Origin of the sequence: Burkholderia sp. Z1, from assembly GCF_014893795.1 — a bacterium.
Lineage (GTDB): Bacteria > Pseudomonadota > Gammaproteobacteria > Burkholderiales > Burkholderiaceae > Burkholderia > Burkholderia theae.
On the sequence record NZ_JACFYL010000002.1, the window covers coordinates 1,713,107 to 1,769,350 of the forward strand.

At 67.1% G+C, this 56,244-nt stretch carries 52 protein-coding genes and 1 pseudogene (1 of these 53 running past the window's edge); 22 read left to right on the forward strand and 31 right to left on the reverse strand.

Annotation, left to right across the window (positions count from 1 at the left end):
* Positions 1-16: 16 nt before the first annotated feature.
* The 5 genes from H3H55_RS24700 to H3H55_RS24720 all read right to left on the reverse strand — a co-directional run bounded on the left by H3H55_RS24700 (position 17) and on the right by H3H55_RS24720 (position 4,407).
* The gene (locus H3H55_RS24700) at positions 17-748 is read right to left on the reverse strand and encodes a class I SAM-dependent methyltransferase (RefSeq protein ID WP_193100589.1); all 732 of its coding nucleotides are present in this window, start codon (positions 746-748) and stop codon (positions 17-19) included.
* Between the two features lie 78 nt (positions 749-826).
* Positions 827-2,137 (reverse strand): NAD(P)/FAD-dependent oxidoreductase, encoded by a 1,311-nt coding sequence (locus H3H55_RS24705; RefSeq protein WP_193100590.1) that lies wholly within the window; start codon positions 2,135-2,137, stop codon positions 827-829.
* Entirely contained in the window at positions 2,134-2,889 is a 756-nt protein-coding gene (locus H3H55_RS24710; protein ID WP_193100591.1) for an amino acid ABC transporter ATP-binding protein, read from the reverse strand. The genes H3H55_RS24705 and H3H55_RS24710 overlap by 4 nt, the downstream gene beginning before the upstream one ends.
* Positions 2,886-3,542 carry an amino acid ABC transporter permease gene (locus tag H3H55_RS24715; RefSeq protein WP_193100592.1) on the reverse strand — a complete coding sequence of 219 codons (657 nt, stop codon included), beginning with the start codon at positions 3,540-3,542 and terminating at the stop codon, positions 2,886-2,888. Before H3H55_RS24715 ends, H3H55_RS24710 begins: the two co-directional genes overlap by 4 nt.
* 88 nt (positions 3,543-3,630) lie before the next feature.
* Positions 3,631-4,407 carry an ABC transporter substrate-binding protein gene (locus H3H55_RS24720; RefSeq protein WP_129514838.1) on the reverse strand — a complete coding sequence of 259 codons (777 nt, stop codon included), beginning with the start codon at positions 4,405-4,407 and terminating at the stop codon, positions 3,631-3,633.
* A 161-nt stretch (positions 4,408-4,568) separates the two neighbouring features.
* On the opposite strand from H3H55_RS24720, the gene H3H55_RS24725 reads away from it, so the two are divergent.
* Positions 4,569-5,360, forward strand: coding sequence for an IclR family transcriptional regulator (locus tag H3H55_RS24725; protein ID WP_193100593.1), 792 nt, complete (start codon positions 4,569-4,571; stop codon positions 5,358-5,360).
* Between the two features lie 95 nt (positions 5,361-5,455).
* On the opposite strand, the gene H3H55_RS24730 is transcribed toward H3H55_RS24725, so the two are convergent.
* The 3 genes and pseudogenes from H3H55_RS24730 to H3H55_RS24740 form a co-directional block, all read right to left on the reverse strand.
* The gene (locus tag H3H55_RS24730) at positions 5,456-6,778 is read right to left on the reverse strand and encodes a TIGR00366 family protein (RefSeq protein ID WP_193100594.1); all 1,323 of its coding nucleotides are present in this window, start codon (positions 6,776-6,778) and stop codon (positions 5,456-5,458) included.
* A gap of 208 nt (positions 6,779-6,986) precedes the next feature.
* Complete coding sequence (locus H3H55_RS24735; protein ID WP_193100595.1) at positions 6,987-8,321, reverse strand: chloride channel protein; 1,335 nt, start codon at positions 8,319-8,321, stop codon at positions 6,987-6,989.
* A 208-nt stretch (positions 8,322-8,529) separates the two neighbouring features.
* Positions 8,530-8,991: pseudogene (locus H3H55_RS24740) on the reverse strand (VOC family protein).
* A 310-nt stretch (positions 8,992-9,301) separates the two neighbouring features.
* Here H3H55_RS24740 and H3H55_RS24745 point away from each other — a divergent pair.
* Both H3H55_RS24745 and H3H55_RS24750 read left to right on the forward strand, forming a co-directional pair.
* A complete protein-coding gene (locus tag H3H55_RS24745) occupies positions 9,302-10,444 on the forward strand; it encodes a porin (RefSeq protein WP_193100596.1) in 1,143 nt (380 codons plus the stop codon).
* Between the two features lie 214 nt (positions 10,445-10,658).
* Positions 10,659-10,961, forward strand: coding sequence for a DUF4148 domain-containing protein (locus tag H3H55_RS24750; RefSeq protein ID WP_193100597.1), 303 nt, complete (start codon positions 10,659-10,661; stop codon positions 10,959-10,961).
* A gap of 106 nt (positions 10,962-11,067) precedes the next feature.
* Here H3H55_RS24750 and H3H55_RS24755 read toward each other — a convergent pair whose 3' ends face one another.
* Positions 11,068-12,015: a LysR family transcriptional regulator gene (locus H3H55_RS24755; protein WP_129514827.1), complete on the reverse strand. Its 948-nt coding sequence runs from the start codon at positions 12,013-12,015 to the stop codon at positions 11,068-11,070.
* A 201-nt stretch (positions 12,016-12,216) separates the two neighbouring features.
* Here H3H55_RS24755 and H3H55_RS24760 point away from each other — a divergent pair, with 201 nt between their 5' ends.
* Positions 12,217-14,400 carry an FUSC family protein gene (locus H3H55_RS24760; RefSeq protein ID WP_193100598.1) on the forward strand — a complete coding sequence of 728 codons (2,184 nt, stop codon included), beginning with the start codon at positions 12,217-12,219 and terminating at the stop codon, positions 14,398-14,400.
* Between the two features lie 137 nt (positions 14,401-14,537).
* On the forward strand, positions 14,538-14,750 hold the full coding sequence (locus tag H3H55_RS24765; RefSeq protein ID WP_047903348.1) for a hypothetical protein: 213 nt from the start codon (positions 14,538-14,540) through the stop codon (positions 14,748-14,750).
* Between the two features lie 129 nt (positions 14,751-14,879).
* Here the strand turns inward: H3H55_RS24765 and H3H55_RS24770 are convergent, their stop codons facing one another.
* Positions 14,880-15,989 (reverse strand): P1 family peptidase, encoded by a 1,110-nt coding sequence (locus H3H55_RS24770; RefSeq protein ID WP_193100599.1) that lies wholly within the window; start codon positions 15,987-15,989, stop codon positions 14,880-14,882.
* A gap of 64 nt (positions 15,990-16,053) precedes the next feature.
* Positions 16,054-17,460: an APC family permease gene (locus H3H55_RS24775; protein WP_193100600.1), complete on the reverse strand. Its 1,407-nt coding sequence runs from the start codon at positions 17,458-17,460 to the stop codon at positions 16,054-16,056.
* 124 nt (positions 17,461-17,584) lie between these two features.
* Here H3H55_RS24775 and H3H55_RS24780 point away from each other — a divergent pair, with 124 nt between their 5' ends.
* The gene (locus H3H55_RS24780; protein WP_193100601.1) at positions 17,585-18,385 is read left to right on the forward strand and encodes a helix-turn-helix transcriptional regulator; all 801 of its coding nucleotides are present in this window, start codon (positions 17,585-17,587) and stop codon (positions 18,383-18,385) included.
* A gap of 146 nt (positions 18,386-18,531) precedes the next feature.
* Positions 18,532-18,915 (forward strand): hypothetical protein, encoded by a 384-nt coding sequence (locus tag H3H55_RS24785; protein WP_193100602.1) that lies wholly within the window; start codon positions 18,532-18,534, stop codon positions 18,913-18,915.
* A gap of 72 nt (positions 18,916-18,987) precedes the next feature.
* On the opposite strand, the gene H3H55_RS24790 is transcribed toward H3H55_RS24785, so the two are convergent.
* Together H3H55_RS24790 and H3H55_RS24795 are read right to left on the reverse strand one after the other, a co-directional pair.
* Positions 18,988-19,293, reverse strand: coding sequence for a panthothenate synthetase (locus H3H55_RS24790; protein ID WP_193100603.1), 306 nt, complete (start codon positions 19,291-19,293; stop codon positions 18,988-18,990).
* A 188-nt stretch (positions 19,294-19,481) separates the two neighbouring features.
* Entirely contained in the window at positions 19,482-20,921 is a 1,440-nt protein-coding gene (locus H3H55_RS24795; RefSeq protein WP_193100604.1) for a cytochrome P450, read from the reverse strand.
* Between the two features lie 87 nt (positions 20,922-21,008).
* Here H3H55_RS24795 and H3H55_RS24800 point away from each other — a divergent pair, with 87 nt between their 5' ends.
* The 5 genes from H3H55_RS24800 (at position 21,009) to H3H55_RS24820 (ending at position 25,884) form a co-directional block, all read left to right on the forward strand.
* Positions 21,009-21,944: a helix-turn-helix domain-containing protein gene (locus H3H55_RS24800; RefSeq protein WP_193100605.1), complete on the forward strand. Its 936-nt coding sequence runs from the start codon at positions 21,009-21,011 to the stop codon at positions 21,942-21,944.
* Between the two features lie 215 nt (positions 21,945-22,159).
* Positions 22,160-23,044 carry a LysR family transcriptional regulator gene (locus H3H55_RS24805; protein ID WP_193100606.1) on the forward strand — a complete coding sequence of 295 codons (885 nt, stop codon included), beginning with the start codon at positions 22,160-22,162 and terminating at the stop codon, positions 23,042-23,044.
* Positions 23,045-23,217: 173 nt separating this feature from the next.
* Positions 23,218-24,150 (forward strand): AEC family transporter, encoded by a 933-nt coding sequence (locus H3H55_RS24810; RefSeq protein WP_193100607.1) that lies wholly within the window; start codon positions 23,218-23,220, stop codon positions 24,148-24,150.
* Between the two features lie 131 nt (positions 24,151-24,281).
* Positions 24,282-25,214: a DMT family transporter gene (locus H3H55_RS24815; RefSeq protein WP_193100608.1), complete on the forward strand. Its 933-nt coding sequence runs from the start codon at positions 24,282-24,284 to the stop codon at positions 25,212-25,214.
* A gap of 295 nt (positions 25,215-25,509) precedes the next feature.
* A complete protein-coding gene (locus H3H55_RS24820) occupies positions 25,510-25,884 on the forward strand; it encodes a hypothetical protein (protein WP_129514815.1) in 375 nt (124 codons plus the stop codon).
* A gap of 116 nt (positions 25,885-26,000) precedes the next feature.
* Here H3H55_RS24820 and H3H55_RS24825 read toward each other — a convergent pair whose 3' ends face one another.
* A complete protein-coding gene (locus tag H3H55_RS24825) occupies positions 26,001-27,518 on the reverse strand; it encodes a CoA-acylating methylmalonate-semialdehyde dehydrogenase (RefSeq protein WP_193100609.1) in 1,518 nt (505 codons plus the stop codon).
* 49 nt (positions 27,519-27,567) lie between these two features.
* A complete protein-coding gene (locus tag H3H55_RS24830) occupies positions 27,568-28,926 on the reverse strand; it encodes an aspartate aminotransferase family protein (RefSeq protein ID WP_193100610.1) in 1,359 nt (452 codons plus the stop codon).
* A 105-nt stretch (positions 28,927-29,031) separates the two neighbouring features.
* Between H3H55_RS24830 and H3H55_RS24835 the strand changes: the two genes are divergently transcribed.
* Positions 29,032-29,982: a LysR family transcriptional regulator gene (locus H3H55_RS24835; protein WP_048251992.1), complete on the forward strand. Its 951-nt coding sequence runs from the start codon at positions 29,032-29,034 to the stop codon at positions 29,980-29,982.
* Positions 29,983-30,132: 150 nt separating this feature from the next.
* On the opposite strand, the gene H3H55_RS24840 is transcribed toward H3H55_RS24835, so the two are convergent.
* From H3H55_RS24840 to H3H55_RS24850, 3 genes are read right to left on the reverse strand one after another with little or no spacing between them, the layout of a single operon-like run.
* Positions 30,133-31,389 carry an MFS transporter gene (locus H3H55_RS24840; RefSeq protein WP_193100611.1) on the reverse strand — a complete coding sequence of 419 codons (1,257 nt, stop codon included), beginning with the start codon at positions 31,387-31,389 and terminating at the stop codon, positions 30,133-30,135.
* The gene (locus H3H55_RS24845) at positions 31,386-31,721 is read right to left on the reverse strand and encodes a hypothetical protein (protein WP_193100612.1); all 336 of its coding nucleotides are present in this window, start codon (positions 31,719-31,721) and stop codon (positions 31,386-31,388) included. Before H3H55_RS24845 ends, H3H55_RS24840 begins: the two co-directional genes overlap by 4 nt.
* Positions 31,722-31,757: 36 nt before the next feature.
* Positions 31,758-32,246 carry a MarR family winged helix-turn-helix transcriptional regulator gene (locus H3H55_RS24850; protein ID WP_412024624.1) on the reverse strand — a complete coding sequence of 163 codons (489 nt, stop codon included), beginning with the start codon at positions 32,244-32,246 and terminating at the stop codon, positions 31,758-31,760.
* 159 nt (positions 32,247-32,405) lie between these two features.
* Here H3H55_RS24850 and H3H55_RS24855 point away from each other — a divergent pair, with 159 nt between their 5' ends.
* Positions 32,406-32,897 carry a 2,4'-dihydroxyacetophenone dioxygenase family protein gene (locus H3H55_RS24855; RefSeq protein ID WP_193100614.1) on the forward strand — a complete coding sequence of 164 codons (492 nt, stop codon included), beginning with the start codon at positions 32,406-32,408 and terminating at the stop codon, positions 32,895-32,897.
* Positions 32,898-32,979: 82 nt separating this feature from the next.
* Here H3H55_RS24855 and H3H55_RS24860 read toward each other — a convergent pair whose 3' ends face one another.
* Both H3H55_RS24860 and H3H55_RS24865 read right to left on the reverse strand, forming a co-directional pair.
* The gene (locus H3H55_RS24860) at positions 32,980-33,744 is read right to left on the reverse strand and encodes an MFS transporter (RefSeq protein WP_319022327.1); all 765 of its coding nucleotides are present in this window, start codon (positions 33,742-33,744) and stop codon (positions 32,980-32,982) included.
* Positions 33,745-33,812: 68 nt separating this feature from the next.
* A complete protein-coding gene (locus H3H55_RS24865; protein ID WP_193100616.1) occupies positions 33,813-34,664 on the reverse strand; it encodes a class I SAM-dependent methyltransferase in 852 nt (283 codons plus the stop codon).
* A 131-nt stretch (positions 34,665-34,795) separates the two neighbouring features.
* On the opposite strand from H3H55_RS24865, the gene H3H55_RS24870 reads away from it, so the two are divergent.
* Entirely contained in the window at positions 34,796-35,770 is a 975-nt protein-coding gene (locus H3H55_RS24870; RefSeq protein WP_193100617.1) for a LysR family transcriptional regulator, read from the forward strand.
* Positions 35,771-35,791: 21 nt separating this feature from the next.
* On the opposite strand, the gene H3H55_RS24875 is transcribed toward H3H55_RS24870, so the two are convergent.
* The 6 genes from H3H55_RS24875 to H3H55_RS24900 form a co-directional block, all read right to left on the reverse strand.
* A complete protein-coding gene (locus tag H3H55_RS24875) occupies positions 35,792-35,971 on the reverse strand; it encodes a hypothetical protein (RefSeq protein WP_193100618.1) in 180 nt (59 codons plus the stop codon).
* A 593-nt stretch (positions 35,972-36,564) separates the two neighbouring features.
* Positions 36,565-37,344: a response regulator transcription factor gene (locus tag H3H55_RS24880; protein WP_193100619.1), complete on the reverse strand. Its 780-nt coding sequence runs from the start codon at positions 37,342-37,344 to the stop codon at positions 36,565-36,567.
* Between the two features lie 489 nt (positions 37,345-37,833).
* Positions 37,834-38,745 carry a MurR/RpiR family transcriptional regulator gene (locus tag H3H55_RS24885; protein WP_193100620.1) on the reverse strand — a complete coding sequence of 304 codons (912 nt, stop codon included), beginning with the start codon at positions 38,743-38,745 and terminating at the stop codon, positions 37,834-37,836.
* 726 nt (positions 38,746-39,471) lie between these two features.
* On the reverse strand, positions 39,472-39,930 hold the full coding sequence (locus H3H55_RS24890) for an MEKHLA domain-containing protein (RefSeq protein WP_226800360.1): 459 nt from the start codon (positions 39,928-39,930) through the stop codon (positions 39,472-39,474).
* A gap of 221 nt (positions 39,931-40,151) precedes the next feature.
* Positions 40,152-40,478: a hypothetical protein gene (locus H3H55_RS24895; protein WP_193100622.1), complete on the reverse strand. Its 327-nt coding sequence runs from the start codon at positions 40,476-40,478 to the stop codon at positions 40,152-40,154.
* A 155-nt stretch (positions 40,479-40,633) separates the two neighbouring features.
* A complete protein-coding gene (locus H3H55_RS24900) occupies positions 40,634-41,593 on the reverse strand; it encodes a GlxA family transcriptional regulator (RefSeq protein ID WP_193100623.1) in 960 nt (319 codons plus the stop codon).
* A 136-nt stretch (positions 41,594-41,729) separates the two neighbouring features.
* Here H3H55_RS24900 and H3H55_RS24905 point away from each other — a divergent pair, with 136 nt between their 5' ends.
* Positions 41,730-42,530, forward strand: coding sequence for an SDR family NAD(P)-dependent oxidoreductase (locus H3H55_RS24905; RefSeq protein WP_193100624.1), 801 nt, complete (start codon positions 41,730-41,732; stop codon positions 42,528-42,530).
* Positions 42,531-42,912: 382 nt separating this feature from the next.
* Positions 42,913-44,697 (forward strand): diguanylate cyclase, encoded by a 1,785-nt coding sequence (locus H3H55_RS24910; protein WP_226800361.1) that lies wholly within the window; start codon positions 42,913-42,915, stop codon positions 44,695-44,697.
* A gap of 57 nt (positions 44,698-44,754) precedes the next feature.
* On the opposite strand, the gene H3H55_RS24915 is transcribed toward H3H55_RS24910, so the two are convergent.
* The 3 genes from H3H55_RS24915 to H3H55_RS24925 form a co-directional block, all read right to left on the reverse strand.
* The gene (locus H3H55_RS24915; RefSeq protein WP_193100625.1) at positions 44,755-46,107 is read right to left on the reverse strand and encodes an MFS transporter; all 1,353 of its coding nucleotides are present in this window, start codon (positions 46,105-46,107) and stop codon (positions 44,755-44,757) included.
* Positions 46,108-46,190: 83 nt separating this feature from the next.
* Positions 46,191-47,543, reverse strand: a complete 1,353-nt coding sequence (locus H3H55_RS24920) for an MFS transporter (protein ID WP_193100626.1) — start codon at positions 47,541-47,543, stop codon at positions 46,191-46,193.
* A gap of 157 nt (positions 47,544-47,700) precedes the next feature.
* A complete protein-coding gene (locus H3H55_RS24925; RefSeq protein WP_048245347.1) occupies positions 47,701-48,660 on the reverse strand; it encodes an MBL fold metallo-hydrolase in 960 nt (319 codons plus the stop codon).
* Positions 48,661-48,837: 177 nt separating this feature from the next.
* On the opposite strand from H3H55_RS24925, the gene H3H55_RS24930 reads away from it, so the two are divergent.
* Entirely contained in the window at positions 48,838-50,487 is a 1,650-nt protein-coding gene (locus H3H55_RS24930; RefSeq protein WP_193100627.1) for an IclR family transcriptional regulator C-terminal domain-containing protein, read from the forward strand.
* A 784-nt stretch (positions 50,488-51,271) separates the two neighbouring features.
* Here the strand turns inward: H3H55_RS24930 and H3H55_RS24935 are convergent.
* Entirely contained in the window at positions 51,272-51,754 is a 483-nt protein-coding gene (locus tag H3H55_RS24935) for an Lrp/AsnC family transcriptional regulator (RefSeq protein WP_034179616.1), read from the reverse strand.
* A 285-nt stretch (positions 51,755-52,039) separates the two neighbouring features.
* On the opposite strand from H3H55_RS24935, the gene H3H55_RS24940 reads away from it, so the two are divergent.
* Both H3H55_RS24940 and H3H55_RS24945 read left to right on the forward strand, forming a co-directional pair.
* Entirely contained in the window at positions 52,040-52,696 is a 657-nt protein-coding gene (locus H3H55_RS24940) for a LysE family translocator (protein WP_193100628.1), read from the forward strand.
* A 54-nt stretch (positions 52,697-52,750) separates the two neighbouring features.
* Positions 52,751-53,182, forward strand: a complete 432-nt coding sequence (locus tag H3H55_RS24945) for a YqaA family protein (protein WP_193100629.1) — start codon at positions 52,751-52,753, stop codon at positions 53,180-53,182.
* A 24-nt stretch (positions 53,183-53,206) separates the two neighbouring features.
* Here the strand turns inward: H3H55_RS24945 and H3H55_RS24950 are convergent, their stop codons facing one another.
* Positions 53,207-54,859 carry an acyl-CoA synthetase gene (locus H3H55_RS24950; RefSeq protein WP_193100630.1) on the reverse strand — a complete coding sequence of 551 codons (1,653 nt, stop codon included), beginning with the start codon at positions 54,857-54,859 and terminating at the stop codon, positions 53,207-53,209.
* A 168-nt stretch (positions 54,860-55,027) separates the two neighbouring features.
* On the opposite strand from H3H55_RS24950, the gene H3H55_RS24955 reads away from it, so the two are divergent.
* Both H3H55_RS24955 and H3H55_RS24960 read left to right on the forward strand, forming a co-directional pair.
* A complete protein-coding gene (locus tag H3H55_RS24955; RefSeq protein WP_193100631.1) occupies positions 55,028-55,783 on the forward strand; it encodes a Crp/Fnr family transcriptional regulator in 756 nt (251 codons plus the stop codon).
* A gap of 228 nt (positions 55,784-56,011) precedes the next feature.
* On the forward strand, positions 56,012-56,244 hold the beginning of the coding sequence (locus H3H55_RS24960; protein WP_193100632.1) for an efflux RND transporter permease subunit. The gene runs 2,935 nt beyond the window's last position; the window shows 233 of its 3,168 coding nt (coding positions 1-233); it begins with the start codon at positions 56,012-56,014; its stop codon lies off the right edge, out of view.

Consider the following 56,244-nt stretch of genomic DNA (forward strand, 5'->3'; position numbering starts at 1 on the left):
TGACCGCCGCGCCGCGTCAGCGGCGCGCGCGGATGCACAGGAAGGCCGGCGCCAGCGACAGCTCCGCATGGAGCCGTTCCGACGCGGCCTTCATCTCCGGCAGCGGCTTCGGTTCGACGAACCGGTCGAGTTGCCAGCCGCCGTCGGCGACTGCGTTCAGGATGTCGGCGAGCGGCCGACGCCAGGCCTCGACATAGGGCCGCGGCTCGCCGAACCCCGACCAGTGGAAGCCGAAGCGGGACGTGTCGAAATACGTGCCCTCCCCGCGCGTGCGCTCGTCTATCCAGTCGCGCATCGGATGCCCCATCGAGAACACGAGCGTTGCATCGGGCCGCGCGACGCGCCGGAATTCGCGCAGCGTCGGCGCGAGATCGCGCACGTAGTCGAGCGCGAGCGAGCACAGCACCTTGTCGACTGACTGGTCAGGCAGCCAGGCGAGCGGCGCCTCCAGATCGCCTTCCACCACGTCGACCCCGAGGCCCGCGCAGCGCGTTCTCGCGAGCGCGACCATCTCCGGCGTGACGTCGAATGCGTGCACGGTCGCGCCGTGGCGCGCGAGGTGCTCGCTGCAGATGCCGGGCCCGCAGCCGGCGTCGAGCACCGTCAGGCCGTCGACGTCGCCGAGCAGCGCCATCGTCGCCGGACGTTCATAGAGTGCGTTATGCGCCTTGGTCGGCGCGATGTCCGCATAGCGTTGCGCGAAGCTCGCGTACGCGCGGCGGCCGGGGGGATCGTTCGGGTCGGTCATGCGGCATCTGTCTGCGGAATCCGGGAGTGTCGATTCTGCCCGATCGGATCACGGATGGCGACTCGCGGCCGCGCCCCGTCAGGAAAGGCTGTCGAGCAGCCGATACCAGGCCACCCCGGCGGCGATATAGAAGCGCTGCAGCCCGTGAAACGGAATCGGCCGGATCGGCGTGGCGCGGAACGGCAGCGGCAGTTGCGCATCGCCCGACAGGTGCGCGGCCAGATGCTTGCCGAGTGTCGTCGCCATCGCGATGCCGCGGCCGTTGTAGCCGAGCGCGATCGTCACGCCCGGCGCGGGCTCGTGCACGTGCGGCATGAAATCCGCGGTGATCGCGACACGCCCCGCCCAGCGGTATTCGAACCGGACGCCCTTCAGTTGCGGATACAGCAGCGTCGTTGCACGCTCGAGATGGCGCCAGTCGCTCGTCGCGCGCGGGTCCGCGAACGGGCCGCGGCCGCCCATCAGCAGGCGGCCGGCCGCGTCGCGGCGAAAGTACAGCAGCAGGCGCCGCGCATCCGACGCGACCTCGCCGCCGGCGAGAATGTCGCGGCCGAGCTCCGGCGCGAGCGGCTGCGTCGCGACGATGAAACTGTTCGCGGCGATCACCGACTGGCGCAAGCCGGGCCACAGCCCGTCCGTGTAACCGTTGGTCGCGATCACGACGCGATCGGCCGTCAGCGTCGCACCACCGGCCGTCGCGATCCGCCAGCGGCCGTCGGCACGCGTCAGCCCGACGGCGCGCGTCAGCCCATGCACGCCCACCCCGCTCGCCTGCGCGGCACGCACGAGGCCGCGCGTATAGCTGAGCGGCTGCACGCTGCCTGCGCGGCGATCGATCCAGCCGCCCGCGTAGGCGTGCGTGCCGAGCCGCCGCGCGACGTCGTCGCGGCCGAGCACTTCAACCGGTGCACCGCGCGCGGCCCACTGCTGCGCGCGACGCGCGACCGTCTCGAGCATCGCGGCGGTCGGCGCCGGCTGGATCCAGCCGCCACGACGCGCATCGCAGTCGATCGCGTGCCGCGCGATCAGGTCGAACACCGTGTCGGCCGCGCCGCCGGCCACGCAGGCAAGCTGCTCGCCGGCCTCGTCGCCAAACCGGCGGATCAGTTCGTCGGGGTCGTATTTCAGCCCGGGGATCACTTGCCCGCCGTTGCGGCCCGACGCACCCCAGCCCGGCTGCGCGCCGTCGATCACGCGCACCTTCACACCGCGTTCGGCGAGGTGGAGCGCGGTCGACAGCCCGGTGAAGCCGGCGCCGACGATCGCCACGTCGCACGACGCGGACGCATCGAGCGCGGGGGTGTCGGGCGCCGGCACGGCCGTCGCCGCCCACAGCGAATCCGGCCACCGGGAGTCGGGCCATGCGGGTACCGCGTTCCTTTCGCTCATGTTCGATCCGGGTTGGCGGCGCCGTCCGACGCCAGCAGACGACGCAGGAATTCCTGCGTGCGGGGATGCGTCGGCTGCGTGAGCACGTCGCGCGCGGGTCCGCTTTCGCAGATGGTGCCGTCGTGCAGGAAGCACACGCGATCGGCCACCTCGCGCGCGAACCCCATCTCGTGCGTGACCACCACCATGGTCATCCCGTCGCGCGCGAGCCCGCGCATCACGCCGAGCACTTCGCCGACGAGTTCGGGGTCGAGCGCCGACGTCGGCTCGTCGTACAGGATCGCCTGTGGCTCCATTGCGAGCGCGCGTGCGATCGCGACGCGCTGCTGCTGGCCGCCCGACAGCTCGGACGGATACGCATTCATCCGGTGCGCGATCCCGACCTTGTCGAGCAGCGCGCGGGCCTGCTCGCGCGCTTGCGCGGCCGGCACGCGCCGCACGTGCACGGGGCCTTCCATCACGTTTTCGAGCGCCGTGCGGTGCGAGAACAGGTTGAAGCGCTGGAACACCATGCCGACTCGCATCCGCAGCTCGTGGATACGCTTCGAATGCGCATCGACCTTCACGCCGTCGATCGTAATTGAGCCTTCGTCGTAGGTCTCGAAGCCGTTGATACAGCGCAGCACGGTCGATTTGCCCGAGCCGGACGGCCCGATCAGGCACACGACTTCGCCCTGCTGCACGTCGAGACTCACGCCCTTCAGCACGGCGTGCTGCTGGAAGCGCTTGTGTATCGAATCGATCCGGATCATGCGCTTCTCCTCAGCGCGAGCCGCTTGCCGAGCCGGTTCACGCCGAACATCAGCGGCAGGCCGAGCGCGAGATACAGCAGCGCGACGAGCGTATAGACGCTCATGTTCTGGAACGTCGACGACGCGATCAACTGGCCGGCGCGCGTGATCTCCGCGACCGTGATCGTCGACGCGACCGATGAATCCTTCAGCAGCATCACGAGCGTGTTGCCGTACGGCGGCAGCGCGATGCGGAACGCCTGCGGCAGTACCACGCGCCGCATGATCATCGGCCCGCGCATGCCGATCGCGTGCGCGGCCTCGATCTGGCCGCGGTCGATCGCCTCGATGCCGGCGCGGAAGTTTTCCGCCTGGTAGGCCGAGTACGCGATGCCGAGGCCGAGCACGCCGGCCTGGAACGCCGACAGTTGCACGCCGAGATCGGGCAGCACGAAGTACATGTAGAACAGCTGCACGATGATCGGCAGCCCGCGGATCACGTTGACGATCGTGCTGCCGGCCGTCGACACGGCGCGATTGGGCGACACCTTCAGCAGCGCGAGGATCAGCCCGAGCACCGAGCTGAGCACGAACGCGCATACCGTGATCTCGATCGTGACCACCGCCCCCTTCAACAGGATCGGCAGGAAATCGATCGCGTTCTGAAAAAACATGAGGTCTCCTATGCGATGGCCGGGCGGCACGCCGCGTTGGGTGCCCGCTGGGCGCGGGCAATACCGGTCTGAAACCGCGGGCCGGCGCTCAACTCATGTGCCACTTCTGCAGGATCTGCTGCAGCGTGCCGTCGCTTTTCATCTTGCGGATCGCGCCGTTAAGTTGCTCGAGCGTCGCGGTATCGCCCTTGCGCACGATGAAGCAGACCTGCCCCTTCACGACGCTCTGGTATTCGGGCACGAGCCGCACCTGGCGGTTGACGCCGTGATCGATCTGGTACGCGACGATCGGCTGGTCGGCGAAGCCGGCCTTGATGCGCCCGAGCGCGACGTCGCGCATGATGTCGGCGATCGAATCGTAGGTCCGGACTTCCTTGAAGATGCCTTTCTTGTTGAGCGCGTCGACGAATGCCGTGCCGACCTGCGCGCCGACCACCTGCCCCTTGAAATCGTCCATCGACGTATAGCGGCCCGGGTCGTCCGCCTTCACGATCAGGCCTTCGCCGAACGAATAGACCGTGTCGGAGAAATCGACGACCTGCTGGCGCGCCGGCGTCTTCAGCATCGCGGCCGAGATGATGTCGATCTTCTGCGTGGTGAGCGACGGGATGAGCGCCGAGAACACGGTCTGCTGCACGTCGACGCGAAAACCGGCCGATTTCCCGGCCGCGGTGATCGCGTCGACCATCATCCCCTGGATCGAATTGCTCTTGACGTCGAGAAACGTGAACGGCACGCCGGTAGCCGTCGCGCCGACCTTCAGCGTCGGCTCGGCCGCGACGGCGCCCGCCGATGCCGCGGAAATGGCGATACAGGTGGCGAAACCGGCGGTCAGTGCGCCGAACCGCTTGATGAACGAAACCATGGTGTCTCCTTCTCGAATAATCCGGTACGCCGGCCAGTCGCCGATCGACATTGCGACGATGACCCGATCTTAAAACGAATCAAAAACATCGCAAATAGATTTTTGTGTATCGATATTCGATACGCTATGATGCGATATCGAATCGTTCACGCCCCTCGCTCATGGAAACATCGCCCGATCAGTCAAACGACCTGCTGTTCAACCAGTCGCTGGAGAAAGGGCTGAACGTGCTGCGCGCGTTCAGCGCGAAGCGGCGCACGATGACGCTTGCGGAGGTGGCCGACGCGGCGGGGATGACGAAGAGCTCGGCGCAGCGGATGGTCTATACGCTCGAGAAGCTCGGCTATATCCGCAAGCATCCGGTCACGCGGCGTTACCAGCTCACGCCGCACGTGATGCGGATCGGCTTCAACTACCTCGCGGCCGATACGCTGATCGACGTCGCGAATCCGTTCCTGTCCGAGCTCACGAACGTGACCGGCGAAACCACCAACCTCACCGAGCCGGACGACGACGAGATGGTGTACGTCGCGCGTTTCGTGTCGACGAAGTTCGTGCCGATCCACATGCCGATCGGCAGCCGCATCCCGATGTTCTGCACCGGCAGCGGCCGCGCGTTTCTCAGCGCGTTGCCGCCCGACGATGCACGTGCGCGGCTCGACGGCATGGCGCGCACGCCGCACACGCCGCGCACGGTCACGGCGCTCGACGCGCTCGTCGCGCTGCTCGACAGCGCGCGGCACGAAGGCTACGCCACTAATCAGGAAGAACTGTTCATCGGCGACATGTCGATCGCGGCGCCCGTGCTCGGCAGCCAGGGGCAGCCCGTCGCGGCCGTGCATGTGGTCGCGCCGACGAGCCGCTGGACGTTCGACGACGCGCGCCGCAAGCTCGCGCCGGCCGTGATCGACTGCGCGCGCGGCATCAGCAATTCGATCCGGACGCTCGAATAGCGTCTGCGATCGGGGAACGGCAGCGCCGCTGCATTGCGCAGCGGCGCGGGCCATGATGCGGACGCCAAACCCTGCCTGCGTCGCTCCGCGTTCCATCAAAACAGATACATCCCCGCCACAAACACGACGCCCGAGAACAGCAGCGTCGTCACGCAATACCCCATGATGTCGCGCACGCCGAGCCCGGCGATCGCCAGCGCGGGCAGCGCCCAGAACGGCTGCGCCATGTTGGTCCATGCCTCGCCGTATGCGATCGCCATCGCGGCCTTGCCGAGATCGGCGCCGAGCGCCTGCGCGGCCGGCATCACGAACGGGCCCTGCACGACCCAGTGGCCGCCGCCCGACGGCACCGCGAAATTGATCACGGCCGAGCTCAGGAACGCGAGCAGCGGGAACGTATGCACGTTCGCGATATCGACGAACCACTTCGTGATCACGCCCGCGAGCCCCGAGTGATCCATCAGCGCCTGGATGCCGGCGTAGAACGGAAACTGGATCATGATCCCGGATGCGCCGCGTGCCGCGCCGGCCACCGCGCGCGCATAGGCCATCGGCGTACGGTGCAGCAGGATGCCGGCCGCGAGGAACGCGAGGTTCACGGTGTCGATGTCGAGCGCGAAGCCCTTCTGCACGAAACGCAGCACGAGAAACGCCGCGCACAGCGCCGCGACGAACACCGACAACACGCGGCTCTCCTCCAGCCGTTCCGCAAACGTCGCGTCGGGCCCGAGCTGGCGCTCCACGCTCGGCGGCTCGGCGAGCAGCGCCGGGTCGACGCTGACGACGTCGCCGGGTTTCGGCATCATCATGCGCGCGAGAAACGGCAGCATCACGATCAGCCCGATCGTGATGAACGCGTTGTAGCCGGTGAAGATCGTGTGCGACACGGGAATCAGCCCGATGGTCTTCTCCATCGGATTGCCCTTCGTGGCCGCGACGAGCGGGACGGAACCCGACAGCCCGCCGTGCCAGCTCAGGAAGCCCATGTAGGCGGATGCGACGAGCAACCGATAATCGCTGCCGGCGACGCGGCGCGCGACTTCGCGTGCGAGCATCGCACCGAGCACGAGGCCGAAGCCCCAGTTGATCGCACAGGCGAGCGCGCCGACGAACGCGACGAGCATCACGCCCTGGCCCGGCGTGCGTGCGGTGCTCGCGAGCGCGACGAGCATGCGCTTGACGGGCGGCGAGCTCGCGAGCGCATGGCCCGTGACGAGGATCATCACCATCTGCATCGAGAACGCGAGCAGGTTCCAGAAACCCGAACCCCACATCGTCGTGAGCTGCACCGGTGTATTCGGTGTGAGGCCGAACGCGAGCGCGAACGTGACGATCGTCAGCAGGATCGCGAAAATCAACGGGTCGGGCAACACGCGGTGAACCACGTGCGTGAAGAAGCGGGAAATGCGCTGAATCAAGTTGTGCTCCTCGTTTCCTGATAGGGACGTCCGCGCGTGTCGTTGTTGGTGGGTACGCGGAAACGCGCGGATTCTTGCACAGAACCGGAGAACGCGCTTTGGAGTGTGCGGCGGCGATCGTGTGGTGGCGCGACCGGGAAAACGGGGACGACAACGGCGACAGGCGGCGCGATCGGCGCCGCCTGCGAAGATGACGGATGACCGCGCGTTAGCGGGCTGCCGTCGTAGACATGCTCACTGCCGCAACCGCACTCGCCCGCCCCTCGGCCAGCCGCTGCGCGAACCGGTACGCGACGAGCGAGCCGGCCACGGCAAGCAACATCGGCACCAGACTGTCGTGATCCGCGCGCGTGAATTCGAGCAGCAGCACGACGGCCGTGATCGGCATTTGCATCGACGCGGCGAGAAACGCGGTCGCGCCGACGAGCGCGCATCCGCCGATCGAAGCGCCCGGCCACACGAGGCTCCACAGCCCGCCGAGCACGACGCCGAGCAGCGCGCCGTTCGCGAGGCCCGGCGTCAGCAGCCCGCCCTCCGCGCCGGCCCGCAGACTGCCGGCCTCGATCAGCACCTTCAGTACGAGCAGCGCCGCCGCGAGGCCGATCGTCAGCGTGCCGTCGAAGCCCAGCGACGCCGGGCCCTTGCCGTTGCCGAGCAGTTGCGGAAACCACATCGCGAGCACGCCGATCACCGCGAAGTTGACGAGCGTGAACACCGGCAGCCGCCAGTCCTTCGGCGCGTTCGCCCGCGCACGGGTCGTGAGCCGCACGAAGCCGTACGCGGCGAAGCCGAACAGCGGCCCGCAGACGATCGACCATGCGACCAGCGGCGTGCTCAGCGCGAAGGCCGGCACCGTGTACTGGTGTTCGTTGCCGAGGCCGATCCACGCGACGGCCGCCGCGATCGCCGACGTCACGACCGCGACGATCAGCGCACGCAGTTCGAACGTGCCGAGCAGCACTTCGAGCACGAAGATCGCACCGCCGAGCGGCACGTTGTAGACCGCCGCAAGGCCCGCGCCAGCGCCGCACGCGACCATCAGCCGGCAGTCGTCGGGCGTGAGCCCCGCGCGATGCGCGAGCCGCCCGGCGAGCAGCGAGCCGATCTCGCGCGGCGCGACTTCGCGGCCGAGCGGCGAGCCGAGCGCGACGGTCACGATCTGCAGCAGCGCGTGAATCGTCGTGCTGACGAACGGCATCCGCGGATCGGCCGCACGCACCGCGCGGCGAATGCTGACCAGCGGTCGGCCGTACCGGTAAAGCGCCCACCAGCCGCCGCCGGCAACGATCCCGCAGACGATCAGCACCGCGAGCCGGCGCAGCGGATCGGCGCCGGTCACGCCGGAGAGGAAGCTCTCGGTGCCGATCACGTGCGCGACGCTGTAGCCGTACGCAACGTGCTGGATCGCATGCAGCAGCAGCGCGAGCAGCATGCCGCCGAGCCCCGCGCCGACGCCGGTCAGGATCGTGACGACGGCCACGCGCGCGAACGGGCTGGCGGGTGGCGGAGAGGATGCGGGAGCGGACGGGAGATCGAGGCGCATGAGGTCGGCGAACGGGGATCGAAAGAACGGCGCGCAACACGCGCGCCGTCGTCAGGACCGCATCGTAGGCCTGAGCCTCTCATGAGACAAACGTATTTTTCGAATCGACTCATGCGTTTTTAGAATACTCATCGGCGGACAGCGGTTGGCCGCGCGATCCGATCGACGAGGATGAATGGCAAGCGTCGATGCACGCACGCGTCGCGCTTCAGGACCAGCCTTCGAACGTCAGGCCGGTTTCGGCAGCCGCTTGTTCGGGCGTCACGTCCCGCACGTGCTGGCCGAACGTCCACACGTGCTGCTCCGGATCGCGTGCGCGATACGTTCGGTCGCCGTAGAACTGGTCGGCCGGTTCCTACAGGATTTCCGCGCCGGCCTGCCGCGCGTGTTCGCAATGCGCGTCGAGGCCGTCGGCAAGCTGCACGTGCACGCTTTGCGTGTTCCTGCCGCCGATCTCCTGCGGGCTCGCGACGAAATCGGCCCAATGGCCGCCGATCATCACGACGCCGCCGCGATGCGTGAGCTCCGCATGCGTGACCTGGCCGTCGGGGGTACGGACGACGATCCCGCGCGCGAATCCGAATGCGCGCTCGAGCCATTCGAGTGCGGCATTCGGATCGCGGTAGTACACGGCGACGCTGATCGGCGGATGGCGGTCGGGCTGGGACATCGTGTGTCTCCGGTCGTGGGCGCGAGCGACTCATTCTCCGCGCGTCGACCGTGCCGATCAACCGCCGCGCCACGCCGCGCGCATGTTGCAACGGCACGACAACCGATCCGCATCGAACGGATGCCGCCCGTGCGCGATCGCGGAAAAACAGCCGGCGTCGGGCGCGCTCGGCACGTCGTGTCAGTTTTGTGAAGGACTCTTGCCGGATCCGGAAAGGTGCGCTCGCAACGTCAGGCGGTCTTGAGCACGCGGTGCATTCCTATACTTGCGCCGAACTTTTGACCCCGGTCCCACACGCAGGAGCCTTTCCATGAAAAAAACCTTCATCGCCGGCGCATGCACCGCCGCGCTGTTCACCCCGCTCGCCCACGCGCAAAGCTCGGTCACGCTGTACGGCCTGATCGACGCCGGCATCGCGTACACCAACAACGCGGGCGGCGCATCGCTGTGGCGCCTGAGCACCGGCACGATCAACGGCAGCCGCTTCGGCCTGCGCGGCACAGAGGATCTCGGCGGCGGCGTGAAGGCGTTGTTCGTGCTGGAGAACGGCTTCAACGCGAACAACGGCGCGCTCGGCCAGGACGGCAAGCTGTTCGGCCGCCATGCGTATGTCGGCCTGAGCGGCAATGGCTACGGCACGCTGACGCTCGGCCGCCAGTACGACACGATGGTCGACTTCGTCGCGCCGCTGTCCGCGACGGCCGGCGACTTCGGCGATGCGGGCTTCGCGCATCCGTTCGACAACGACAACCTGAACCATTCGCTGCGCATCAACAACGCGGTCAAGTACACGAGCGACACGGTCGCGGGCTTCAAGGCCGGCGCGATGTACGCGTTCTCCAACTCGACGAACTTCAGCGCCAACCGCGCATACAGCGTCGCGGCGAGCTACACGAACGGCCCGTTGAAGCTGGCCGGCGCGTACCTGCAGATGAACGGCACGAAGGGCTCGACGAGCGCCAGCCCCGGCGCGACCGATTCGGCCGAGGCGAAGAGCGTGAACCAGGGCGGCTGGTCGATCGGCTCGGACCGCATGCGCACGTACGGCGGCGGCGTCAGCTACGTGTTCGGCCCGGCGACCGTCGGCTTCGTCTATACGCGCTCGCAGTACGACAACACGGGTTCGTTCGGTTCCAGCGGCCAGATCGCGTTCAACAACTACGACGTGAACGTGCGCTATGCGGTGACGCCGGCGGTCAGCCTCGGCGCGGCCTACGTGTACACGGACGCCAGCGTGTCGAACCCCGACAGCAAGCACGGCACCGATCCGAAGTGGCACCAGGTCGACCTGCAGGCCGTGTACAAGCTGTCGCGCCGCACCGACGTGTACGCGGAAGCGATGTACCAGCATGCGTCGGGACGCGGCTACCAGGCGTTCATCAACGGGTCGGGTGGCGCGTCGAGCACACCGAACCAGATCGTCGGCGCGATCGGCATGCGCACGCGGTTCTGATTCGCGTGGCGCAGCGTCGCCCGCCGGCTATGTACCCGCGTTCGCAGGCGGGTTCGGTCGCCGCAGTCGTTGCGCCAATGTTGTTCCATCTGGAAGGCAGCCTGCCTGGAATCGGGGTTTTTACGCGCGCGGGCGCTGCGTAGACTGCCATCGAAGGTCAGGGTCACGCATCGCGCGTCGACCCGGCCACCTACCCCGTACCCAGGAGAACCTCGTGAAATCGCTCGTCGTTACCGCCGCCGCTGCCGTCCTGCTTGTCGCACCGGCCCTGTCGTTCGCCCAGTCGCCGAAGTCGCCCGTCACGCGCGCGCAGGTGCTGCAGGAACTGATCGATCTCGAGTCGGTGGGCTTCAACCCGGCGCGCGGTGAAGTCGGCAATTATCCGGAGGACATCATGGCGGCGCAGGAGCGACTCCAGACAAAGCGTCTCGCGGAGCAGAAAGCCGCGCAGGCCGCCTACGGCCCGGCCGGCGAGCCGGCCACCGAATCGGGCGCGGCGGCGAAGCCCGCGCTTTGATGGCGTGACGAAGCGCCCCGCCCGCGTGAATGATGTGCCGCGAGCGAGGCGCGAATCGCCTTTTCTTGAAGAAGAAATCATTGGTGCGGCAACGCGCCGACGTGCGTCAGGCGGCCTGCGGTTCGCGGTCGATCGCGCTCAGCATCTCGACGTCGCGCGCGATCATCCCCGGCACCTGCGCGCGCAGCATCTCGACCCAGGTCCGCACCTTCGCGTCGACGAAGCGGCGCGACGGATACAGCGCATACACGTTCATCTTCTGCAGGATATGCGCGGGCAGCACGCGCACGAGCGTGCCGTCGTGCAGCGCGTCGATCGCCGAGTACAGCGGCAGCATGCCGATCCCGATGCCGTCGCGGATCGCGAGTGCGAGCGATTCGGCCGTATTGGTCTGCACCGGCCCGGCGACGTGGATCTGCTCGACGCCTTCGGGCCCTTCGAGCACCCACTCGTGCGTCGGGAACGCCGGCGTGCTAAGCGTCAGGCACGCATGCGCGGCGAGATCCTGCGGACGGGTCGGCACGCCGTGCCGTTTCAGATAGTCGGGCGACGCGCACAGGATGCTGAACGTCGAGCCGAGCAGGTGCGACACGAGTTCCGAATCGGGCAGCGACGACGCGGCCACGACAGCCATGTCGCTCGTGCCGTCGAACAGATCGGGCATGCGCTGCGACAGCGACAGCTCGATCGACACGTCCGGGAACTGCGCGTGATAGCGCGTCAGCGCGGGCAACACATAGTGATGACCGACACTCGCGAAGCTGTGCATGCGCAGCACGCCGGCCGGGCGCTCGTGCGCGCAGCTCGCCTCTTCTTCCGCGCGGTCGACGTCGGCGAGGATCTGGCGGCAGCGCCGCAGATAACTTTCGCCAGCCGACGTGAGCGCGAGGCGGCGCGTAGAGCGATTCATCAGACGGGTGCGCAGGCGCGCCTCGAGCTCCGACACCGCGCGCGACATCGCGCCCGTCGTCGAATTCAGCGATTGCGCGGCGGCGGTGAAGCTACCCGTCTCGACGACGCGCGTAAACACCCGCATGTTTTGTAGCGTATCCATTCCTGTGAGCAACCTGTAGCGGAGCCGCTATTTTCCTCCACGGGATGCGACAGATTGTTACGCCGGCTGCAACTATCGTTTCCCCGCAGCTGCGTTAATGCGCGGGCGCCGCACTCCTACAATCGGCGCCTCACCAGTCGAACGGACCCGTTCGGACAAGCCGCGGCACCGTGCCGGGCGACGTACGGGCCCCCTCTTTTCATGAAGCCACAACCTGCGATCGAGCGACCTTCCATCGAACCGGCACGATGGAGGACATGGCTCGATCCGCTCGGCGACGCGGCGCGCGACTGGGCCGCCAGCGACGGGCTGATCTGGCTGCACCTCGCGAAAACCGTGCTTGCCGCGCTGCTGGCGATGGGCATCGCGATGCGTCTCGAGATGTCGCAGCCGCGCACGGCGATGACGACCGTGTTCGTGCTGATGCAGCCGCTGTCGGGGATGGTGTTCGCGAAGAGCTTCTATCGCGTGCTCGGCACGGCGGCCGGCCTCGTCGCCGCGCTCGCGCTCGGCGGGCTGTTCGCGCAGCAGCCCGAGCTGTACATGGCGGGCCTCACGCTGTGGATCGGCGGCTGCATCGCGCTCGCGGTGCGCAACCGCCACTTCCGCTGGTACGGGTTCGTGCTCGCCGGCTACACGGCCGCGCTGATCGGCCTGCCGGCAGTGATGACGCCGCAGACGCTGTTCCAGTCCGCGCTCACGCGCGCTGCGGAAGTCGCGCTGGGCATCGCGTGCTCGGGCGCGGTCAGCGCGCTGATTCTGCCGCTCAGTTCCGCGAAGGCGCTGATGCGCTCGCTGAGCGCGCGCCATGCGACGTTCGCGGCCTTCACGGCCGGCGCGCTCGCAGGCGACGTCGCACGCGGCGATTTCGAGCGGCGCTTCGCCGATTTCGTCGACGATATCGTCGGCTTCGAGGCCAACCGCGCATTCGCGTCGTTCGAGGATCCACATATCCGCGCGCGCAGCCGCCGGCTCGCGCGGCTGAACAGCGAGTTCATGAATGCATGTACGCGGCTGCATGCGCTGCACCAGCTGGTCAAGCGCCTGCGCGCGAATGGCTCGGACGCGGTGCTCGACGCGCTCGCACCGCACGTCGACGCGCTCGCGCTGCGGTTCGCCGCGCTGCGCGACGAGCGGCAGCGCGGCAACGCGCCGGCCACTGGCGCGCTGCTCGACCTGCGCCGCTTTCACAGTGCGCTGCCGAAGGCCGCGCGCGCGTCGCGGCGGAACCTCGAGGACCATGCGGCCGGCGGGCTGCTCGACTTCGATACCGCAATCGAGCTGCTGTACCGCTTCATTGGCGAATATCTCGGCTACGCCGACACCTACGCGTCGCTCGACCAGGACGATCACGCGTTCGAGCGCTCGGTCACGCATTACGCGGTGAAGACCAATTCGTTCTTCGTCGGCTTCGCGTTCCTGCGCACCGTCGTCGCCGTCGGCGCGATGAGTGCGTTCTGGATCGCGTCGGAGTGGCCGAGCGGCTCGCTCGCGGTGATCGCCACCGCGATCGCTTGCGCGCTCAGCTCGACGTCTCCGCGCGCGCCGAAGTTCGTCGCGCAGATGGGCGTCGGCGCGGCCTTCGCGACCGCCGTCGGCTACCTGTTCCTGTGCTACGTGTATCCGAACATCGACGGCCTCCCGCTGCTGTGCGCGACACTCGCGCCGGTGCTGGGCCTCGGCGCGTTTCTCGCGATGCGGTCGGGCCTGTCCGGCTACGGGATCGGCTTCGCGGTGTTCTTCTGCCTGCTCGCGGGCCCCGACAACGCAATCGCATATACGCCCGAGGTGCTGATCAACAACGGGCTGGCGATCGTCGTCGCGATGCTCGCGTGCTCGCTGGTGTTCGCCGTCGTGTTCCCCACCCACATGCCGTGGCTCACGGGCCGGATCGCGCATGACCTGCGCCGTCAGGTCACGCTTGCATGCGAAGGTGCGCCGGACGGCCTCGCGCAGCGCTTCCAGTCGAGCACGCACGACCTGATGGCGCAGTTGCGCATGCTGCTCGTGCGGCGCACGCGGCAGCACCGCGACGCGTTGCGCTGGATGCTGTCGACGCTCGAGGTCGGCCACGCGGTCATCGACCTGCGTGACGAACTGCACGCGTTCTGCGCATCGAAACCGCCGCAGACGCTGCGCTGGACCGGTTCGATCGATGCGGTGCTGGACGAACTGCCGCGCTTCTTCGACGATCCGACACCCGGCCATCACGCGCGCACGCTGAAATCGGTGAATCTCGCGATCCGCGCGGCGCAGCACACGCTGCAGGCGTGGTACGCGGTGCCCGACGCGCGCCGCAGCATGCAGCGGATCGTCGGCTGCCTGCACTTCATGCGCAGCGCGCTGCTGGACAAGGACGCGCCGTTCAACCGGCACCGGCACTGAACATCGGTGCGTACGCAACGGGATCCTTGTTCCGATTGGAAATAAGCTCTACAGCCGCGGTGATTAATCTTTAAGCAGTGCGAGCCTATAGTTTCCTCACTGCCAGCGAGACTGGCATCCACCCAGGAGAAACCAAAATGAAGCCGCTGCACCTCGCCCTCGTTGCCCTGTCGCTCACCGCTGCTGTCGCCCACGCGCAGCCGGCGCCGGCAGACGTCGCACAGCAACAGGCGAACCGCGCCGAAGCCGTCAAGGCTGCAGGCCGCGTCGATCGTGCGCAATCGAAGCAGGAAGACCCGAACGCCTGTGTCGGCCCCGTCAGCTTCTGCAACATCTACTTCGGCAGCTGAGCATGACGCCGCGTCGTCACGGCCAGGTCCGCTTCGCCCGCATCGACTCCGCGGGCGGGCGGCGTGCCGGCCGATCGCCGCATCGCCGCCCCGCCTCACGCCGCTTCATTTGAAGCGGCGCTTGCCGTTTCAGGCGCCGCGCCCCGGCCGCCAGCCGACTTCCCGCAACGCGTCCAGCAAGCGCGCCGGCCCGAGCCCTTCGACCCGCGCACCGCGCGACTCGACGTCGCCGCCCGCGACCAGCGCATTCACGATCGCTTCCTCCACCGCTTCCGCCGCCGCGACGAACAGCGCGGAAATATGGTCGTTGTTGACCATCTTCACGCCGGTGGTCGGTGCGCCCTTGCTGCCGTAGTTCGCCGCCGGCAGGCAGTCATTACCCGTTGCGAACGCAAGGAAGATGTCGCCGCTCGAATCCTCCGTGCCGCCTCCGACGCGCGCGAGCCCGACGCTTGCGCGTTGCGCCAGACGCGTGCACTGGTGCGGCAACAGCGGCGCGTCGGTCGCGATCGTGACGACGATCGAACCCATGCCGGCCTCGCCTGCCGCGTCGGGCGCGCGGAATGGCGAATGCACATGCCGCAGCACTTCGCCGACCGGGTAGCCGGCGACGCGCAGCATGTCGCGCACGCCGTAGTTCGCCTGCACGAGCGCGCCGACGGTCCAGCCGCCCGCGTCGGCCGCGACCACGCGCGACGCGGTGCCGATGCCGCCCTTGAACTCGTGGCAGATCATGCCGGTGCCGCCGCCCACGCCGCCTTCGGCGACCGGCCCCGACTGCGCGGCGGCCAGCGCACGCTGCACGTGCGCGGCGTTCACGTGCTGCCCCCAGATGTCGTTCAGCAGCCCGTCGTAGGTTTCCATCACGACCGGCATGCACCAGTACACGCGGCCGGCCGCCGCTTCACGCTCGTTCGCGACGAGCGCGTCGCGCACCGCGCCGACGCTGTGCGTGTTCGTATAGGCAATCGGCGTCGTCAGCAGGCCCGCCTCGCGGATCCATTCGAGCCCTGTCGCGTCGCCATTGCCGTTCAGCACGTGCACGCCCGCGAAGCACGGCGAATCGTGCGCGGAGCCCGCGCGCGGCTCGATGACGGTGACGCCGGTGCGGATCGATGCGTCGCCGTTCTCGACGTTCAGCGTGCAATGTCCGACCCGCACGCCCGGAACGTCCGTGATCGCGTTGAAGCGGCCCGGTGTGCCGAGTCCGATGCGAATGCCGAGATCCCTCGTGCGCATGATGCAATTCCTCCAGTCTTTCAATGGTTCGGTGTTTCGGTGTTGCTCGGTGTCGATCCTTCGTTCAGAGCGCGCGGAATGCTTCGCTGTGACGCGCCCAGACGACATACATCACGAGCGCGGCGACCAGCAGCCCCGCGATGATGATCAGGTCGGTCGGCTTCGTCGCCGTCGCCAGTGTCGTGTATAGCGTGTACGCGGCGCCCGCCACCGCGACGAGCGGTGTCACGGGCCACAGCGGCATCCGGTAATGATGTTCGACGTCGCGGCGCACGAACCGGCTCGCGAGCGCGGCCAGCCCGACGACCAGATAGATCAGCAGCAGCAGGTCGACCGTGAACGCGGTCAGTTCGTCCAGGCTCGACACGAACACGAGCCCCGCCGACGGCACCGCGAGCGCGATCGTCGCGAGCCACGGCGATTCCAGGCGCGGATGGATCGTCGAGAATGCACGGTTGCAGGTGCGCGACCAGAGCGCGTGCCGGCCGCTGCTGTACAGCAGGCGGCCCATCGTGATCACGATCGCGATGATCGCGTTGAACACCGACAGGAAGATTCCGGCGCTGACCACACGCGACACGGCCGGGTTGCTGAGCGAACGCACGACATAACCGATCGGGTCGGCACTCTTCGTGAGTTCGGTCAGCGAAGGTGCGCCGAGCACGATCGCGGTGAGCGGCACCAGTTCGACGACGAGGATCACGAGCAGCGAATAGATCACGGCCTTCGCGACGTTGCGGTTGCCGCCGCGCAGATCTTCGGCAAGATAGGCGGCGGAGCCGAAGCCGTTGTAGCAGAAGATCGCCGTGCCGATCGCGGGCACGATGGCCGCGAGCGTCGCCGGCACGAGCGCGTTGCCGCTCGCGACGACCGGCGCGATCAACACGTCGGCGCCGCGATGCAGCGCGCCGAAACCGAGCCCCGCGATCAGCATCAGCACGCCGATCTCGACGACCAGGAACGCGCCGGTAATCCACGCGTTGGTCTTGATGTTCAGCATGCCGAGCAGGTAGCTGAGCAGCACGATCGTCAGCGCGACCGACTGGTTGCTGAAGTGCGTGCCGAGTGCGTTGTTCAGGTACGGCGCGGCGCCGCTTGCGAGCACGGCCGGGATGAACACGCTGACGGACAGCACCGTGATGAAGGTCAGGTAGCCCGGCAGCGTGCCGAACACGCGCTTGGCCATCACGTACTCGCCGCCCGCACTGCGGTGCGCGGCGCTGAGCTCCGCATAGCAGAGCGCGAACGCGAGCGCGAGCACGCCGCCGAGCAGGAACGACAGCACCGCGCCGCTGCCGGCCTGCTGGATCGCAAACGGCGCGATCACGAAGATCGAGCTTGCGGGCGTCACGCCCGACACGGTGATCATCACCGCATCGCGCACGCTGAGCGTCTGCGACAGCGCGCGCGGCGCGTCTTCCGTTGCAGGCGTCGCTTGCAGCGTGCCCGTCGATTCCGACATCATCGCCATTTCGTTCTCCTGTGCTGCACTTTTTTGAACGCCCATACTCGGGCCCGACTGATTGCGTGGCAGTCTAGGAAGCCAATTTCAGGACCGCTATTCCCCCTTCGTGTTACGCCTTTCCGGTGGTGGTATGGATCGTCTCTTTTCCGAAATCGCGATGCACCAGGCGCTTGGCCGGGCAATCGATCATCTCGGCCAGCCGCGTTTCTGGCGGTTCCTGGTGCTGCTGCTCAATGAAATGGCGCCGTTCGACAATGCGCTCGCGACCGCGGTCGGCCGCGACGGCGTGCCGGTCGTGCTCGACGAATACGACACGGGTGGCACCGACACAGCATCGCCGGTGCCGCTTTACCTGAACGGGTTATATCTGCTCGACCCGTTCCTGCAGGCCGCGCACGACGGCCTCGCCGACGGCTGTTACCGGCTCGAGGAAGTCGCGCCCGACCTGTTCCGGCAGAGCGAGTATTTCCTCAGCTACTTCCGCGATGCGGTCGGCGACGACGAGATCCAGATCCTGGTGCGGCCGAACCCCGACACGCTGCTGTCGCTGTCGCTCGGCGCGGCCGCGCGCTTCGACGTCGAGCCGCTCGGCAAGCTGACGGCCGCGATGCCGTGGGTGCTCGCGACGATCCGGCAGCACTGGCGGCTGGTGGGCGATACCGCGCGCGTGACGCCCGACGCCGATCTCGGCGCACGCGTCGAGCAGGCGCTCGCACGCTTCGGCGCGGGTGTACTGACCGATCGCGAGATGTCGATCGCGAGAATGGTGCTGCGCGGCAATTCGTCGAAGGCGATTGCCGAGCGGCTCGCGATTTCACCGGAAACGGTGAAGGTGCACCGGCGGCATCTTTACGCGAAGCTTGGAATCTCGTCACAGCCCGAGCTGTTTTCGCGATTCATCCAGGCGCTCGGGGAAGACGCGGCGGGATGAGCGCGTCGACACATCGATAAAGACGGATGGCAACGCGCGCGGAATCGTGCAATATCCGTGAATCGCCGCATGCCGTGGTCATCCGTTGAAGTACATACGGATGTTCCGTCGACAACGAGACTGCCCGGAAACAGGAATCCCGATTCATGTCGCTCATTCCGCTCGTCGGACTTGGCTGGTTGCTTCTGTGCGCCATCAGCGCCGCATCGATCGTGCTCGTGCCACCGCTGCTGCTGGTCGCCTGCCTGATGGGAAAAGATGTCTGGTCGATCCTGACGCGCGGCCGGCTGCAGTTCGCGTTCCTCGCCTACCTCGGTTCCGCGCCGGTGCCGGCGGTCTTCACGTTCCTGCTGGAAGCGGGTGCCGCGGCCGGGAGTGCCGGCGGCGTTGCGCCCGACAGCCTGGCCGCGTGGAACGAACGGTGTTTTTTCATTTTCCTGGGTGCGGCAGCGCTGAGCGGCCTGCTGTTGCTGCTGCGGCCGAAAGACAGGCAAGCGGCAAACGTCGAGCCGTCACAGACTGCGCCATAGCCGGCGCGCGAACGCCGCGCCATGCCGCCCGCCCGGTTTTCGGGCAGGGGCACGGTCATGCGCAGCGCCCTGCTACCGCCACTTCGCGCCGAGTTGCGCGAGCCCGGCGTTCCGGAGATCGTCCGGCAGCATCACCACGCGGAACTCGCAGTCTGCATTCAACATCAGGAACCACGGCTCCGCGAGCGCCGGGATCTGCGACGGGTCATCCAGATCGACGATCACGACCGCGCCGCGCCCGCCGTTCTGCTCCGTGAAATACACAGCCTCCGGCTTGACCGCTTCGAGTATTCGCGAGATCACGTCACCGACGCTGCCGTCGCGCACCAGCGTGTTGAACGGCTCGTGAGGGATTCGTATGTTGAGAAGCATGCGCATGACCATCCTCCTTGGGCTCCGCCCGGCTTGGGCCCTTCAAGCATAGGTGCTGCGCGACGTCGCGCCAGTGGCGCCGCAGGCAGTTGCCGGCACGCATTCACATTCCGACGATTCGATGACACCGCGTCGCGCGAACGGCCATCGCTCGTGCGATGCAGGCCGGGGCGAATCGACCGCTCATGCCGCCATCATGCGGAGACCGTATCGGCCGTCAGCCCCGTCGGCGCGATCGCCAGATGCAACGCCCGCTCCGGCCGCAGCGTCACGTTCAGCACCTCGCGCGGCGGCGTCATGCCGGGCGGCACCGACAACACATAACGCTGCAGGATCATTGCGGCCACAACCGTCATCTCCGTCATCGCCAGATGCTGCCCGAGGCACACGCGCGGGCCGGTGCCGAACGGCATGTACGCACCGCGCGGCAGCGCCGGCGCATCGTCCGCGAAGCGCTCCGGACGAAACGCATCGGGCTCCGGAAACCATCGCGGATCGCGCTGCATCAGTTGCAGCGGCAGCATGAACAGCGTGCGCGCGGGAAACTGCCATGCGCCCAGCGTGATCGGCCGCGCGGCGCGCCGGCTGATCAGGATCGGCGCGGACGGATACAGCCGCAGCGTTTCGTCGAGCGTCTGCGTCAGGTAGCGCAACGAAGCGCGCGTCTCGGCGGACGGCGCGCGACCGCCCAGCACGCGGGACACCTCGTCGCGCGCGGCGGCTTGCATCGCCGGATTCGTGGCCATGCACCACGCCCACCAGGTCAGCGCGCCGGCCGTCGTCTCGTGGCCGGCCAGGAACGCGGTCACGCATTCGTCGTGCACGGCCTGCAGCGGCCATTTCCGCGCGTCCGCCCGATGCAGCCGCAACAGGCGCGACAGCAGATCGTCGGGCCACGTATGCTCGGGCCGGTCGAGGCGCATATGCAGTTGCCGGTCGATCAGCTCGTTCAGCACCGCCATCGCCCGCACCTTGGCGCGCTTCCACGGCACCCAGTCCGGCGCGCTTGCCGGCACGTAGAACGCCGCGTTGGCCGCCGCGCTCACCACGCGCACCGCCTCCTCGGCCGCGCGCGCATCGTCGCCGATCGTTTCGGAGAACATCGTGCGCATGATCACGTCCATCGCCAGCGACGTCAGCGCGCTTTCGATCGGCCAGTCCGGATCGCGTGCGGGCCACTGCGCGAGCGCATGACCGGCCGTCGCCGCGATCGCCGGAACGAACGCCTGAACCGGCTTCGGCATGAAGTTCGGCTGCAGCGCATGCCGCTTGTCGCGCCACGCATCGCCCTCGGCGACCAGCACGCTGTGGCCGTGCACCTGCCCGAATACGCGGATCGCGCGCTCCCAGCGCCCGAGCGCATCGTGATGCGTGACCAGCAGTTCGCGCACGAGCGCCGGATCGGTCACGACCACCGCGTGCTCGGGCCGCACGCGCAAGTGCACGACGTCGCCGTACGCACGCTGCCAGCCGGCCAGCGTGCCGATCAGGTCGCGCGACATCGCGCGCAGCAGCCCCCAACCCGTCAGGCCGGCGCGCGGCCCCGGCGGCCATACGCCGGGCGGGTGAAGCACGGGCGCCGGCGCAGCGGTGCCCGCATGGAATGGACATTGGGAAGAGATTCGTGTGTTCATGCGCCGGATTGTCCGCGGCGGCGAGCCGGCGGTCTTGAACGCAAACGACATCGACACGCATCCGGACGGTCCCTATACTCCGGCGTCATGTTCTCCGGACCGCCATCGATCCCGCCGTCATGCCCCGATCCGCTTGCGCGCGCGCCCCGTGTCGCGAGCGGCGGGCGGTCGCCGCATGCGCGGCTGCATCCCGCACCGGCCGCGCTGCAGGGCGCGGTGGTCGCGATCGTCCTGTACGACACGCGCGGCTTCGCGTTGAGCGACGCGCAGCGGCTCTCGCACTTTCCTGCCACGCCGCTCGTCTGCGTATCGTGGTACCGCGATCTCGACGCCGGCTTCGTCGAACGCACGGCCGACGGCCCGCAATGGCGCCCGTTCGGCTCGGCGGCGACGCTGTCGGGCAGCCATTCGGCTCCCACCGTCGCGTGGGCGCCGACGGGCGGGCTGATCGGCATGATCTGTTTCACCGCCGATGCCGCGCGTACGCTGTTCGGCATCGCGCTGCCGGACATCCACGACCGCGTACTCGACGCACACGCGTGCCTCGGCCGCGACTGGCACCCGCTGCTCGACGCACTGATCGGCGCGGATCGCGACGCCGACGTGCTGGCGGCCATCGACCGCCATCTCGCGCCGCGCTGGCAAGCGCTGCGGCCCGCGACGCCGCTGTCGTCGCTCCGCAACGCGGGACGCAGCTGGGTCGAACGCCTCGCGCTGCAGGCACGCGAATGGCGCGGCACGCACAGCCCGCGTCAGGTCGAACGGCGCATCAAGACCTACAGCGGCCGATCGCTGCGCGAATGGCAGGCGCTCGTCAGGACGGAAAGCGCGTTCTTCGCGGCACGCGACCGGTTCGAAGCCGGTGCCGCCTTCAACTGGGCCACGCTGGCGCTGGACGAAGGATTCGCCGACCAGGCGCACCTGAGCCGCGAGGTCAAACGCATCACGGGGTTTTCGCCGAGCGAATTCACGCAACGCTTCATCGACGACGAGTCGTTCTGGATGTATCGGCTGTGGGTATGACACGGCGGCCGGGTTCCGAAGCGTCGTCCTGACCTTCATCGATAGTCGAAGCGAGCGCGGATCGGCACAGCGCCTCCCGTGTCGCTGAACCTGCCCCGCCGTTACTTGCACTACTCACCCCGGTTGCCCGTTTCGACCCGCACGGGCATGATGGGCGCGAATAATCCGCCTGCCTGCCGTCCGTTGCCCATTCGGCTTCCCACGTCATTTCGTCCATGTCACTACGTGCATTCAGAACGCTGGTCGCGATCGCCCGATACCGGACCTTCGCGCGCGCCGGCGAAGCCATCGGGCTCACGCAATCGGCGGTGAGCCTGCAGATCAAGACGCTCGAAAGCGAATACAACGTGCAGTTGTTCGACCGTTCGCGCCGGCAGCCGGTGCTGACCGAGGCCGGCAACATCCTGCTCGCGCAGGCCGAGCAGGTGCTCGCGATGGTCGACCGGATTCCCGATGCGTTGAGCGACGAGAAGAAGCTCGTCGGCCGCCTACGGATCGGCGCGATCCAGACCGCGCTGTCCGGCCCGCTGCCCGACGCGCTGCTCGCGTTGCGTGATGCGCATCCGTCGCTGCGCGTGCACGTGTCGGCCGGCATGTCGGCCGAGCTGGCGAACCGCGTCGCGGCCGGCGAACTCGATGCGGCCATCACGACGCGCCCCGTGCGCCCGCATCCGGCCGAACTGACGTGGACCACGTTGTACGAGGATCGCTTCTGGCTGCTCGCACCGCCGGACCATGCGGAACGCGACGCGGGCACGCTGCTCGACGCGCTGCCGTTCATCCGCTTCGACGCGCAGGCGTGGGCCGGCCGCATGATCGCCGCCGAGTTGCGCCGCATCGGCGTGCGCGTACGCGAAGAGATGGTGCTGGACAGCGCGGAAACGATCGCGCGCATGGTGGCGCGCGGGCTCGGCGCGGCGATCGTCGCGCTCCCCGATGCGACGCTCGCGCGCCTGCCGCCCGTCACGCGCTTGCCGTTCGGCCAGCCGCAGATGGGGCGCGCGGTCGTGCTGCTCGAACATCGGTCGCGTCCGGCCGAGCGTTTCGCGCGTGCGCTGGCTGCCGAAGTCACCGCGTCATCGATGAGAATTTCTCATTGAACACCCGATAATTAACAATTATTCCTGTTGCTTGCGCGTGTTAACTTGGCGGCATCGTCACTCTTTCGATTGCGTGTCGCCATGTTGCCCGCCGGATGGATTCCCGCCTCGATTTGCCGCACTGCCTGCCGGCCGCTCCGCGCGTTCCACCCGGCCCACGTGACGGTGCGCCGATGATCGGCCCGATCCTGCTCGCGCTGGCGCCGGTCGCGCTGTTGGTCGCGTTCGGCCACGGCCTGCGCCGCACGGGCTTCATCGCCGAAGCGTTCTGGCCGCAGGCCGAGCGGCTCTGCTACTACGTGCTGCTGCCCGCGCTGTTCGCGGACGGCCTCGCGAACGCGCGACTGCAATCGCTGCCCGTTTTACCGCTCGCGGCAGCGCTGGTCGGTTCGACCGCACTCGCCGCGGCGCTTCTTCTGCTGGTCCGCCGGTTCGTCCGGGTCGACGGCGCCGGCTTCACGTCGGTGTTCCAGGGCGCCGTGCGCTTCAACAACTATGTCGGCACCGCGCTGGCGGCCGGGCTGTTCGGCGCGCAAGGCATCGCGCTCGCCGCCGTGTGCGTCGCGGCGATCGTCCCGACCGTCAACCTGATGTGCGTGCTGGTCTTCGCGCGCTACGGCGACACGCGGCTCGGCGCGGCGGCGCTTGCGCGTCAGATCCTGTCGAATCCGCTCGTCGTCGCATGCGTGCTCGGGATCGCGATGCAGGCCGGCGGCGTCGCGTTCCCGGCCGCCGTCGAGCCGGCCGTGCGCGCGCTCGGCGCCGCATCGATGCCGCTCGGCCTGCTGTGCGTGGGCGCCGCGCTGAAATTCGATGCGGCCCGCGCGTGGCTGCAGCCGGTCTGCGTTGCGTCGGCATTCAAGTTCCTGGCGATGCCGCTCATCACGCTCGCGGCCGGCCGCCTGTTCGGGCTCGGCGATGCGGCACTGACCGTCGCGCTGCTGTTCCAGGCGCTGCCGACCTCGTCGGCGTCGTACATCATGGCGCGCCAGCTCGGCGGTGACGCGCCGCTGATGGCCGGCATCACCGCGTTCCAGACGATCGCGGCAGCGCTCGCGATGCCGGTCGTGCTGACGGCGCTCGCGTCGGCCCCCGCGTTTCGCTGACGGCGCCGCACCGACACCGGCCACCTATCCCCTGAATCAGCCTGCAGGCCAGCCAGCGCGCGGATCGGCATCGTCAGCCGCGCGCGGTTGCGCACGCGTTGCCGCAGGCGCTTTTCGAGAAAAACCGTCACATGAACGCTCCCGCCCCACCCGCCGGCATCGTCGCCACCCGGCCGAACGCAGCCATCTACGTGAAGCTCACGCTCGTCGCGCTGTTCTGGGGCGGCACATTCATCGCGGGCCGAATCCTGGCTGCCACGATGTCCGCGACCTCGGCGGCCACCGGCCGCTTCGCGATCGCCGCGCTGCTGCTGGTCGTGCTGACGTGGAAGATCGAAGGCGGGCTGCCGAAGCTGAGCGGCCGCCAGATCGTGACGACCTTCGGACTCGGCGCGACCGGCATCTTCCTGTACAACGTGTGCTTTTTCGCGGCGCTCGCGCGGATGCCGGCCGGTCGCACCGCGCTGTTCGTCGCGCTGAATCCGGTCGCCACCGCCGTGCTGCTGTCGGTCGTCGTGCGCGAACGCCTGTCGCTGTCGCGCTGGGCCGGCATCGCCGTTGCGCTGTTCGGCGCGCTGATCGTGATCAGCCGCGGCGAATTGCTGCGCGTGCTGACCGATCTCGGCAACACGTTCGGCGCCGGCGAGCGCTACATGCTGTGCGCGGTATTGAGCTGGGCCGCCTATACCGTGATCGGCCGGCGCGCGCTCGACGGGCTGTCGCCGCTGGCAGCCACGACGTATGCGGCGCTGTGGGGTCTTGGATTGCTGCTCGTCGCGCACCTGTCCGGCTCGCACACGAGCAGCGGCATGCCGCCGACGTGGCAGGCCGTCGCGTCGATGATTTACCTCGGCGCCATCGGCACGGTGGTCGCGTTCGTCTGGTATTCGCAAGGGATTCGCGAACTCGGGCCGGCCCGCGCCGCCGTGTTCACCAATCTGGTGCCGGTGTTCGGCGTGCTGCTGTCGGTCGCGCTGCTCGGCGAACCGCTGTCGCCATCGATGCTGGCCGGCGGCGCACTCGTGATCGCGGGCGTCGCGCTGACCAATCGCGCGCGGCGCTGACGCGTTGATCTGCGCGCCGGCCGGGCTCGGGGACAGATGCCGAATCCGGAATCGCGACGGCGTTCGCCGCGCCGTTGCGCGACACCTGCACCCGGCCGATACGCACCCCGTTCTACTCGCAGCCCTGCCAAAAACCGCCTATCGTGAAGGTAGCGCCCCGTTTGCCGCCATCCGACCCTGCGTCGCTCGCGCCGGCGGCGACGGCACCGCGTTCCGGCACCATTCATCGCGATCCTGGCGCACGCTCGCCCGTGCGCGCGACCGCGGCCGCCCACCGGACTACCAGGAGGCACACATGAAAGCCGTGTTGTTCGTCAGTTCCGCCCTGCTTGTCATTGCGTCTGCTTCAGCCTCGGCCCAAGGCTCGATCACCAAAGTCGAAAACGGCGCGCTCGTCGCCGCGAACGGAATGACCGTCTACGTATTCGACAAGGACAAGGCCAACGCCGGCACCAGCGCCTGCTCGGGCCAGTGCGAATCGTTCTGGCCGCCGTACAAGGCCAGCGCGACCGACGTTCCGGCCGGGCCCTACACGATCGTCAAGCGCGACGACGGCAGCCCGCAATGGGCGTACAAGGGCAAGCCGCTGTACTTCTTCTCGAAGGACATGAAACAGGGCGACCGTAACGGCGACAACTTCAAGGACATGTGGCACGTGGCCACGCCGTAAGCGTTCTTCCGCCGACTTCCGCACAATCGGCGCGAACGTAAAAAAGCCCGCCCGGATCGTCGATCGGGGCGAGCCTTTGCGCCTTTACGTCAGCCGTGTTGCAGCCGAAATGCGCGTCAGCGGTTCGACGGGAAGCTGAACACCGTCCCTTCGCGCACGCCGGCCGACGGCCAGCGCTGCGTGATCGTCTTGCGCTTCGTGTAGAAGCGCACGGCGTCCGGGCCGTACGCGTGCAGGTCGCCGAACAGCGAACGCTTCCAGCCGCCGAACGAGTGGTACGCGACCGGCACCGGCAGCGGCACGTTGATGCCGACCATGCCGATCTGGATGTTGTCGCTGAAGTAGCGCGCGGCCTCGCCGTCGCGCGTGAACAGGCACGTGCCGTTGCCGTATTCGTGCGCGTCGATCAGCGCCATCGCCTCGTCGAGCGACTTCAACCGGATCACGCCGAGCACGGGCCCGAAGATCTCGTGCTGGTAGATCGGCATGCCGGGCTTCACGTTGTCGAACAGGCACGGGCCGAGGTAATAACCGCCGTCGTGTCCGTCGACCTTCACGCCGCGGCCGTCGACGACGAGCGCCGCACCCGCCGCCACACCCGCCTCGACGAAACCCGTCACCTTCTCGAAATGCTGCTGCGTGACGAGCGGGCCCATGTCGACGCCCGCGCCGTTGCCGGGGCCGACCTTCATCTTCTCGATCTCGGCCTTCAGGCCCGCGACGACCTTGTCGCCCGTTTCGTCGCCGATCGCGACGACCAGCGGAATCGCCATGCAGCGCTCGCCGCACGAGCCGTATGCGGCGCCCATCAGCGCGTTCACCGCGTTGCCGATGTCGGCGTCCGGCATCACGACCGCGAAGTTCTTCGCGCCGCCGAGCGCCTGCACGCGCTTGCCGTGCGCGCAGCCGGTCGAGTAGATGTATTCGGCGATCGGCGTCGAGCCGACGAAGCTCACGGCCTTCACGCGCGAATCGGTCAGGATCGTGTCGACCGCTTCCTTGTCGCCGTTCACGACGTTCAGCACGCCCGGCGGCAGGCCGGCCTCGACCGCGAGCTCGGCCATGCGCAGCGTCGACGACGGCGTGCGCTCGGACGGCTTCAGCACGAACGTGTTGCCGCACGCGACGGCCATCGGCCACATCCACAGCGGCACCATCACCGGGAAGTTGAACGGCGTGATGCCGGCGACGACGCCGAGCGCCTGGAACTCGCTCCACGAATCGATCGCGGGGCCGACGTTCTTGCTGTGCTCGCCCTTCAGCAGTTCGGGCACGTAGGTCGCATATTCGACGTTCTCGATCCCGCGCTGCAGTTCGCCCATCGCATCGGCGAGCACCTTGCCGTGCTCGGCCGTGATCAGCGCACACAGCTCGTCGGCGTGCTCCTCGAGCAGCGTCTTGAAGCGGCTCATCACGCGTGCGCGCTTCAGCGGCGGCGTGTTGCGCCACGCCGGGAACGCGGCCTGCGCGGACGCGATCGCGGCTTCGACGGTCAGCTTGTCGGCGAGCGCGACGCTCTTGTCCGATTCGCCGGTGGCCGGGTCGAACACCGGCTGGACGCGGCTGCCGCCGTCGACGCGCTTGCCGTCGATCAGGTGGCCGAGGGTGGAAGTCACATTGCTGTCGTGTCTCATCGTTCAGGCTCTTTCGTGAATTCGGTTGTCGCTTGGGGCGAGACGCGGCTCAGTCCACTTCGTTCAGTGCGTCGGACAGCGCGTTGATCAGGTTGTCGATCTCGCGCTTCTCGGCGATGAACGGCGGCGCGAGCTGGATCGTGTCGCCGCCGTAGCGCACGTAGAAGCCCTTCGCCCAGCAGCGCATCGCGATCTCGTACGGGCGCCGTGCCGGTTCGCCCGGCAGCGCCGCGATCGTCAGGCCGGCCGCGAGGCCGTAGTTGCGGATGTCCGTGATGTGACGCTGGCCTTTCAGGCCATGCACGGCCGCCTCGAAATGCGGCGCGAGATCGCGCACGCGGCCCACCGCGTCTTCCTTCACCAGCAGGTCGAGCGCCGCGACGCCGGCCGCGCATGCCACCGGATGCGCCGAATACGTGTAGCCGTGCGGGAACTCGAGCATGTACTCGGGGCCGCCTGCCGCCATGAACGTGTCGTAGATTTCCTTGGTCGCGATCACGCCGCCGAGCGGCTGCACGCCGTTCGTCACCTGCTTCGCGAAGTTCATGATGTCCGGCGTCACGCCGAACGCGTCGGCGCCCGTCATCGCGCCGGCACGACCGAAGCCCGTGATGACTTCATCGAAGATCAGCAGGATGTCGTGCGCGGTACAGATGTCGCGCAGGCGCTTCAGATAACCCTTCGGCGGCACGACCACGCCGGCCGAGCCGGAGAACGGCTCGACGATCACGGCCGCGATGTTCGATGCGTCGTGCAGCGCGATCAGCTCGAGCAGGCGGTCGGCCAGCTCGGCGCCGTGCTCGGGCATCCCGCGCGAGAACTTGTTCTCGGCGAGTTGCGTGTGCGGCAGGAAATCGGCGTCGAGGCCCTGGCCGAACAGCTTGCGGTTCGGCCCGATCCCGCCGACCGAGATGCCGCCGAAGTTCACGCCGTGGTAGCCCTTCTCGCGGCCGATCAGGCGCGTCTTCGTGCCCTTGCCCTTCGCGCGCCAGTAGGCGCGGGCCAGCTTCAGCGACGTGTCGGCCGCTTCCGAGCCCGAACCCGTGAAGAACACGTAGTCGAGGCCCGCCGGCGTCAGGTCCTTAATCTTGTTCGCCAGCTCGAACGACTTCGGATGGCCGAACTGGAACGCCGGCGCGTAGTCGAGCTGCGCGACCTGGCGGCTCACCGCTTCGACGATTTCCGTGCGGCCGTGACCGAGGCCCGTGCACCACAGGCCCGACAGGCCGTCGAAGATCTTGCGGCCTTCGCCATCCGTGTAATACGCGCCCTGGCCCGACACGATCATGCGCGGGTCGGCCTTGAACTGGCGGTTGGCCGTGAACGGCATCCAGTGCGCGTCGAGCCATGCGGCGTCGGTGCGGATGGTCGTGTCGTCCTGCTGCGCGGCGGTGGTGATGTCGGTCATGTCGGTCGGCGCGGCGCGCCCCTCCTTCTTGTGATGATGTTGCGCATTGTCGGGAGGCCAATTAGTCTCTTCAATATCGCAATATCAATGTTCACTTGCGCAACTATGCAATCAAAGCAACCGAAGAGCCGCGCGCTGCTCGGGCAGCTCAGCGACATGGATCTCCGCCTGCTGCGGGTCTTCAAGGGCGTCGTGCAGTGCGGCGGGATGGCGGCGGCCGAACTGGAACTGAATATCGGCATCTCGACGATCAGCCGGCACGTGAAGGATCTGGAAACGCGCCTCGGCCTCGTGCTGTGCCGGCGCGGCCGCGCGGGCTTCACGCTGACGCCCGAGGGGCAGACGGTGTACGAGGAGACGTTGCGACTGCTCGCGTCGATGGAGGCATTTCGCAGCAGGATCGACGGCATTCACGACCGGATGGGCGGAGAACTACACATCGCGGTGTTCGACAAGACGGCCACCAACGCGAACGCGCGCCTCGGCGACGCGATCCGCCAGTTCGCCGACGAGGCGCCGGACGTCGCGCTGAACCTGCACGTCGCGTCGATCAACGAGGTCGAGCGCGGGATCATCGACGGCAGCTATCAGGTCGGGATCATTCCCGCGCACCGCAATTCGGGCAGCCTCGTGTATTCGGAACTGTTCGACGAACGGATGCTGCTGTACTGCGGCCGCCAGCATCCGCTCTACGATGCGCCGCACGGCAAGCTCACGTGGACGACGATTCGCAACCACGCGTTCGCGGGGCTCGGCTTCCATTCGCCGAACATGGAACTGAGCCATCGCGCGAAGCTCACGCGCAGTGCGACCGCGTCGGACCAGGAGTCGATCGCGACGTTGATCCTGTCCGGTCGTTATCTCGGCTTCCTGCCCGACCATTACGCGGAAAGTTTCGAAACCAAGGGGCTGATGCAGCCGATCGCGCCGCACCGGTTCAATTACCGGTGCCGGTTCGTGAGCCTGCTGCGGCGCTCGCCGCGGCCGTCGCGAGCCGCGCTGCTGTTCCAGTCGTGCCTGGAAGCCGCGCATGCGGCGGCCCGGCCGGCGGCGTAGGCGGCGCACGCGGGGAATCCGGTTCCCGGCGGCGAGCCTTTTGGCATCTCACAAGCGGAACAATCGGCAGGACGATCGGCCGGCCCTGCGTACGCGCGCCGACCTCGAATATGAAACGGGCTGGGCCGGGTGCGCCCTAGCCCTGTTACATCACACGCGTTCGCCCTGATCGGCCGCGCCGCCTGCGCGCAGCCTGGCCCGGCTGCGCTTCACGAAATGCGTCGCGACGAGCGCGGCCGCAAAGCCAGACGCCGCGCCGACGCCGAGCGCCCAGCGCGGGCCGAGATGGTTCGCGACCCAGCCCGCCACCGGCGCGCCGATCGGCGTGCCGCCGAGCGCGACCGCGAGGCGCAGCGCCATCACGCGGCCGCGCATCGCCGGCTCGGTGGATAGCTGCATCAGGCTGTTGGTCGAGTTCATGAAGGTGATCGCGGCGATCCCGGTCAGCACGAGCGCGGCGGCAAACAGCCAGTAGCTCGGCGCCAGCGCGGCGAGCGTGCAGCCCAGCCCGAACAGCGCCGCGCCGAACCACAGATGCCGGAACCGTGGCTGTTCGCGGCGGGCCGCGAGCAGCGCGCCCGTCACCGTGCCGACCGCCATCATCGACGACAGGACGCCGAAGCCGCGCGCATCGACGTGGAACACGCTGGCCGCCATCGTCGAAATGAACAGCTGGAAGTTGAGCCCGAACGTGCCGATCAGGAACAGCATCACGAGGATCGCCTTCAGGTCGTCGCGCCGCCACACATAACGGAACCCGTCGAGCAGCCCGCTGCGCGAGCGGCCCGCCCGCACATTCGCGCGCAGTTCGTCCTCCCGGAGCAGCGACAGCGACGCCAGCACCGCGAAGAAGCTGAGCCCGTTGGCGAGGAACGCCCAGCCGGTGCCGATCGACGCGATCAGGAACCCGGCCGCCGCCGGGCCGATCATCCGCGCCGCGTTGAACGACGTCGAATTGAGCGCGACCGCGTTCGCCAGCTCGCGGTCGCCGACCAGTTCCGCGACGAAGGTCTGCCGCACGGGCGCGTCGAACGCCGCTGCGCAGCCGAACAGGAACGCGAAGATGTACACATGCTCGAGCCGTACGACACCGGTGACCGTCAGCGCGCCGAGCACCAGCGCCAGCACGCCCATCAGCCCCTGCGTCACCATCAGCAGCTTGCGCTGGTCGAAGCGGTCGGCTGCATAACCGGTCCACGGCAACAGCAGGAGCTGCGGCCCGAACTGCAGCGCCATCACCGTGCCGACCGCCGATGCGTCGTGATGCGTGAGCTGCGTGAGCACGAGCCAGTCCTGCGCGGTGCGCTGGATCCACGTGCCGATGTTCGATACCAGCGCGCCGATCGCCCACACGCGGTAATTGAAACTCCGAAGCGAACGGAACACGCCTGCCGCCGGCACGCTCATGGCCGCTCCCGTTCCGGATCGTTGCCGCCGTGCAGCGCGCCGAAGTGCCGTGCGACGAACAGGCCGAGCGCGAGGACGCCGGCGCCGAGCGCGGCCGCGTCGGCCGTCGCGTTCAGGTCGAACTCGCCGACCCGGCGGACCAGCGCATAGCCGATCACGAGATTGACCATGCCCCACACGACATTGACGGTGGACGACGACAGCCCACGGCCGGGCGGATTCGCGAACGGCGTCTGGAACGGCTCGCCGCGCAGCCCGCTGACGAGATGCGGCACGGCGTTCGCGAGAAACGCGCCGCCGAAGAAGTACGACACGAGATGGAGCAGGTTCATGTTCTGGCTTTCCTCCCGCCGGGCGGGTCGATGGGGTTACGGGCGGGCCGATTCCTGGAATTCCGCGAGCCGCTGCAGCAGCTTCACCGCCGACGCGAGTTCGGCCTGTTCCCGCGCCGACAACTGCGCGTGCAGCGCGCGGAACAGCCAGTCGTCCTTGGCCGCGCGGTTGGCCTGCAGCACCTTGCGGAAACCGGGCGTGAGCGCGATCAGCGTCTGCCGGCCGTCGGTCGGATCGGGCGCGCCGCTGACGGCACCCATCGTTTCCAGCGCCGCCACCGTCACGCGCATCGACTGCGGGCGCACGCTTTCGGCGCGGGCAAGCGCCGACACGGTCGCGGGACCGTCGCGGTCGAGCCGCAGCAACACCGATCTCTGGGAAGACGTGAGGTCGTTCGGGCGGGTCTGCTCCCGCATCCGCCGTATCAGCTTGCCGACCGAGATGCGGAGTTCGCCGGCGAGACCGGCCAGGGGGAGCGTTTCGGGGGACGAGGATGGCGTGTTCATGACGCGATGATAGTCCATATACAGAAAAACTGTACAGTTTGACTGTATATATCGATGCTCAGCCGACGCGTGTTCGCAGCGGCCCGAGATTCGGAGACGAACGCGAAACGTCGCGTTCAGCCGAGCGATCCGGCTCTGCGATAATGCGGGCTCCCCATTTCCGCACTACCGCCCGCCATGACGCAGCCTTCCGCCCCGCTCGCCACCGACCTGCCGCCGATCTCGTGCCTGCCCGGCGACGCGCTGCCGTGGCTGCCGATGAGCGCCGACCTGCCGGGGCTGGCGATCAAGTACCTGCATATCAACGCGGCCGAGGACACGCTGACCGCGCTACTGAAGATGCCGGCCGGCGGTACGCTGCCGCGCCACCGTCATGACGGCGAGGTGTTCGTCCATACGCTGCAGGGCGCGTGGCGCTACCGCGAATACGACTGGGTCGCGCATGCCGGCTCGACGGTGCTCGAACCGGCCGGCTCGGTGCATACGCCGGAAACGCTCGGCGCGCCGGGCGACGACGTGATCACGCTGAATGTGATGCGCGGCGATCTCGTGCTGCTCGACGACGACGGCCGCGAAACCGCACGCGAGAATTGCCGTGTCGCGCTGCTGCGCCAGCGCAAGCATGCGCGCATGGCACCGGACGACGCCGTGGCGTTCGTGACGCGCTGACGTCAGGCGGGATCGAATTTGGCGATCGGGCATGCACGCCCGGCGTCGAAATACCGGGGCCGCGCCGCATCGCCGAACGGGGCTAGTCAGCGGACCGCCGGATCAACTGGCGCAGCGACAGCGCGTGCAGCAGGATCGAGGTCGGCACCACGAACGCCGGGGTCAACACATCCGGATAAACGCCGGCACCGATGCTCGGCACATTCGGAACGATCAGCTGGAACCGTCCGGGCGACGTGATCATGCCCAACGTGATCGCGATGGCAAAATCCGCGAGACCGAAGAGGTTCCACATGATCGCCGCCTTCCGGCCCTCGGCCGTGCCGGTCGCGACGGCGATGGCCGCCGGCACGGCGAACACGCCGGTCAGCACGTCGCCGATTCCGGCCGGCAACGCAAACACGCCCGGCATCCCGCCATGCAGCCACGCGGCGAGCGCCCAACCGCCGAATACGCGGTAAAGCTGAAGCGCGACGAGCCATGTCGCCGGCATCGCATCGAGCACCTGCCCGACCCGCCGCGACAACAGCAACAGTGGCGCACCGATCAGCACCGGCAGAACGATCGCCAACGGCAGCAAAGGCGGCGCATCCGGCGAGCCCGCGCGGAAAGTGCCATCGATGGCGGCGCTCCACGCGACAGCGAACCAAAGCGTGTACGGAATCATGACCGCAAGCCAGGTCGTGCTGCGTTGGCCCGGCGTCAGGCCGGTGCGTTCGAGGCCGAGCCATAACCCGATCGCGACGACCGCATGGACCGTCAGTTGGTGAGCTGTGGCCGGAACGCCGCTCGCCGGGATGGCCGGCTGCCAGTAGATCAGGCCGAGCCACACGACCGTCAGCGGCACGATCCAGAGCAGGCCGCGCCAGGCGGCACGCGACGGAACGATACCGGCAGGAAAAGGAGCGGTTGTCATCAGCGGGCCTCCATTCGGCTCGGGGTATTCGTGGCGTCGGCCTCGAACACCGCGGTGAGAATGCCGACCCGGCCTTCGACCAGATTGCGTCCCAGGTTCGCGAACAGTTGCGCGAAGTCCGGCCCCAGCACGATGCCGAGATTCGGCGACGGCGGCGGCCCGGACGCGCGTCGTTGGGCGATCCACGCTTTGGCGGCCTCCGTGTCGTCTTGCCAGGTTAGCGTGCGGAAACCGGCTGCCTCGATGGCCTCGCGTGTTGCATCGGCCGTCATCAGGAAGCTCGTGGCCGGGGTTCGCGCCCACGGAACGGGATAGTGCAGTTCGCTGCCGTTGGCGACGACGTCGTACGTCGCGAATTTGCCTTCGGGCTTCAGCACGCGCCGGATCTCGCGGTAAAGCCGTGCGCGATCGGCGATGTTCATCGCCACATGCTGCAGCAACACGACATCGAAACGGCCGTCGTCGAACGGAAGGTCCAGCGCGCTGGCGGTACGGAACGACACCTGCCCGCTCTGCCCGGTGCGCTGCGCGAGATAGCGTGCAGCATCCACGAACGGCTCGCTGAGGTCGATGCCCGTCACCCGGCAGCCACGGGTTGCAGCCAGCACGCGAGCCGGCCCGCCGATGCCCGACCCGACGTCCAGCACCGCGGTGTCCGCAGTGATCCCGACCAGTTCGGCAAGCTCGTCGGTGGCAGCCAGCCCGCGCGTGTGAAACTGGTCGAGGGCATCCAGTTGCCGCGGTGTGAACAGTTGATCCTCCGGTCCAAGCTCCGTGAGTGCGGCTTTCAGCCGCTCGGTCAGGCCGGTCGCGCGATAGTGCTCGCGCACGCCATCCAGTGCATCGTTCATGGTGAGTTCCTCCATGGTTTCGAGCAGATCGTTTCGGGCTTGCGTACCGAGATCGGCGCGATGCCTCGTCTGCATGTGCAGGTGTACCATGGCCGCTGGCGAGCGACTATTCATCACAATGTTGATGGGCCATGAAGCAGAACTTCACAGTCAGGCAAGGCGCGCTCGACGGCGTGGAAGCGTTCCTCAGCGTTGCCCGGCATCGCAGTTTTCGCCGCGCGGCCGCTGAACTCGGCGTGACGCCGTCGGCCGTCAGTCAGGCCGTGCGTGTGCTTGAAGAACGCATTGGCGCCGCACTCTTCATCCGCACCACGCGCAGCGTCGGCCTGACGGAAGCCGGCGAACGGTTTCTGTCGCGTGCCAAGCCGGCGTTCGAAGAGCTCGTCGCCGCTGGCGAGATCGCACGCGATCTCGGCCAGCGGCCCACCGGACTGTTGAGACTTTCGGTGCCGCGCGCGGTGGTGCCGATCCTGCTGGAACCGCTGATTGCCTCCTTCTGCCGCGCGTATCCCGAGATCGAAGTCGAGATTGCCGCGAACGAAGCGCTGGTCGATCTCGCGGCGGAAGGATTCGACGCCGGCATCCGCCTGGGTCAGTTCGTCGACGCCGACATGATCGCGGTGCCGTTGACGCCGCCGTTCCGTCTCGCCATCGTCGGCAGTCCGACTTACTTCACAGGCCGCAGCCGTCCCGAACGCGTGGACGATCTGCGCGAACATGCGTGCTTGCGATGGCGGAGATCCAGCGGTGCGATCGCGCCGTGGTCATTCAACGACGACAACGATCGCGAGATCGAGGTCGCCGTATCGGGTCCGTTCATCGCACATGATTTTCCTACCCTGCTGGGTGCGGCAATCGAAGGTCTGGGCCTGGCGCAGCTACCTGAGCCGATGGTCTCGGAAGCGCTGAAAGCGGGAACCCTGGTGCACGTGCTGGAGCCGTTTGCGCCGGTGAGGCCGGGCGTGTTTCTCTACTATCCAGGCCGCCGGCAGATCATGCCGAAGCTGCGCGCGTTCATCGATCATGTGAAGAACCACCCGCCAGGTGCTGGCAAGGTCGTGGCGCATCTTGCACCGGGGCGCGCAGGACCGAGGAAAAACGGATGATGGTTTCTTTCGCATGGCCGATTAGCGAATCGGATGGTCGATCTGATCGGGCAACAGGATCGCGACATCGAATGCGTCCCGCGCGTCGATCCGTCGCTTCAGCGTGGCCGCGTTGTCGAACGTGGTTGCGAGACAATGTCCGGTCTGCCGCTCGAACTTGGGCGAGATTTCCTCAAGCGCCAAAGCCAGAGTGCGCGTCATGATCGATTTCCTGGTCGATGCGTTCGGTGGAGCGCCTCCGTGGGACCGGGATAACGGAAATTGGGCAGGTGCCACAGCAGCGATGAGTTGAAGACGCATCCCAAACATGCGTCCGCCATGTTCGGGCATTCAGGCTCGGGGGGCGCGTGATCGTTCTGCGCTCTGGCGCGCAGACATCAGGATGGCCGTCCCGGCCAGCCTTTGACCACGATCGGCGATTGTCTGGAAATCCCAGCATCTCCGGACACAGAATTCGCGCGAAAGCCCGTCGCCTCGGCGCAGGCGACATTTGAATGTTGATGCGATGGAACCCGCCGACATCCGCGACTGGCTGAACCCGGACCGACGGTGAAGGTCGCGCCGCATTGTTGGAGTCAACAGACGTCGACGGCAGATGCCGACCCGAAGCGGTCGTCCGCCGATGGGGAGAAAAAGCGATAGCGAATGAGGCTCGACACAAACCTGATCCGGTGCGCTTGATGGTTCAACCGGGAGCGGAAAGCGCCACATCGGCTCTTCCCGTCAATTCATCGTCGCGCGATTTTCGCTTCGACGCGCAGTCCAAGAGCACCCTGTCCCGGCACCAAAGCGGTTCATGCTGCATGAACCGCCTCGGGCATCGCCACCGAACCTGCTTCCTTCGTCATTTCACGCCGCCCGCTCTCCTTCGAGGCCGCCGGAGACCCTCCGTCGACCTCGTCGAGCCGATAGCCGTGCGTGTACACGGCGCTCAAACGAAAACCGTTTTCCGGGCGAAGCGTCAATTTTTGCCGAATTCGATACATGTGGGTATCGAGGCTCCTCGACAAGCCGTCGAGCGGCCTCCCCCACGCGAGGGCCTCGAGCGTATCTCGGGAAATGACCCTTCCGAGGTTGTCGAACAGGTATTTTGCCAATGCGAACTCCTTCGATGTCAAATCGACCGTCTCATCACGAAGCGACACGCTCTTCATCGCCGGGTCCAGTACGTAGGCACCCACCCGGGTCAGTTCGGCCTGCTTCCTTCCGTACGCGCATCGACGCAGCAACGCCTTGACGCGCGCAGCAAGTTCGATTTCCCGAAATGGCTTCACGATGTACTCGTCGGCCCCCGCGTCGAGCGCGGCAACGACGTCAATCTCAAGCACTCTGGCGGTCAGAAACAGCACCGTAGGTTCGTCGCCGAGATTCGCGCGTATCCAGCGCAATACCTCCAGACCGCTCATGCTGTGCAAATGCCAGTCAAGCACAACCAGTTCCACACGCTGATTCCTGAGAAACTGCACGGCGTGCTGGCCATCACGCACCTTGCATATCTCCCGATCCAGATTTTGTAATGCCTTTTCGAAAACGGATGCCTGAAGAGGATCGTCTTCCACTAACAAGATGTCCATTGCGTCACCACACAGTCTCGTGCCTGCGTTTCAGGTTTTCGGAGATCCGGGCAACGGTCACGCATCGACACGTTCAGTCCCATTCGTCTACCGATTCACTCTACGCTTTGCTCTATTGATAAACAGCGCGTCCGACAGCACGGCTTTCCGCCTTATCCTGTTCGAACGCACGTGCGCCGTGATCACAACTGGCCCATCTTCCGCCACTCTCGACGAGAGGCATGAAGCCCAGGCGGCCTCCGCCTCGACAGTTCTTCTCGGGCAAATTTCGCGCCGCCCTGCATGCACCATGCGTGAACTGCCGGCTTGCGGCTACCTCTCCCAATATCGTCAGTCCTGATCATCGGGAATGCAGTAGCAATGTGTTCCTGGCACCGGTAATGTTGACAATTTCGAGTTCGCTTCCCGGAATCCATCTCCTTCGCTCAGAAGAGCAACGATCACGCAACGTGATGAAACACATACCGGCGCCCCGCATCGGCACCATCCTCACTTGCGCCCGGATTGATAAATCCAGGGCAATGCAAACTCGGTCATCCTCTTCGACGAAGCCGCGGACTTCGGCACGCAACGCGCAACGGCATCGCACAGCGCCTCGATGTGCGCGAGGATCGTCGCGTTGGAACACGCCGTCAGTTGTCGTTTTGCGTTGACGAACAATGAAGCCTCTGCAAAGCCTGCCAGCGGCGACGCCGGACTATCAGTCAGGGCAAGCAGCCGGGCGCCCTGCTTATGCGCACGTTCAGCCTGTGCGATCGTGTCGCGCACATAACGAGGGAAGGCGATCGCGACAACCAGGTCACGTGCCGTGACATCGAAAAGAAGGCGTGCGGCATGTTCCGGCCCGCCTCCCATCGACAACGCCCGCACGTTGTTCCGATAGGGATTCAGCCCGTGTTCCATCAAGCTCGCGAGATAACCGCTGGAGCCATACCCGAGAATGAAAACCCGGTCGGCATCCACGATGGCTTTCACGGCCAGCTCGCAGGCATGCGGATCCAGTGCACGGAAACACGCTTCAATGTTTTCCGCCTCGCGCGCCAGCGCAGTACCCAGCGCCTGGGCCCCGGGTGCCTCTGATTCAAGTGCGCTGCGCAAGCGCTCGACCGGGGCAAAGATCGCCTCGAGGTCAGGAACCAGACTCGCCCGAAAATGCGGATAACCATCGAAGCCGAGTGCACGCGCAAACCGGTTTGCGGTGGCGACCGACACGTCGACCGCAGCAGCGAATTCGTCGATTCGCATCGTCGCCGCGCGGACGAGGTTCGTTCGCACGAATTCCGCCACGCGCCGATGGGCCGGCGTCAGCGTCGGCATCAAGCGCGCAATGCGCGATTCCATTGCCTCGTCACCAGGCGGCTCATCCGGACCGATTGAACCCGTCGTCACATCGGTTGGCATACGCTCACCGTGATTGTGTAAATTAATTTACTTACAATCTTACTGTGTAAATATATTTACACAATCAGTGTTAACGAGATCGCTTCTTGTCTGATATGTCTTCCGTAACAGTGGCTCTTTCGATACCGCCACAGACGAACGTCCGGAACGTCTGCCCGCAAGGGATCCTATGAATTCGACCCCGTTAAAACTCGCACCAATGAACGAACGGGTGGTTGTCCCGCCGCGAATGTTCTGCAGAACTCACCTTCCGATGTGCTTGTCGAGGATCGGCGGGTAGCTCGTGGAACAAACCGACCTGAGCCTGAACTGGCCGACGAAGCGCACGCGCAAGCGCGAACGCCTGGAGGAGAGGAGTCGGATGTGTGGTGGGCCGACCGGGACGCAGACGGGTTGCCGAGGTCGCACGGCAGGTTTCAATGACCGCTCATGGCCGAACGCGGTCGCTGGGCGCACCGACAAACCGCGACTGGCTCAACTCGACCCTCAACCGCCGTTCAGACTGCCTCCACCGCGACGACTGCTTTCAAGTGCGGATTCAGCCGATCAACGCAACAGATTTATGAAATCGCTCGATTCGCGAATTCTCGACCGTTATGGGAGGTCGCCCGAATAGCGGATTCGACCTGTAGTCTTCGCTGCTGCTCGACGTCACCAACTTCGAATCAGCTTCCCCTCACCCATTTACTTCCGAAGGGCTCACGCATAAATGATTGCTATGCGCGATCAGATGTCACGCGTACGCGGGATGACAACCGCCTGGCCGTGCAATGTGCCGTCGGCGTCGAGTAGTTGCCACAGCGTGGCTTCCTCGATCATGAAGCGCTGGCCTGACTTGGTGACCCGCACGCCCTTGTAGCCCGCCTCGTAGCCGAGCCGCTGTACGCGTGCGAGGAATTGCTGCCGCTCCTCGCGATTCGGGGCCTCGGCTGAAAGTCGGGACGGCAGTCGGGTGATTTCATCCCAGCTATACCCAAACCGGCGCTGCGCGGCCTTGTTGCCGTAAATAAAGAGCGGGTCGGGATCGGTGTTGTGCGCGAGTACCGCGAACGGCGCACGCTCATAGAGCCATTCGGTAGCTTCGACCACGGGCATGGCCTGAGGCGCCAGGGGGCGGCCAAGCAGTTGGGCATAGCTGTCGGCAAGGAGTTGATAGAAGGCTGGATTGCTGTGGAGTGGGATCATCTGAGACATCTCGACGGAGATCGTGGGCCCGTCTGCGCGACTGTGGTGGTGCTCGCGATACCGCATCTGCAGGCTAAGGTTCCTTGTTTCCCGGCGTCCAGCGGCGGCAGTGGGCGGTGATTAATCAATCGGCCGGAAAATGGTGCGAAGCGGGCATTCCACTGTCCGAGGTATGCAAGCGGTCCTCCAATTCGACGTAAACCGGTCATTCGTCTTGCAAGCTATCGTGGCAGAACCGTCGTGTAATTCCACCCTCGCGCTTGTGTTAGCCATTGATCGTACATCTTTTGGCGATCTACCAGCTTCATGCTCAGCGCTGCCATGGCCATATACTCCAGCACGCGCCAGTTCGCATCGCCCCCCATCCTGAAAGAGGCTTCGATGGCGTCCAACGCCAGTTCAAGTTCGTTGCGCGTCAGGAACTCCTCAAATTCGGCGATCTCATCCGCGCACACGCCTTCGGCAGTTTCCGAGAGGTGGGCTCGCGCATCACGAAGATATTCCGAGGTCTTGCTCCAGTTCGAGTGGAAATCGCGATCAGCCGCCATGTGTGTTCTCTTCCGGTCAGATACACCCAATTGTCAGCAATTTAAACTCAAGTGTCGAATAGCGGATTGTGGCCAAATCCAGCCGGCAACAGCCCTCGCCCCCACCCAAGCCGACCCGATTCATCCACCTGCCCCGGCCTTTGGCAACCACCGGCCTAACGACCTCCCCGGTCATCCACGCGCGCATCGCGCCGCATCGCCTGCGGCGGCACGCCGAACCCGCGCACGAACGCCTCGCGCATGTGCCGGCGGTCGCGAAAACCGTTCTCCTTCGCGATCACGTCCAGCGGATGGCGGCTCTGTTCGATCATCAGCCGCGCCGATTCGAGCCGCAACCGCTCGATCGCCTTCGCAGGCGATTGCCCCGTTTCGAGCGTAAACACACGACTGAACTGCCGCGGGCTCAGATGAACCGCCTCGGCCAGATCCTCGACCGTCAGCGCGCGGCCGAGGTTCTGACGCGCATAGTTCAGCGCGTTCTGAATCCGGTCGGATTTCGGCGCGAGCTCCAGCATTTCCGAATGCTGCGACTGGCCGCCGGCCCGCCGCTGATGCATCACGAGCTTGTGCGCGACCGAGCGCGCGGCCTCGGCGCCGAGATCCTTTTCCACCATCGCGAGCGCGAGGTCGAGGCCGGCCGTCATCCCGGCCGACGTCCAGATCGGACCGTCGACGATGTAGATCCGGTCTTCCTCGACGCGAATCTCCGGATAGAGCCGCTGCATGTCGCGGCCGTACGCCCAGTGCGTCGTCGCGCGGCGCTGCGCGAGCAGCCCGGCCTCCGCCAGCACGAACGCACCCGTGCAGATGCCGGCGACCCGCCGCGCGCGCACGTTCGCGCGGCGCAGGAACGCGACGACGCCGGCCGGCGCCGGCGAAGCGACCGGATCGTTGACGCCCGCGACGATCCACGTATCAACATCGAGCCGGCCGCGCAGCGCGCGCGTGGCGACCGACAGCCCGAGCGACGAGCGCACGTCGCCGCCTTCGACCGAATAGTTGTCCATCACGTAGAACGGCTCGCCCGCGCCCATGTTCGCGTACTCGAACACCGACTGCGCGGCGAGCGCCATGATCTGGAAGCCGTCGCTGATCAGAAAGCCGATTCGGTGCATGTGTGTTCTCCAGTCCCGGGCGGGTCGGTCGGCCCGATGTCCTGAATCATACCCATCTACGTCATTTGTGTCGCGGCGATCCGAGGCCAGAATGCATTCACGCCATTCGGCCAACTTCATCGAAACGGAGCACATCATGACGCAAACGCATCGCGGTACCGCCCTCATTACCGGCGCCTCGTCGGGCATCGGCGCCCTCTACGCCGACCGGCTCGCGCGCCGCGGCTACGACCTGATCCTCGTCGCACGCAACCGGGACCGGCTGGCCGCCCTCGCCGAGCGCATCACGAACGACACGCAGCGCAGCGTCGAGATCGTCGACACGGACCTCAACGACCGCACGGCGCTCGCCGCCGTCGAGGCAAAGCTGAAGCAGGACGCGAGCATCACGCTGCTCGTGAACAACGCGGGTGTCGGCACGCATGCGCCGCTGCTCGACAGCGACGTCGACGCGATGACGCGGATGATCGACCTGAACGTGACCGCGCTCACGCGCCTCACCTATGCGGCCGTGCCCGGCTTCGTCGCACGCGGCCGCGGCGCGGTGATCAACATTTCGTCGATCGTCGCGATCTCGCCGGAAACTTTGAACGGCGTGTACGGCGGCAGCAAGGCGTTCGTGCTCGCGTTCAGCCAGTCGCTGCATCACGAACTCGCCGACAAGGGCGTGCAGGTGCAGGCCGTGCTGCCCGGCGCCACCGCCACCGAGTTCTGGCAGACGGCCGGCCTGCCGGTCGAACACCTGCCGAAGGAAATCGTGATGCCGGCGGCCGACCTGGTCGACGCGGCGCTGGTCGGCTTCGATCGCGGCGAACTCGTGACGATCCCGTCGCTGCACGCGGGCGACGAATGGGAGGCGTACGAGACCGCGCGCCGCACGATGGCGCCGCACCTGTCGACCGATACGCCGGCACTGCGCTACGCGCCGGCGCGCTGATCGCAACGGGAAGCCATCTGATCGACGGCGGCACGCGCGTCGAACACCGGAACGTGCCGCCGGACGACGCGACGCGCGGCGAATCGGCCGACGGTCGTCCGATGTTCGGCGGCACGTTTCCGGGCGCGCGACGATCGCTTCATTCGTCTGCGGGAAAGCGCCGGCGACGCATGCCGGCCTGCCGCCCGCGTGCCGGGAACGCGGGCCGGATTATTTCCCGGTCAGCGCAAATAGGTCACACAAAAAGCCGATTCCGGTTCGCTTGCCATGCATTCCGCGCAACAGTAAGCTCTACGATTGCAGTTTCCAGAGCAGTCTCATTCGACCGGCGTTCGTCCGATCGCAAGAGCAATCGTCAATCGTACCGTTGCGGAATTCGACCATGCGGTTCCGTATGTTCATTACCGAGACCGGCGACGCGCCGGCCTCCGCGCGCGGTTCGGCCGACAGTCAACCGGCGCCGCCCCCCGAACTGGAGACCGTCTGCCGCGTCGCGCGTGCCCATTTCGGCACGACCGGCGCATTCGTGGCGCGCGCCGAAGCCGGTACGCAACGCGTGCTGGCGGCCGACGGCACGTTGCCCGGCCCGCTTCCCGCCGACTTTTTTCCATCACACGCCGAACGCGATCCGTCTGCCGACCGACGATACGTCGTGCACGGCGCGAACGGCAGCCCGCCTCACGCGCCGCAGATCGTCGCGGCATGCGAACTGGCCGCGCCCGACGGCACCGCACTCGGCACGCTGTGCATCACCCACGACTCCCGCCGGACGCTCGATACGGCGCAATGCGCGGTGCTGCGCGACCTCGCCACGCTGGCCGAACGCGCACTCGCCCGTGCCATCGAGGAAGCCGCGTTGCGCGATCGGCTCGGCCGCGTCGAGGAGCACAGCAGGCTGACGACGCTTGCGCTGACCGAAAGCGGCACCGGCGTGTGGGACCGCAACGTGGAAACCGGCGAGATCCATTACTCGCCGGCCTGGAAGGCGATGCTCGGCTACGCGCCGCACGAGTTGAGCTGCCGGATCGAGGATGCGTACGAACGGCTGCATCCGGACGATGTCGACGACGTGAAGGCGGCCATGCTCGCGCACTTCGAGCGCCGCACCGACAGCTACGAGGTCGAGCACCGCATCCGCTGCAAGGACGGTTCCTACAAATGGATCTGCAGCCGCGGCAAGGTGATCAACCGCGACGACAACGGCCGCGCGCTGCGCATGGTCGGCACGACCACCGACATCACGGCGCTGCGCGAGCTGGCCGCGCGGCTGCGCGACTCGGCCGCGCTCGTCACGGATCTCACCGACCAGGTTCCCGGGCTCGTGTTCCAGTTGCGGCAGGCAGCCGACGGGCGCCGCTACTTTTCCTATGCGAGCGCGGGGATCAGCGACATCTACGAACTGACGCCGGAGCAGATTGCCCGCAACGCGGAGACGGTCGAGACCCGGATTCATCCGGCCGACCTGGTCGCCTATCGGCAGTCGCTGCATGACTCGTCGCTGCGGCTGACGCCGTGGCGTCTTGAATATCGCGTGCTGCTGCCCGGCCAGGGCCTGCGATGGCGCGAAGGCGATGCGCGTCCGCAACGGATGGCCGACGGCGGCACCGTGTGGCACGGCTTCATCACCGATGCAACCGAGCGCAAGCACATCGAGGCCGAACTGCACCGGATGGCGACGACCGACCATCTGACGCAACTGTCGAACCGCCATGCGTTCATGCGGCAAAGCGAAGCCGCGCTGCGCGACGTGCGCGCGACCGGCTTGCCCGCCGCAGTGCTGATGCTCGATCTCGATCACTTCAAGGCGCTGAACGACCGCTGGGGCCACCCGCTCGGCGACCGCGCGCTCCGGCATTTCGCGCGGCTGCTGCTCGCGGAAACGCGGCCGGAAGCGATCGTCGGGCGCGTCGGCGGCGAGGAATTCGCGATCGTGCTGCCGAGGTCGGACCTCGATACGGCGCTGGCATTTGCGCGGCGCGTGCAGCAACGCACGATGCAGGCGCGGCTGATGCACGAGGATCAGCAGGTCGAGCTGACCGTCAGCATCGGCATCGACGCGATGCGGGAGTCGGACTTCGGTGCGTACCAGCCGCTGTCGCGCGCCGACAAGGCGCTCTATCTCGCGAAGGAGCGCGGCCGCAACCGGATCGAGGTGTATCGGGCGTAGCGACAGCGCCCGCTTCCGCCTGAAACGGGACGACGACAACGCGCCCCAAGCTCACCTTCAATGCGGCGCTTCCGCTCTCGCACCCGCATCACTGCTCGGCACACCCACCAGCATCGCAACCGCGCACGCGGCCAGCAAGGCGGCGATCATCAGCATCGCCGGATCCATGCTGCCGGTTCGCGTGCGGATCAGCCCGACGAGCCAGGGCGTGATCATCCCGCTCGACACGCCGATGCTGCTGATCAGCGCGATCCCGCCCGCCGCGCCGGCGCCCGAGAAATACGCGGACGGCACGGCCCAGAACACCGGATGCGCGGCGAAGATCAGCATCGCCGCGACCGACAGCAGCGCCATCATCGCGACGATGCTCGGCAGGTGCAGCGTCAGCAGCGCGAGCGCCACCGCGCCGCCGAACGCGCACGCGGCGAAGTGCCGACGCCGTTCGCGCTTGCGGTCCGAGCGCCGCGCGATCGCGATCAGGCCAACCGCGCCGATCGCGTTCGGCACGACCGACAGCAGGCTGATCTGCACGACGTCGTGGATGCCGAATTCGCGGATCATCAGCGGCATCCAGAACAGCAGCATCAGCAACGCGGTGGTCAGCGAGAAATAGATGAACGCGAACAAATACGTGCGCGGCTCGGCCAGCACCTGCCGCAGCGAACGCGGCGCATCCGCGCCCGCACCGGCGCGGTCGGCGGCCAGGTCGGCCGCGAGCCGCTGCCGGTCGGCGTCGGACAGCCAGCGCGCATGCTCGGGACGATCGCACAGCCAGAACCACGCGATCACGCCGAGCAGGATCGCGGGTGCACCCTCGATCGCGAACATCCATTGCCAGCCGTGCAGCCCGAGCACGCCCGACATCCCACGCATGAGCCAGCCCGACAGCAGCCCGCCGACCATCCCGGCCACCGCGACGCCCGCATAGAAGATCGACAGCACCGACGCGCGCCGCCGCGCCGGGTACCAGTACGTCAGGTAGAACACCACGCCCGGAAAGAACCCGGCTTCGAACAGCCCGAGCAGGAAGCGCAGCACGTAGAAATGCTTCGCGCTGTCGACGGTGATCATCGCGACCGACACCGCGCCCCACAGGAACATGATCCGCGCGAACGTGCGGCGCGCGCCGAAGCGGCGCAGCAACGCGTTGCTCGGCACCTCGAACAGCACGTAGCCGACGAAGAACAGCACCGCGCCGAGGCTGTACATCGCGTCGGTCAGGCCGAGATCCTGGCGCATCTGCAACTGCGCGAAGCCGATGTTGCTGCGATCGAGGATCGACACGATGTAGCAGATGAACAGGAACGGCACGATCCGCGCGCCGATGCGGCGGTACAGCGCGTCGTCGTCCGTCGAACCGGCGCCGGACGCGACGGCTCGCGCGGCGTCCGCTTGAAGAGGGGCTGACATCGATCGTCTCCTCGATGGATTCAGGTACGGGGCGGGCATGTTGCGCCGCTCGCCGCCGCCCGCGGGCAGCGACCGGCCGTGGTTCAGTCGCGCGGTTCGGCTTCGCCCTTCACGCCGAGCATCAGCGCGGCGCCGCTCACGACCAGCAGCGCGGCCAGCAGGTACACGGCGAGATCCATGCTGCCGGTGCGCGTGCGGATCATCCCGATCACCCACGGACTGACGATGCCGCTCGTGATCCCGATGCTGCTGATCAGCGCGATCCCGGCCGCGGCCGCGTTGCCCGACAGGTAGCGGGTCGGCACGGCCCAGAAGATCGGCAGCGCGGCGAAGATCAGCGTCGCCGCGATCGACAGGCACGCGAGCATCGCCGCGAAGCTGTGCAGATGCAGCGTCAGCGCCGCGAGCGCGAGCCCACCGCCGATCGTGCAGCACGCGAAGTGCTTGCGGCGCTCGCCGGTGCGGTCCGAGCGGCGCGCGATCAGGATCAGCCCCACCGCGCCGACCGCATTCGGCACGACCGTGTAGAGGCTCACGGCCACGACATCGGTCACACCGAAGTCGCGGATCATCAGCGGCATCCAGAAGTTGAGCGTCAGCGACGCGCAGGTCAGCGAGAAATAGATGAATGCGAACAGGTACACGCGCGGATTCGCGAGCGCGGCTACGAGGCTGCGCCCGTCGTGCGCGCTGCCGTGACCGCGACCGTCCGCGCACAGCGCGGCGACCCGCGCCTTTTCGTCGGACGTGAGCCACGCGGCGTCCTGCGGCCGGTCGACGAGGCACGTGAACGCGACGAACGCGAGCAGGATCGCCGGTGCGCCTTCGATCGCGAACATCCATTGCCAGCCGTGCAGCCCGAGCACGCCGCTCATGTCGCGCATGATCCAGCCCGACATCAGGCCGCCGAGCACGCCGGCTACCGCGACGCCCGCGAAGAACACCGAGATCGCCGCCGCGCGCCGGTTCGCCGGGAACCAGTAGGTCAGATACAGCACGATGCCGGGAAAGAAGCCGGCTTCGAACACGCCGAGCAGGAAACGCATCACGTAGAAATGCGACGGCTGCGACACGAACATCATGCCCGTCGACGCGATGCCCCACAGCAGCATGATCCGCGTGAACGTGCGGCGTGCGCCGAAGCGTGCCAGCAGCATGTTGCTCGGCACTTCGCAGAACACGTAGCCGACGTAGAACACCGCGGCGCCGAGGCCGTACATCGCATCGCTGAAGCCGAGATCGTGCTTCATCTGCAACTGCGCGAAGCCGATGTTGATGCGGTCGAGGAACGACACGACGTAGCAGAGGAACAGGAACGGGACGATCCGCCACGCGATCTTGCGGAACAGCAGCGCGTCGCCGGATTCGGACGTCGATGAGGATACCGAAACGCTCGCGTGTGCGATCGTCGCTTCGGCGGGAAGCGATTGGGGCATGTCTCTCTCCAAACGGGCCGCGCGAATCGAGCGCGCAGCAGTCTCCGAGGGCGTGCATGCGCCCTGCTTTCTTGTGAGACCGGATACGGCGGCGGAAACCGCCGCCTTCAGGAAAACGGCGACGCGTTCACGCGAACGCCCCGCCGCCGTGCGCCGCTCAGTCCTGCAGCGCGGCCCACATGTCCTTGTCGCGCTGCGCGGTCCAGATGCGCGGATGCGTGATACCGCTCGCTTCGTCGAACGCGCGCGACACGTCGAACGGCAAACAATGCTCGTAGATGAACACGTGGCCGAACTTCGGATCCATCGCTTCACGCGTGAGCGCCATCGACGCCTTCAGGTCGAGATTGCGTTCGACCGCCTTGCGGCCCTGCGCGAGCAGCGTCGTGACGAAATCCTTCGTGTAGTCGAGGCCCTTGTCGACCTCGGCCGGATTCAGCAGCGCGGGGCCGCGGCCCGGCACGAGCTTCTCGGCGCCGAGCGCGCGCAGCGCCTCGAGCGTGGCCGGCCACTGTTCGAGCTGCGCGTCGCCGCAATAACACGCGGCGTCGTATTCGACGAGGTCGCCCGAGAACAGCACCTTCTGCGACGGCAGCCAGACGATCGTGTCGCCCTTCGTGTGGCCCGAGCCGACGTGCATGATCTTCACTTCGAGCTTGCCGAGGAACAGCGTGATCTCGCGCTCGAACACGAGCGTCGGCCAGGTCAGGCCGGGCACCGTCTCGACGCCGGCGAACAGGCGCGGGAAGCGTTCGATCTCCGACTTCATGTCGGCCTCGCCGCGCTCGACGATCATCTCGTACGTGCCGCGGCTCGCGATCACGTGCTGCGCGCCTTCGTCGAAATACGCGGACGCGCCGAGCACGCGCACCGCGTGGTAATGCGACAGCACCACGTGCTTGATCGGCTTGTCGGTCACGCTGCGGATCTTCGCGATCAGGTCCTGCGCCATCGCGGGCGTCGCGGTCGTGTCGACGATCAGCACGCTGTCGTCGCCGATGATCACGCCCGAGTTCGGGTCGCCTTCGGCGGTGTACGCGTACGCGTTCTCGGACAGCTTCGTCCAGGTGACTTTCTTCTCTTCCAGATCGGCTTGGGAGGCGAATGCTTTGGCCATGTTGCGTTCCGTGGCTGCGAGCCATGTGTTGAGGGGAGTGAGCCGATCATCTTCTCGCATCGATTATTTGTCAATGACAAAGTCGCTTGCTATTGTCTAATACGGGTAAACCTGCGGGCTGGCGCGATAAATGGCGTCGGATACCATGCGGGGTTTCGTCAACGGAAGAATCATCGCGTGCAGAACCACGAAGTCAGCGCAGACGACGCGCCACCCAAGGCGCAGCGCGGGATCCAGAGTGTCGAGGTCGGCGGCCGGCTGCTCGACGCGCTCGCGCGCCGGCGCAAGCCGCTCGGGCTGTCGGAGCTGGCCGCGGCGGCCGACCTGTCGACCGCGCAGGCGCACACCTATCTGGTCAGCCTGACGCGGCTCGCGCTCGTGAAGCGCGACGCGATCACCGGCAACTACGAGCCGGGCCCGTTGTCGCTGCGGCTCGGGCTGATGTCGATCGAGCGCCAGCCGGCCTACCGCGCGGCGCTGCCGCACGCGGTGCGGCTCGCGGAAGCGGTGGGCCTGAGCGTCGCGCTGTCGGTGCCGGGCGCGCTCGGCCCGACGATCGTGCGCATCGAGCATGGCGGTTATCCGCTGCACGTGAACCTGCACGTCGGCTCGGTGATGTCGCTCGACACGACGGCGACCGGCCGCGTCTTCCGCGCGTTCGGCGATTCCGCGCAACTCGATGCGATGGCGGCCAGCCAGGCCGGCGCGGGCGACACGCTCGCGGGCGCCGAAGGCACGCAGCCCGCGCCGGACGCCGACGGGCAACAGGCCGCACTCGACGCGATCCGTGCGCGCGGCATCGAACGCAGCGTCGACCGGCCGAGCCCCGGCGTCAGCGCGATGTGCGTGCCCGTATTCGACGCACACGAGCGCCTGCAGCTCGCGTTGACGGTAATCGGTTCGACGGGATCGATCGATGTCGACTGGGACGGCCCGATCGCGGCCGCCCTGCGCGAGACGGCGCGACAGGCCACCGCGTCGCTCGGCGCGGAACCTGCCGAACCGGCGCCTGCGCCGGAAGCAGGCCCACCGCACGTGCCGCCGGCGCTGGCCGACGATGCGAAGGCGCAGCGCGGGATCAATGCGCTCGACAGCACCGGCGAGCTGCTGCTCGCGCTGGTGTCGGCCGGACGCGCACTGCCGCTGCGCGATCTCGCGGCGGCGGCCGGCATGCCGGCCGCGAAGGCGTTTCCGCATCTCGTCAGCCTGCAGAAGATCGGCCTGCTGAGCCGCGACGATGCCGGCTGCTTCGACGGCGGCCCGCTCGGGCAGGCGCTCGGCCTGATCGCGATGCAGCGCGTGTCGCCGACGCGCGACGCGGAAGCCGAGATCGTCGCGCTGGCCGGCGCGACCGACATGAGCGTGGCCGCCGCGACGCTCGGGCCGCTCGGCCCGACCGTGATCCGCCTGGAGGAATCGGCGCGGCCGCAGCACGTCAGCCTGCAGGTCGGCACCGTAATGTCGCTCGTCAATACGGCGATCGGCCGGATCTTCGCGGCAGGCATGTCCGACGACGTGCTGGCCGACCTGCTCGCCAACGAGCCCGTGCGTCTCGCGGGCGGTGCCGCCACGCAGGCCGACGACGCGTTCCGCGCGCGGCTCGCGGCAATCCGCGCGGCCGGGCTCGATTTCGCGTTCGACGCGCCGGTGCCGGGCATCGGGACGGTCGCCGCGCCCGTGTTCGATCACACCGGCAGCATCCGGCTCGTGATCGCGATCATCGGCTCGTCGCGCGGCTTCCCGCGCGGGCCGGACAGCGACCTCGCGCAGACGCTGCTCGCCGCGACGCGACGGCTGTCGTGGCGGTTCGGGTGGATCGGCCGGTAATCGCCGCGCCGCCTCGCCCCCGTCCTTCCCGCCGCTCGAATCCCCTCTCTTGCTCCACGCGAGGCCGTGCACGCATGGCCTCGTCACGCCTGAACGCGACGAAATGGCGGCCAATATTCATGTTGCGCAGCAGCAACATAAATTGTCAGTAATTCTCATATAACGAAATCGCATTTCACAAGACGGTGGTGTTTCGTTATGATTAGGGTTATCCCTAACTCGCCACCTATATGGGGCTTCGTCATGCAAACGTCTAATGTCTCCGATCGTTCCACCGAATCCGCCGGCTGGCTCGCACGTGTTGGCGCGCTGATTGCAGAAGCTTGGCAACTCCACCTCGATAACTGCGAAGTCATCGCTGAAGCGCACGCGCGTCTGCCGCACTAAGCAGAACGACCGCACGACGACCTGCCTGATCCGCTTGCCCGGACGCGCGCCGCAAGGCCGCTGCGTCCGGCATCGGAGTTGGGCTGGTGTCGTGGTAACAAGCCGGGCCGGTCCCGGTTGAATGCGCTCATCACGTCGGGAGCGCGTTGAGGTCTGTGCCAACGCCGATCGATATCGGCGCGGTTTTGTCGGTAAGTGGCCCGAGCGGGCCACCGTCATCCCGACGACGCGCAATTGCGTCAGATCATCCTTGACGGAAGATTCATCCGTTTTTGCCTGCCCGCGTGCAGTACCCCGCCGGCGCCTTCCGCGCCGGTCGATCGCGGGTTTTCTCCGCGCCATCGCGCAGCCGCATGCGCGATCCGTTCGACGACGGCCGCGCGCCCCATCCCCGCCTTCACACCTGAATCGACGGCACGTCCTTCATGCAGCGCAGCGCGAACATCGAGCGGCTGTGACGGATGCTCGAGATCTTGTAGAGCTTTTCGCGCAGGAAACGCTCGTAGCCGGCCGTCCCGTCCACGGCAACCTTGATCCAGTAGTCGTATTCGCCCGACACCAGATAGGCCTCGAGCACTTCGGGCAGCGCCGCCAGTTCCGAGCCGAACCGCGCGAGCGCGTCGTCCTCGTGGCGATCGAGCGTGACTTCGAGGATCACGATGTCCGCGTAGCCGAGCATGCGCTGGTTGACCAGCGCGACATAACCATCGATGTAGCCGTCGACTTCGAGCTGCCGCGTGCGGTTCCAGCACGCGGTGGTCGACATGCCGATCTGTTCGGCCAGTTCGGCGTTCGACAGGCGCGCATTTTTCTGGAGTGCACCGAGGATCTTGCGGTCCTGATTGTCGAGGGTTTTCGGCGTGCGTTCGCGGGTAGCCATGATGAGAAGAATCTTCTACTGAAAATCGGCATTCTATCTGAACAGGATTCCGGTTTCAGGTCCCTTTTGCCTGAAAACAGGAAGCCTTTTAACCGGGCCGCTTGATACATTTTCACCATGCCTGTTGCCCGGCACGCTCCCCGCGACAACCCCTTCGCGTCGGGACGCACGGCCGCAATCACGAGTTGCGGTGCCGGACAAGCAGGCATGCGATTCCCCGCCGCCCGCACGCTTATCCATCGCGTGCGGAGCCGGTGCCTGCTCCCTGTTCTTGCACTTCCCGTCATGTCGTTCAGGCTTTATCTGTCGTTCCTCGCTGCTTCCGTCGTTCTCATCTACGCCCCCGGCCCCGTCAACCTGCTCACGATGAACCAGGCGCTGCGCGCCGGCTGGCGCCGCGCGCTGCCGTGCGTGTGGGGTGGCACGCTCGCCGTACTGCTGCAACTCGCGCTGACCGCGCTGTGCCTGAATTCGCTGGTCCACATCAACGAACACGCGCTCACCGTGCTGCGCTGGGCCGGCGCCGCATATCTCGTGTGGCTCGGCGGCAAGCAATGGCTCAGCCGCGCGCCGGCAAGCGCGCCCGCCGCATCGGCCGAGGCCGGTGCCGGCGCCGCCCTCGTTGAGCCGGACGCCGATACCGGACGCGCGCTGTTCTGGCGCGGCGTCGCGACGTCGGGCCTCAATCCGAAAACGCTGCTGTTCTTTCCGTCGTTCTTTCCGCAGTTCATCAGCCCGACGGCCGACTGGAGCCTCAACCTCCAATTCCTGCTGCTCGCCACGACGTTCGCGTTGCTGTTCGCGGGCGGCGTCGCGTCGATGGCGCTGTTCTCGCACCGGTTGAGCCGCGCATTGCAGCGCCCAGCGCGGATGCGCGCGATGAACCGCGTGACGGGTGGCTTGCTCGTCGGGATGGGCGCGATCATGGTCGGCTGGAACTGAGCGGCCGGAAGGTATGACCCGGGTCGGCCGTCTTGCGGCCGGTACAATCGCGCGATGTCCGAATTGCTCACTTACGGCGGCCTGTTCGCCGTGTCGATGGTCGCCGCGACCCTGTTTCCGCTCCAGTCCGAAGCCGTGCTCGCCGGCCTGCTGCTTGCCGGGCGTGAACCCGTGTGGGCGCTGGTGCTCGTCGCCAGCATCGGCAACGTCGCCGGTTCAGTAATCAACTGGATGCTCGGGCGCGGCATCGAGCACTTCCGCGACCGCCGCTGGTTTCCGGTCAAGTCAGCCGCACTCGCGCGCGCCGAGCGCTGGTATGCGCGCTACGGCCGCTGGTCGCTGCTGCTGAGCTGGGCGCCGGTGATCGGCGATCCGCTGACGATGATTGCCGGCGTGCTGCGCGAACCGCTGCCGACCTTTCTGGCGATCGTCACGATCGCGAAGGTCGGCCGCTACCTGGCCGTCGCATGGCTCGTCGTGCATTGAGCCGCGCGACGCGCCACGCTTCCTTTATTTCTTGCCACCCGCCAGGTCGATCGCCTTGTCCGATCCGACCGCATTGCGCAGCTGGAATTTCTGGATCTTGCCGGTCGATGTCTTCGGCAGTTCGCCGAAGCGCACGGCCTTCGGCACCTTGAAGCCCGCAAGCAGTTGCCGGCAGTGCGCGACGATCTCCTCCTCGGTCGCGCTCGCGCCTTCGCGCAGCTCGACGAACGCGCACGGCACCTCGCCCCATTTCGGATCGGGCATCGCGACGACAGCCGCGACCGCAACAGCCGGATGCCGGTACAACGCGTCCTCGACCTCGATGCTCGAGATGTTCTCGCCGCCCGAGATGATGATGTCCTTGCGGCGGTCCTTGATGCGGATGTAGCCGTCCGGCGTCAGCACGCCGAGATCGCCCGTATGGAACCAGCCGCCGTGGAACGCCTCGTCGGTCGCCTTCGGGTTCTTCAGGTAACCCTTCATGCAGATGTTGCCGCGGAACATGATCTCGCCGAGCGTCTCGCCGTCGGCCGGCACCGGCGCCATCGTGTCCGGATCGAGCACCGTCGCGCCCGCTTCGAGGTGATAGCGCACGCCCTGGCGCGCATTGAGCCGCGCACGCTCCTCATCGGGTAGTGCTTCCCAGTGCGACTGCTGCGCGCACACGGTCGCGGGGCCATAGACCTCGGTCAGCCCGTACACGTGCAGCAGGTCGAAACCGATCTCCTTCATCTTCGCGATCACGGCCGGCGCGGGCGCCGCGCCCGCGACCATCGCGTGCACCGTGTGGTCGATGCCTTCGCGGAATTCGGCCGGCGCGTTCGCGATCGCGCTCTGCACGATCGGCGCACCGCAATAGTGCGTGATGCGCTCGCGGCGAATCAGGTCGAACACTGTCTTCGCGTCGAACTTGCGCAGGCACACGTTCACGCCCGCACGCGCCGCGACGGCCCACGGGAAGCACCAGCCGTTGCAGTGGAACATCGGCAGCGTCCACAGATACACCGCGTGCTTCGGCATGTCCCATTCGAGCAGGTTGCTGATCGCCGCCAGATACGCGCCGCGATGGTGGTAGACGACGCCCTTCGGATCGCCGGTCGTGCCGGACGTGTAGTTCAGCGCGATCGCGTCCCACTCGTCGGCCGGCAGCGTCCATGCGTAGTCGGCGTCGCCGCCGGCGACGAACGCTTCATAGTCGGTCGCGCCCGCGAAGCGCGCAGGATCGGCCGGCATCGCGTCGGCGACGCTGACGATCTTCAGGCCCGGCACCTCAAGCGCCGCGCGATGCGCGAGCTCCGCGTATTCGGTGTCGACGATCAGTACCTTCGCCTCGCCATGACGCAGCATGAACAGCACCGACGGCACGTCGAGCCGCGTGTTGATCGTGTTCAGCACGGCGCCGGCCATCGGCACGCCGAAGTGCGCCTCGACCATCGCCGGGATATTCGGCAGCATCGCCGCGACGGTGTCGCCGCGCCCGACGCCGGCCTGCGCGAGCGCGCTCGCCAGCTGCTTCGCGCGCGTGTAGGTCTCGCCCCACGTGCGTCGCACGTCGCCGTGCACGATCGCAAGGCGCTCGCCATAGACTTCGGCCGTCCGGACCAGAAAGTCGATCGGCGTGAGCGGCACGTAATTGGCGTCGCGGCGGCCGAGCCCGGCCTCGAACATCTGCGTCATGATCCTGTCTCCCGTGTTCTGTCGACCGGTGTGCATGCACCCCGAATCGTTTTGATGTGGTTCAATTGCCGACAGCCTAACGGTCGCTATTGTGGGCCGTCTGTCATCGAAACGACAGAGTGCCCTTCGAGCGCCGCGCGTTATCCCTATTCTCGCAAACCCGCACCCATGCACGACCCTCTCGTTGCGCCGCCCGACGCGGCCGCCTACCCGGCCGACGCGCCTCCCGAACCCGGCCCGATGCCGGCGCTGTCGACGCTGTTCGGCCAGTGCGCGTGGTTCCGCACGCTCGCGCCCGAGCACCAGGCGCTCGTGCTCGCGCAGTCGCGCGTCGAGCAGTACGAGGCCGGCGACGTGATCGCGCATCGGCTCGCGCCGTCCGAATACTGGATCGGCGTGCATCGCGGGCTGCTGAAGCTCGCGATCTTCAACGTGTCGGGGCGCGGCTGCACGTTCTCCGGCGTGCCGTCGGGCGGCTGGTTCGGCGAAGGCAGCGTGATCAAGCGCGAGCTGCGCAAGTACGAGGTCGTCGCGATCCAGCGCTCGACCGTGCTGTTCGTGCCGGTCGACACGTTCCATGCGCTGCTCGACACGAGCCTGCCGTTCACGCGCTTCGTGATCCACCAGTTGAACAACCGGATGGGCGAGTTCATCGCGTCGATCCAGAACAGCCGGCTGCTCGACGTCGATGCGCGCGTCGCGCAGTCGCTCGCGCAGCTCTTCAACCCCGACCTGTATCCGGACACCGGCCCGTCGCTGTCGATCTCGCAGGAGGAACTGGGGATGCTCGTCGGCGTGTCGCGGCAGCGGATCAACCAGGCGCTGCAGCAGCTCGAGAAGCGCGGCGTGCTGCGGCTCGCGTACAACCAGATCGAAGTCGTCGATCTGGGTGCGCTCGCGCGGGTCGGGATGGAGCAGATTTGAGCGGCGCGCGATGAGCGAAACCGTCGCCGGCACGGCGCGCGCATCCGGTTCGGCAGCCCTTCGCCGGTTGAAATGCGCGCATGCATTTCGTCTTAGCAATCGGCCGACGACGCGCGCGCGGCAACCTGACAATTCCGCCAGTTTCGCGCCAGTAACCCGTTCAGCCCCAACGCCTATCATTCGGGTTCCCTTCACCGACGCCTGATCACCGCCTGTCCCGCTGCCTCCATGTGGATCGTCAATCTCGCGCTCAGGCGCCCCTACACGTTCATCGTAATGGCCATCATGATCGTGCTGGCCACCCCGCTTGCGCTGATGCGCACGCCCGTCGACGTGCTGCCCGCGATCAACATTCCCGTGATCAGCGTGATCTGGAATTACAGCGGCTTCTCCGCGACGGAGATGACGAACCGGATCACGGCCGTCCATGAACGGATCCTGACGACGACCGTCAACAACAT

What these genes read in the sequence shown, in the direction of transcription:
- H3H55_RS24700 (WP_193100589.1), bottom strand. Translation starts at nt 748, where the DNA reads ATGACCGACCCGAACGATCCCCCCGGCCGCCGCGCGTACGCGAGCTTC.
- H3H55_RS24705 (WP_193100590.1), bottom strand. Translation starts at nt 2,137, where the DNA reads ATGAGCGAAAGGAACGCGGTACCCGCATGGCCCGACTCCCGGTGGCCG.
- H3H55_RS24710 (WP_193100591.1), bottom strand. Translation starts at nt 2,889, where the DNA reads ATGATCCGGATCGATTCGATACACAAGCGCTTCCAGCAGCACGCCGTG.
- H3H55_RS24715 (WP_193100592.1), bottom strand. Translation starts at nt 3,542, where the DNA reads ATGTTTTTTCAGAACGCGATCGATTTCCTGCCGATCCTGTTGAAGGGG.
- H3H55_RS24720 (WP_129514838.1), bottom strand. Translation starts at nt 4,407, where the DNA reads ATGGTTTCGTTCATCAAGCGGTTCGGCGCACTGACCGCCGGTTTCGCC.
- H3H55_RS24725 (WP_193100593.1), top strand. Translation starts at nt 4,569, where the DNA reads ATGGAAACATCGCCCGATCAGTCAAACGACCTGCTGTTCAACCAGTCG.
- H3H55_RS24735 (WP_193100595.1), bottom strand. Translation starts at nt 8,321, where the DNA reads ATGCGCCTCGATCTCCCGTCCGCTCCCGCATCCTCTCCGCCACCCGCC.
- H3H55_RS24745 (WP_193100596.1), top strand. Translation starts at nt 9,302, where the DNA reads ATGAAAAAAACCTTCATCGCCGGCGCATGCACCGCCGCGCTGTTCACC.
- H3H55_RS24755 (WP_129514827.1), bottom strand. Translation starts at nt 12,015, where the DNA reads ATGGATACGCTACAAAACATGCGGGTGTTTACGCGCGTCGTCGAGACG.
- H3H55_RS24760 (WP_193100598.1), top strand. Translation starts at nt 12,217, where the DNA reads ATGAAGCCACAACCTGCGATCGAGCGACCTTCCATCGAACCGGCACGA.
- H3H55_RS24765 (WP_047903348.1), top strand. Translation starts at nt 14,538, where the DNA reads ATGAAGCCGCTGCACCTCGCCCTCGTTGCCCTGTCGCTCACCGCTGCT.
- H3H55_RS24770 (WP_193100599.1), bottom strand. Translation starts at nt 15,989, where the DNA reads ATGCGCACGAGGGATCTCGGCATTCGCATCGGACTCGGCACACCGGGC.
- H3H55_RS24775 (WP_193100600.1), bottom strand. Translation starts at nt 17,460, where the DNA reads ATGGCGATGATGTCGGAATCGACGGGCACGCTGCAAGCGACGCCTGCA.
- H3H55_RS24780 (WP_193100601.1), top strand. Translation starts at nt 17,585, where the DNA reads ATGGATCGTCTCTTTTCCGAAATCGCGATGCACCAGGCGCTTGGCCGG.
- H3H55_RS24785 (WP_193100602.1), top strand. Translation starts at nt 18,532, where the DNA reads ATGTCGCTCATTCCGCTCGTCGGACTTGGCTGGTTGCTTCTGTGCGCC.
- H3H55_RS24790 (WP_193100603.1), bottom strand. Translation starts at nt 19,293, where the DNA reads ATGCGCATGCTTCTCAACATACGAATCCCTCACGAGCCGTTCAACACG.
- H3H55_RS24795 (WP_193100604.1), bottom strand. Translation starts at nt 20,921, where the DNA reads ATGAACACACGAATCTCTTCCCAATGTCCATTCCATGCGGGCACCGCT.
- H3H55_RS24800 (WP_193100605.1), top strand. Translation starts at nt 21,009, where the DNA reads ATGTTCTCCGGACCGCCATCGATCCCGCCGTCATGCCCCGATCCGCTT.
- H3H55_RS24805 (WP_193100606.1), top strand. Translation starts at nt 22,160, where the DNA reads ATGTCACTACGTGCATTCAGAACGCTGGTCGCGATCGCCCGATACCGG.
- H3H55_RS24810 (WP_193100607.1), top strand. Translation starts at nt 23,218, where the DNA reads ATGATCGGCCCGATCCTGCTCGCGCTGGCGCCGGTCGCGCTGTTGGTC.
- H3H55_RS24815 (WP_193100608.1), top strand. Translation starts at nt 24,282, where the DNA reads ATGAACGCTCCCGCCCCACCCGCCGGCATCGTCGCCACCCGGCCGAAC.
- H3H55_RS24820 (WP_129514815.1), top strand. Translation starts at nt 25,510, where the DNA reads ATGAAAGCCGTGTTGTTCGTCAGTTCCGCCCTGCTTGTCATTGCGTCT.
- H3H55_RS24825 (WP_193100609.1), bottom strand. Translation starts at nt 27,518, where the DNA reads ATGAGACACGACAGCAATGTGACTTCCACCCTCGGCCACCTGATCGAC.
- H3H55_RS24830 (WP_193100610.1), bottom strand. Translation starts at nt 28,926, where the DNA reads ATGACCGACATCACCACCGCCGCGCAGCAGGACGACACGACCATCCGC.
- H3H55_RS24835 (WP_048251992.1), top strand. Translation starts at nt 29,032, where the DNA reads ATGCAATCAAAGCAACCGAAGAGCCGCGCGCTGCTCGGGCAGCTCAGC.
- H3H55_RS24840 (WP_193100611.1), bottom strand. Translation starts at nt 31,389, where the DNA reads ATGAGCGTGCCGGCGGCAGGCGTGTTCCGTTCGCTTCGGAGTTTCAAT.
- H3H55_RS24845 (WP_193100612.1), bottom strand. Translation starts at nt 31,721, where the DNA reads ATGAACCTGCTCCATCTCGTGTCGTACTTCTTCGGCGGCGCGTTTCTC.
- H3H55_RS24850 (WP_412024624.1), bottom strand. Translation starts at nt 32,246, where the DNA reads ATGGACTATCATCGCGTCATGAACACGCCATCCTCGTCCCCCGAAACG.
- H3H55_RS24855 (WP_193100614.1), top strand. Translation starts at nt 32,406, where the DNA reads ATGACGCAGCCTTCCGCCCCGCTCGCCACCGACCTGCCGCCGATCTCG.
- H3H55_RS24865 (WP_193100616.1), bottom strand. Translation starts at nt 34,664, where the DNA reads ATGAACGATGCACTGGATGGCGTGCGCGAGCACTATCGCGCGACCGGC.
- H3H55_RS24870 (WP_193100617.1), top strand. Translation starts at nt 34,796, where the DNA reads ATGAAGCAGAACTTCACAGTCAGGCAAGGCGCGCTCGACGGCGTGGAA.
- H3H55_RS24875 (WP_193100618.1), bottom strand. Translation starts at nt 35,971, where the DNA reads ATGACGCGCACTCTGGCTTTGGCGCTTGAGGAAATCTCGCCCAAGTTC.
- H3H55_RS24880 (WP_193100619.1), bottom strand. Translation starts at nt 37,344, where the DNA reads ATGGACATCTTGTTAGTGGAAGACGATCCTCTTCAGGCATCCGTTTTC.
- H3H55_RS24885 (WP_193100620.1), bottom strand. Translation starts at nt 38,745, where the DNA reads ATGCCAACCGATGTGACGACGGGTTCAATCGGTCCGGATGAGCCGCCT.
- H3H55_RS24890 (WP_226800360.1), bottom strand. Translation starts at nt 39,930, where the DNA reads ATGATCCCACTCCACAGCAATCCAGCCTTCTATCAACTCCTTGCCGAC.
- H3H55_RS24895 (WP_193100622.1), bottom strand. Translation starts at nt 40,478, where the DNA reads ATGGCGGCTGATCGCGATTTCCACTCGAACTGGAGCAAGACCTCGGAA.
- H3H55_RS24900 (WP_193100623.1), bottom strand. Translation starts at nt 41,593, where the DNA reads ATGCACCGAATCGGCTTTCTGATCAGCGACGGCTTCCAGATCATGGCG.
- H3H55_RS24905 (WP_193100624.1), top strand. Translation starts at nt 41,730, where the DNA reads ATGACGCAAACGCATCGCGGTACCGCCCTCATTACCGGCGCCTCGTCG.
- H3H55_RS24910 (WP_226800361.1), top strand. Translation starts at nt 42,913, where the DNA reads ATGCGGTTCCGTATGTTCATTACCGAGACCGGCGACGCGCCGGCCTCC.
- H3H55_RS24915 (WP_193100625.1), bottom strand. Translation starts at nt 46,107, where the DNA reads ATGTCAGCCCCTCTTCAAGCGGACGCCGCGCGAGCCGTCGCGTCCGGC.
- H3H55_RS24920 (WP_193100626.1), bottom strand. Translation starts at nt 47,543, where the DNA reads ATGCCCCAATCGCTTCCCGCCGAAGCGACGATCGCACACGCGAGCGTT.
- H3H55_RS24925 (WP_048245347.1), bottom strand. Translation starts at nt 48,660, where the DNA reads ATGGCCAAAGCATTCGCCTCCCAAGCCGATCTGGAAGAGAAGAAAGTC.
- H3H55_RS24935 (WP_034179616.1), bottom strand. Translation starts at nt 51,754, where the DNA reads ATGGCTACCCGCGAACGCACGCCGAAAACCCTCGACAATCAGGACCGC.
- H3H55_RS24940 (WP_193100628.1), top strand. Translation starts at nt 52,040, where the DNA reads ATGTCGTTCAGGCTTTATCTGTCGTTCCTCGCTGCTTCCGTCGTTCTC.
- H3H55_RS24945 (WP_193100629.1), top strand. Translation starts at nt 52,751, where the DNA reads ATGTCCGAATTGCTCACTTACGGCGGCCTGTTCGCCGTGTCGATGGTC.
- H3H55_RS24950 (WP_193100630.1), bottom strand. Translation starts at nt 54,859, where the DNA reads ATGACGCAGATGTTCGAGGCCGGGCTCGGCCGCCGCGACGCCAATTAC.
- H3H55_RS24955 (WP_193100631.1), top strand. Translation starts at nt 55,028, where the DNA reads ATGCACGACCCTCTCGTTGCGCCGCCCGACGCGGCCGCCTACCCGGCC.